The 57,671-nt window shown below is 73.4% G+C and carries 50 protein-coding genes (2 of these 50 running past the window's edge); 12 read left to right on the top strand and 38 right to left on the bottom strand.

Annotation, left to right across the window (positions count from 1 at the left end; genetic code table 11):
* Nucleotides 1-35, top strand: the 3' portion of a protein-coding gene (locus tag ACFQTY_RS11750) for a succinate dehydrogenase iron-sulfur subunit (protein ID WP_291763167.1). 763 nt of this gene lie to the left of the window's left edge; only the last 35 of its 798 coding nucleotides appear in the window; its start codon lies beyond the left edge, outside the window; its stop codon occupies nucleotides 33-35.
* Between the two features lie 18 nt (nucleotides 36-53).
* On the opposite strand, the gene ACFQTY_RS11745 is transcribed toward ACFQTY_RS11750, so the two are convergent.
* The 6 genes from ACFQTY_RS11745 to sigE all read right to left on the bottom strand — a co-directional run bounded on the left by ACFQTY_RS11745 (nucleotide 54) and on the right by sigE (nucleotide 4,750).
* Complete coding sequence (locus tag ACFQTY_RS11745) at nucleotides 54-1,103, bottom strand: YihY/virulence factor BrkB family protein (RefSeq protein ID WP_378100565.1); 1,050 nt, start codon at nucleotides 1,101-1,103, stop codon at nucleotides 54-56.
* Nucleotides 1,104-1,112: 9 nt separating this feature from the next.
* Entirely contained in the window at nucleotides 1,113-1,706 is a 594-nt protein-coding gene (locus ACFQTY_RS11740) for a 2'-5' RNA ligase family protein (protein WP_378100563.1), read from the bottom strand.
* The gene (gene trpS, locus ACFQTY_RS11735) at nucleotides 1,703-2,746 is read right to left on the bottom strand and encodes a tryptophan--tRNA ligase (RefSeq protein WP_337974922.1); all 1,044 of its coding nucleotides are present in this window, start codon (nucleotides 2,744-2,746) and stop codon (nucleotides 1,703-1,705) included. Before trpS ends, ACFQTY_RS11740 begins: the two co-directional genes overlap by 4 nt.
* On the bottom strand, nucleotides 2,743-3,117 hold the full coding sequence (locus tag ACFQTY_RS11730; protein ID WP_378100561.1) for a Sec-independent protein translocase TatB: 375 nt from the start codon (nucleotides 3,115-3,117) through the stop codon (nucleotides 2,743-2,745). The genes trpS and ACFQTY_RS11730 overlap by 4 nt, the downstream gene beginning before the upstream one ends.
* Before the next feature lie 62 nt (nucleotides 3,118-3,179).
* Entirely contained in the window at nucleotides 3,180-4,136 is a 957-nt protein-coding gene (locus ACFQTY_RS11725; RefSeq protein ID WP_378100559.1) for an anti-sigma factor family protein, read from the bottom strand.
* On the bottom strand, nucleotides 4,133-4,750 hold the full coding sequence (gene sigE, locus ACFQTY_RS11720; protein WP_378100735.1) for an RNA polymerase sigma factor SigE: 618 nt from the start codon (nucleotides 4,748-4,750) through the stop codon (nucleotides 4,133-4,135). Before sigE ends, ACFQTY_RS11725 begins: the two co-directional genes overlap by 4 nt.
* A gap of 197 nt (nucleotides 4,751-4,947) precedes the next feature.
* Between sigE and ACFQTY_RS11715 the strand changes: the two genes are divergently transcribed.
* Nucleotides 4,948-5,580 carry an O-methyltransferase gene (locus tag ACFQTY_RS11715; RefSeq protein ID WP_378100733.1) on the top strand — a complete coding sequence of 211 codons (633 nt, stop codon included), beginning with the start codon at nucleotides 4,948-4,950 and terminating at the stop codon, nucleotides 5,578-5,580.
* A 19-nt stretch (nucleotides 5,581-5,599) separates the two neighbouring features.
* Here ACFQTY_RS11715 and ACFQTY_RS11710 read toward each other — a convergent pair whose 3' ends face one another.
* From ACFQTY_RS11710 to ACFQTY_RS11670, 9 genes are all read right to left on the bottom strand, one after another.
* The gene (locus ACFQTY_RS11710; protein ID WP_378100557.1) at nucleotides 5,600-7,177 is read right to left on the bottom strand and encodes a leucyl aminopeptidase family protein; all 1,578 of its coding nucleotides are present in this window, start codon (nucleotides 7,175-7,177) and stop codon (nucleotides 5,600-5,602) included.
* Nucleotides 7,178-7,191: 14 nt separating this feature from the next.
* Nucleotides 7,192-7,359, bottom strand: coding sequence for a DUF3117 domain-containing protein (locus ACFQTY_RS11705; RefSeq protein WP_263731687.1), 168 nt, complete (start codon nucleotides 7,357-7,359; stop codon nucleotides 7,192-7,194).
* Nucleotides 7,360-7,465: 106 nt separating this feature from the next.
* Nucleotides 7,466-8,704 (bottom strand): hypothetical protein, encoded by a 1,239-nt coding sequence (locus ACFQTY_RS11700; protein ID WP_378100555.1) that lies wholly within the window; start codon nucleotides 8,702-8,704, stop codon nucleotides 7,466-7,468.
* Nucleotides 8,705-8,708: 4 nt separating this feature from the next.
* The gene (locus ACFQTY_RS11695; protein ID WP_378100553.1) at nucleotides 8,709-9,626 is read right to left on the bottom strand and encodes a TIGR00730 family Rossman fold protein; all 918 of its coding nucleotides are present in this window, start codon (nucleotides 9,624-9,626) and stop codon (nucleotides 8,709-8,711) included.
* A 42-nt stretch (nucleotides 9,627-9,668) separates the two neighbouring features.
* A complete protein-coding gene (gene dapE, locus ACFQTY_RS11690) occupies nucleotides 9,669-10,754 on the bottom strand; it encodes a succinyl-diaminopimelate desuccinylase (RefSeq protein ID WP_378100551.1) in 1,086 nt (361 codons plus the stop codon).
* 46 nt (nucleotides 10,755-10,800) lie between these two features.
* Entirely contained in the window at nucleotides 10,801-12,891 is a 2,091-nt protein-coding gene (locus tag ACFQTY_RS11685) for a glycosyl hydrolase (protein ID WP_378100549.1), read from the bottom strand.
* The gene (locus tag ACFQTY_RS11680) at nucleotides 12,888-13,616 is read right to left on the bottom strand and encodes an HlyD family efflux transporter periplasmic adaptor subunit (RefSeq protein ID WP_291763192.1); all 729 of its coding nucleotides are present in this window, start codon (nucleotides 13,614-13,616) and stop codon (nucleotides 12,888-12,890) included. The genes ACFQTY_RS11685 and ACFQTY_RS11680 overlap by 4 nt, the downstream gene beginning before the upstream one ends.
* The gene (locus ACFQTY_RS11675) at nucleotides 13,613-15,328 is read right to left on the bottom strand and encodes a glycosyltransferase (protein ID WP_378100546.1); all 1,716 of its coding nucleotides are present in this window, start codon (nucleotides 15,326-15,328) and stop codon (nucleotides 13,613-13,615) included. The genes ACFQTY_RS11680 and ACFQTY_RS11675 overlap by 4 nt, the downstream gene beginning before the upstream one ends.
* A gap of 352 nt (nucleotides 15,329-15,680) precedes the next feature.
* Nucleotides 15,681-17,159 (bottom strand): glutamate synthase subunit beta, encoded by a 1,479-nt coding sequence (locus ACFQTY_RS11670; RefSeq protein WP_378100544.1) that lies wholly within the window; start codon nucleotides 17,157-17,159, stop codon nucleotides 15,681-15,683.
* Nucleotides 17,160-17,310: 151 nt separating this feature from the next.
* Between ACFQTY_RS11670 and dapD the strand changes: the two genes are divergently transcribed.
* Both dapD and ACFQTY_RS11660 read left to right on the top strand, forming a co-directional pair.
* Nucleotides 17,311-18,255 carry a 2,3,4,5-tetrahydropyridine-2,6-dicarboxylate N-succinyltransferase gene (gene dapD / locus ACFQTY_RS11665; protein ID WP_378100542.1) on the top strand — a complete coding sequence of 315 codons (945 nt, stop codon included), beginning with the start codon at nucleotides 17,311-17,313 and terminating at the stop codon, nucleotides 18,253-18,255.
* A gap of 110 nt (nucleotides 18,256-18,365) precedes the next feature.
* Nucleotides 18,366-19,190, top strand: a complete 825-nt coding sequence (locus ACFQTY_RS11660) for a hypothetical protein (RefSeq protein WP_378100540.1) — start codon at nucleotides 18,366-18,368, stop codon at nucleotides 19,188-19,190.
* 106 nt (nucleotides 19,191-19,296) lie between these two features.
* Here the strand turns inward: ACFQTY_RS11660 and ACFQTY_RS11655 are convergent, their stop codons facing one another.
* From ACFQTY_RS11655 to fdxA, 3 genes are all read right to left on the bottom strand, one after another.
* Nucleotides 19,297-20,607: a citrate synthase gene (locus ACFQTY_RS11655; protein ID WP_291763202.1), complete on the bottom strand. Its 1,311-nt coding sequence runs from the start codon at nucleotides 20,605-20,607 to the stop codon at nucleotides 19,297-19,299.
* A 169-nt stretch (nucleotides 20,608-20,776) separates the two neighbouring features.
* A complete protein-coding gene (gene dapC, locus ACFQTY_RS11650) occupies nucleotides 20,777-21,931 on the bottom strand; it encodes a succinyldiaminopimelate transaminase (RefSeq protein WP_378100538.1) in 1,155 nt (384 codons plus the stop codon).
* A gap of 7 nt (nucleotides 21,932-21,938) precedes the next feature.
* Nucleotides 21,939-22,265, bottom strand: a complete 327-nt coding sequence (gene fdxA, locus ACFQTY_RS11645) for a ferredoxin (protein ID WP_263731699.1) — start codon at nucleotides 22,263-22,265, stop codon at nucleotides 21,939-21,941.
* A gap of 113 nt (nucleotides 22,266-22,378) precedes the next feature.
* On the opposite strand from fdxA, the gene ACFQTY_RS11640 reads away from it, so the two are divergent.
* Nucleotides 22,379-22,624: a hypothetical protein gene (locus ACFQTY_RS11640; protein WP_378100535.1), complete on the top strand. Its 246-nt coding sequence runs from the start codon at nucleotides 22,379-22,381 to the stop codon at nucleotides 22,622-22,624.
* 28 nt (nucleotides 22,625-22,652) lie between these two features.
* Here ACFQTY_RS11640 and ACFQTY_RS11635 read toward each other — a convergent pair whose 3' ends face one another.
* From ACFQTY_RS11635 to ACFQTY_RS11575, 13 genes are all read right to left on the bottom strand, one after another.
* Complete coding sequence (locus tag ACFQTY_RS11635; RefSeq protein ID WP_378100533.1) at nucleotides 22,653-25,229, bottom strand: VanW family protein; 2,577 nt, start codon at nucleotides 25,227-25,229, stop codon at nucleotides 22,653-22,655.
* A 135-nt stretch (nucleotides 25,230-25,364) separates the two neighbouring features.
* Nucleotides 25,365-25,865, bottom strand: a complete 501-nt coding sequence (locus tag ACFQTY_RS11630; RefSeq protein WP_378100531.1) for a flavin reductase family protein — start codon at nucleotides 25,863-25,865, stop codon at nucleotides 25,365-25,367.
* Nucleotides 25,862-26,218 carry a DUF6113 family protein gene (locus tag ACFQTY_RS11625; RefSeq protein WP_291763213.1) on the bottom strand — a complete coding sequence of 119 codons (357 nt, stop codon included), beginning with the start codon at nucleotides 26,216-26,218 and terminating at the stop codon, nucleotides 25,862-25,864. Before ACFQTY_RS11625 ends, ACFQTY_RS11630 begins: the two co-directional genes overlap by 4 nt.
* Nucleotides 26,219-26,227: 9 nt before the next feature.
* Nucleotides 26,228-27,205 (bottom strand): PIG-L family deacetylase, encoded by a 978-nt coding sequence (locus ACFQTY_RS11620; protein ID WP_378100529.1) that lies wholly within the window; start codon nucleotides 27,203-27,205, stop codon nucleotides 26,228-26,230.
* On the bottom strand, nucleotides 27,202-29,124 hold the full coding sequence (gene typA / locus ACFQTY_RS11615) for a translational GTPase TypA (protein ID WP_378100527.1): 1,923 nt from the start codon (nucleotides 29,122-29,124) through the stop codon (nucleotides 27,202-27,204). Before typA ends, ACFQTY_RS11620 begins: the two co-directional genes overlap by 4 nt.
* A gap of 148 nt (nucleotides 29,125-29,272) precedes the next feature.
* Nucleotides 29,273-31,345, bottom strand: coding sequence for an ABC transporter substrate-binding protein (locus ACFQTY_RS11610; protein WP_378100525.1), 2,073 nt, complete (start codon nucleotides 31,343-31,345; stop codon nucleotides 29,273-29,275).
* A 5-nt stretch (nucleotides 31,346-31,350) separates the two neighbouring features.
* Complete coding sequence (locus ACFQTY_RS11605) at nucleotides 31,351-33,093, bottom strand: dipeptide ABC transporter ATP-binding protein (RefSeq protein ID WP_378100523.1); 1,743 nt, start codon at nucleotides 33,091-33,093, stop codon at nucleotides 31,351-31,353.
* Nucleotides 33,090-34,040 carry an ABC transporter permease gene (locus tag ACFQTY_RS11600; RefSeq protein WP_378100521.1) on the bottom strand — a complete coding sequence of 317 codons (951 nt, stop codon included), beginning with the start codon at nucleotides 34,038-34,040 and terminating at the stop codon, nucleotides 33,090-33,092. The genes ACFQTY_RS11605 and ACFQTY_RS11600 overlap by 4 nt, the downstream gene beginning before the upstream one ends.
* Nucleotides 34,033-34,959 (bottom strand): ABC transporter permease, encoded by a 927-nt coding sequence (locus tag ACFQTY_RS11595; protein WP_291763227.1) that lies wholly within the window; start codon nucleotides 34,957-34,959, stop codon nucleotides 34,033-34,035. Before ACFQTY_RS11595 ends, ACFQTY_RS11600 begins: the two co-directional genes overlap by 8 nt.
* 175 nt (nucleotides 34,960-35,134) lie before the next feature.
* The gene (locus ACFQTY_RS11590) at nucleotides 35,135-36,823 is read right to left on the bottom strand and encodes an ABC transporter substrate-binding protein (protein WP_378100519.1); all 1,689 of its coding nucleotides are present in this window, start codon (nucleotides 36,821-36,823) and stop codon (nucleotides 35,135-35,137) included.
* A gap of 245 nt (nucleotides 36,824-37,068) precedes the next feature.
* The gene (locus ACFQTY_RS11585) at nucleotides 37,069-38,913 is read right to left on the bottom strand and encodes a dipeptide ABC transporter ATP-binding protein (protein ID WP_378100517.1); all 1,845 of its coding nucleotides are present in this window, start codon (nucleotides 38,911-38,913) and stop codon (nucleotides 37,069-37,071) included.
* The gene (locus tag ACFQTY_RS11580) at nucleotides 38,906-39,793 is read right to left on the bottom strand and encodes an ABC transporter permease (RefSeq protein WP_378100515.1); all 888 of its coding nucleotides are present in this window, start codon (nucleotides 39,791-39,793) and stop codon (nucleotides 38,906-38,908) included. Before ACFQTY_RS11580 ends, ACFQTY_RS11585 begins: the two co-directional genes overlap by 8 nt.
* A gap of 1 nt (nucleotide 39,794) precedes the next feature.
* On the bottom strand, nucleotides 39,795-40,778 hold the full coding sequence (locus ACFQTY_RS11575) for an ABC transporter permease (RefSeq protein WP_337974896.1): 984 nt from the start codon (nucleotides 40,776-40,778) through the stop codon (nucleotides 39,795-39,797).
* 205 nt (nucleotides 40,779-40,983) lie between these two features.
* On the opposite strand from ACFQTY_RS11575, the gene ACFQTY_RS11570 reads away from it, so the two are divergent.
* Nucleotides 40,984-42,705: an ABC transporter family substrate-binding protein gene (locus ACFQTY_RS11570; protein ID WP_378100512.1), complete on the top strand. Its 1,722-nt coding sequence runs from the start codon at nucleotides 40,984-40,986 to the stop codon at nucleotides 42,703-42,705.
* 61 nt (nucleotides 42,706-42,766) lie between these two features.
* Complete coding sequence (locus tag ACFQTY_RS11565) at nucleotides 42,767-43,387, top strand: DedA family protein (RefSeq protein ID WP_378100510.1); 621 nt, start codon at nucleotides 42,767-42,769, stop codon at nucleotides 43,385-43,387.
* Nucleotides 43,388-43,393: 6 nt separating this feature from the next.
* Here the strand turns inward: ACFQTY_RS11565 and mgtA are convergent, their stop codons facing one another.
* From mgtA to ACFQTY_RS11550, 3 genes are read right to left on the bottom strand one after another with little or no spacing between them, the layout of a single operon-like run.
* On the bottom strand, nucleotides 43,394-46,033 hold the full coding sequence (gene mgtA / locus ACFQTY_RS11560) for a magnesium-translocating P-type ATPase (RefSeq protein WP_378100508.1): 2,640 nt from the start codon (nucleotides 46,031-46,033) through the stop codon (nucleotides 43,394-43,396).
* Nucleotides 46,030-46,569 (bottom strand): DinB family protein, encoded by a 540-nt coding sequence (locus tag ACFQTY_RS11555; RefSeq protein WP_378100506.1) that lies wholly within the window; start codon nucleotides 46,567-46,569, stop codon nucleotides 46,030-46,032. The genes mgtA and ACFQTY_RS11555 overlap by 4 nt, the downstream gene beginning before the upstream one ends.
* Before the next feature lie 13 nt (nucleotides 46,570-46,582).
* A complete protein-coding gene (locus ACFQTY_RS11550) occupies nucleotides 46,583-47,791 on the bottom strand; it encodes an MFS transporter (protein WP_378100504.1) in 1,209 nt (402 codons plus the stop codon).
* 98 nt (nucleotides 47,792-47,889) lie between these two features.
* Between ACFQTY_RS11550 and ACFQTY_RS11545 the strand changes: the two genes are divergently transcribed.
* The 4 genes from ACFQTY_RS11545 to ACFQTY_RS11530 all read left to right on the top strand — a co-directional run bounded on the left by ACFQTY_RS11545 (nucleotide 47,890) and on the right by ACFQTY_RS11530 (nucleotide 52,304).
* Nucleotides 47,890-48,276 carry a VOC family protein gene (locus tag ACFQTY_RS11545; protein ID WP_378100502.1) on the top strand — a complete coding sequence of 129 codons (387 nt, stop codon included), beginning with the start codon at nucleotides 47,890-47,892 and terminating at the stop codon, nucleotides 48,274-48,276.
* Nucleotides 48,277-48,286: 10 nt separating this feature from the next.
* The gene (locus tag ACFQTY_RS11540; RefSeq protein ID WP_378100500.1) at nucleotides 48,287-49,369 is read left to right on the top strand and encodes a tellurite resistance/C4-dicarboxylate transporter family protein; all 1,083 of its coding nucleotides are present in this window, start codon (nucleotides 48,287-48,289) and stop codon (nucleotides 49,367-49,369) included.
* Nucleotides 49,370-49,427: 58 nt separating this feature from the next.
* Nucleotides 49,428-50,993, top strand: a complete 1,566-nt coding sequence (locus tag ACFQTY_RS11535; RefSeq protein WP_378100498.1) for a protease pro-enzyme activation domain-containing protein — start codon at nucleotides 49,428-49,430, stop codon at nucleotides 50,991-50,993.
* A 102-nt stretch (nucleotides 50,994-51,095) separates the two neighbouring features.
* Complete coding sequence (locus ACFQTY_RS11530; RefSeq protein WP_378100495.1) at nucleotides 51,096-52,304, top strand: hypothetical protein; 1,209 nt, start codon at nucleotides 51,096-51,098, stop codon at nucleotides 52,302-52,304.
* Nucleotides 52,305-52,466: 162 nt separating this feature from the next.
* Here ACFQTY_RS11530 and ACFQTY_RS11525 read toward each other — a convergent pair whose 3' ends face one another.
* The 4 genes from ACFQTY_RS11525 to ACFQTY_RS11510 all read right to left on the bottom strand — a co-directional run bounded on the left by ACFQTY_RS11525 (nucleotide 52,467) and on the right by ACFQTY_RS11510 (nucleotide 56,561).
* Nucleotides 52,467-53,006, bottom strand: coding sequence for a GNAT family N-acetyltransferase (locus ACFQTY_RS11525; RefSeq protein ID WP_378100494.1), 540 nt, complete (start codon nucleotides 53,004-53,006; stop codon nucleotides 52,467-52,469).
* Between the two features lie 73 nt (nucleotides 53,007-53,079).
* The gene (gene ychF / locus ACFQTY_RS11520; RefSeq protein ID WP_378100492.1) at nucleotides 53,080-54,156 is read right to left on the bottom strand and encodes a redox-regulated ATPase YchF; all 1,077 of its coding nucleotides are present in this window, start codon (nucleotides 54,154-54,156) and stop codon (nucleotides 53,080-53,082) included.
* Nucleotides 54,157-54,174: 18 nt separating this feature from the next.
* Nucleotides 54,175-55,737, bottom strand: a complete 1,563-nt coding sequence (locus ACFQTY_RS11515; RefSeq protein WP_378100490.1) for a hypothetical protein — start codon at nucleotides 55,735-55,737, stop codon at nucleotides 54,175-54,177.
* Nucleotides 55,707-56,561: an ABC transporter ATP-binding protein gene (locus ACFQTY_RS11510; protein WP_378100488.1), complete on the bottom strand. Its 855-nt coding sequence runs from the start codon at nucleotides 56,559-56,561 to the stop codon at nucleotides 55,707-55,709. Before ACFQTY_RS11510 ends, ACFQTY_RS11515 begins: the two co-directional genes overlap by 31 nt.
* A 131-nt stretch (nucleotides 56,562-56,692) precedes the next feature.
* Between ACFQTY_RS11510 and ACFQTY_RS11505 the strand changes: the two genes are divergently transcribed.
* A protein-coding gene (locus tag ACFQTY_RS11505; RefSeq protein WP_378100486.1) for a DNA recombination protein RmuC crosses the window boundary here: on the top strand, nucleotides 56,693-57,671 show its 5' portion. The gene runs 407 nt beyond the window's last position; 979 of the gene's 1,386 nt are visible here — the first part of the coding sequence; it begins with the start codon at nucleotides 56,693-56,695; its stop codon lies off the right edge, out of view.

Raw genomic sequence — 57,671 nt, 5'->3', positions numbered from 1 at the left:
AGGTCAAGCGCGCGATGATCACCCGGGCCTTCTGAGCGTCGGCCTCCTGCAGCTCAGCCTCCCGAGCCGACCTTCGCGCCCTCCGGCGCGGGGGTCGGCTCCGGCTGTGTCAGGGGCGGGTTCGCGGTCCAGGCCGCGGCGAGCAGGACGATCCGCGACACCAGGTTGATCCACAGCAGCAGCACCACGATGACGGCGAACGACGCCAGCACGGGGTTGTGGCGCACGCTGCCGGACACCACCGACGTACCGAGCACGCGGACCACGCCCAGACCGACGCCCGCGATGGCGGCGCCCCCGATCAGGTCCTTGCGTGGCGGTGACTCACCGGCGAGGACCTTGACCACGACGACGAACGTCACCGCGTCGACGACGAAGGTCACGGCGATGCCGAGCACCCGGCCGGCGAACCGCGCCATCGCACCCCAGCCGACCGCGCCGAGCAGCCAGTCCGCCGCAGAGGTCAGCGCGAGGCCGAGCACGGCGGACACCAGCACCGCGAGGCTCATGGCCGCGAACCCGCCGAGCTCCCGCAGCTTGTTCGACAGGGTGCTGCCCTGCTGCATCCGCCCGAACATCGCCCGGACGCTGGTCTGGAGCGCGCCGACCGCCGACAGCGCGCTGAGCACCAGCGTGACCAGCGCGACGATCCCGGCCACCGAGAGACCGGCCGAGAGCCGGAGCTGGTCGGGCTTGATGACCCCCTTGCCGTCGCCGGTGTCGATCAGTCCAGGCAGGGTGTTCGCCACCGTGCCGATCACCCTGTCGTGCACGGCCTTGTTGCGGCCGAGCACCAGCATGAACACCGACCACCCGAGGGTGAGCGCCGAGAAGACCGCGAACAGGGCCGCGTAGGCGATGCCGCCGGTCAGCAGCCCCCCGCCGGCGGCACCGAACCGCGAGTTCGCCCGGCCGGCACGACTGCGCTGCCACCACGCGAGCAGGCGCTTGACCCGCTCCACGAGCCCGGACCACCCCCCGGTACCGGATCGCTGGGCGGCGGCACCGGCCCCGGCGGGATCCGGGGCGGCGGCCGCGGCGCGCGCATGTGCAGCGCCGGAGCCGGCCGGAGGCTCGACGGTCGGGTCGGTCTGATGGTCCACGGGCCGACCCTAGGTCGGCCGCACCACCCTGGCATCCGGTGCTGCGGGCTGCGGAGCGCCCGCACGGGCGGAGCCGCCGCGCAACCGGAACGTGCGGACGGCGCACCACGTCCCGTCGTCGTCCTGCTCGTAGCGGCTGAACCCCGTCACCACGAAGGTCGCCTCGAAACCGGAGAGCCGGTCGAAGACCTCGTCCAGCACCGGCTCCGGCACACCGTGCGCCACCGTGACGTGCGGGTGGTACGGGAACCGCACGGGCGTGGCCAGCGGACCTTGACGGATCCCACGCTCGAGCTGTTCGCAGTCGGAGATGCCTCGGCTCAGCTGCAGGAACACGACGGGCGTCACCGGCCGGAACGTGCCGGTCCCCCGCAGCTGCACCACGAAGGGGCGGTGCGCGGACGCGACCGCCGCCAGGTGCGCGTCCACCTCGTCGAGCACACCGGCGACGAGGTCCGTCGGACCGAGCAGCGTGATGTGCGGTGCGATGGCGTGCGCCTCCGGGTCGCCGGTGGCGATGCGCTCGGCGCGCAGCACGGGACCGTGCGGCTCGGGGACGCCGACGACGACGCCGATCCGCACCACGCCGGGCGGCACGGTCATCGGCGCCCTCGGCGGGCGAGCAGACCGGACCGCTCGTAGAGCCGGTCGAGGGTGACGGCCGCGATGTCGCGGGCCTTGCCGGCGCCCTCCGCGAGCACCTCGTCGAGCGCCGCGGGGTCGGCGAGGAAGTGCTGCACCCGCTCCTGGAACGGGGTGAGGAAGTCGACCACGACCTCGGCGAGGTCCTTCTTCAGGTCGCCGTAGCCGCGGCCCTCGTACTCGGCCTCGAGCTGCGGCACCGAGCGGTCCGTCAGTGCGGAGAAGATCGTCAGCAGGTTGGCGATGCCGGGCTTGGCGACCGGGTCGAAGCGGATCTCCCGCTCGGTGTCGGTCACCGCGGAGCGGATCCGCTTGGCGACCACCTTGGGGTCGTCGAGCAGCTCGATCAGCCCGTTGGGGCTCGCCGCAGACTTGCTCATCTTGGCCGTGGGGTCCTGCAGGTCGTAGATCTTCGCCGTGCTCTTGACGATGAACGCCTCGGGCACCACCACCGACCCGGCCCCGAGCCGGGCGTTTAGCCGCTGGGCGAGCGTCCGGCTGAGCTCCAGGTGCTGGCGCTGGTCCTCCCCCACCGGGACGAGGGCCGTGTCGTACAGCAGGATGTCGGCGGCCATCAGCACCGGGTAGGTGAAGAGGCCGACGTTGGTGCCCTCGGTGCCGTGGCGCGTCGACTTGTCCTTGAACTGGGTCATGCGACCCGCCTCGCCGAACCCGGTGTGGCAGGACAGGAGCCACGCGAGCTCGGCGTGCTCCGGCACGTGGGACTGGACGAACAGCATCGACCGCGCCGGGTCGACCCCCGCCGCCAGGTACTGGGCCGCCGTGCGACGGGTGCGCTCGCGCAGCACCGCGGGGTCCGGGCCGACGGTCAGGGCGTGCAGGTCGACGACGCAGTAGATCGCGTCGTGGTCCTCCTGCAGCGCCACCCACTGCGTCAGGGCTCCGAGGTAGTTGCCCAGGTGCAGCGAGTCGGAGGTCGGCTGCATCCCCGAGAACACCCGGGGCATGCCGGCGGTCAGCATCTGCGTGTCTCTCCTCATGTTGCCTCGTCGTCGTACGGCGCCGGTCCCGCGAGACCGACCTCGGACGACGGTACCGGCGAGCCGGTGGCACTCGTCGCCGGGCGGCCCACGGGGCCCGCGGGACCCCGCCCGGAGCCCGGCCCGTCGTCCAGCAGCGCCTCGCGCACGATGCGGCGCGGGTCGTAGCGACGGGGGTCCAGCGCCTCCCAGTCGATGCCGGTGTCGCCGAGCTCGGAGTCGACCCGCGCGCGCGCGTCCGACGCCAGCTGGCGCAGGCCCCGTGCCCAACGGGCGAGCTGCTCGGCGTAGGCGGGCAGGCGTTCGGGCCCCACGACGAGGGCCACGACGACGAGCAGGATGATCAGCTCGCCACCGTTGATACCGAACACCGGCCAAGGCTACCCCGCAGGGATCGGCGCCCCCGGATGCCGGCGACCCGCTCGGTCCGCGGTCAGGGACCTGCCAGCACGTGCGCGACGGTCGACCAGCCACGACCGATCCGAGCCGGCACGCCGTCGTCGAACGGCGTCGCGGGGAAGGCGGCCACGAGGGCCTCGACGCTGTCGTCGCGCGAGGCCGAGACCACCTCGACCACGCTGCCCTCGGACTGCCACACGAGGTGCCGCGGCGACGTGGAGAGCACGTACACGACCCGGCCGTCCACCTGGTGCACCGCCACCCCGTGCAGCGCCGCGGTGTCCAGCCGCCCCTGCCTCTCGGTGACGACGACCGTGGCGCCTGTCGGACCGGTCAGGTCGAGCTCGACCGACGTCCCCGCCGGGTCGCCCCGGACCGCCGCGACCGCCCATCCTGCGGGCAGCTGCGGAGCGGTCCAGCCGCTGCCCGCGAGCGCGTCGACCGACGACGTCGACGTGGTGCGCACGGTGCCACCGGCGGACGGCGCCGGGGCGGCCGCCTGCCCGAGCAGCCCGAGCGCGACGGCCGGATGGTCCGTGGGCACGACCGCGGGTCGGGCCCCGAGTGCGAACAGCCCCGTCGCGGCCAGCCCGAGCCCGGCAACCGCTCCGACCACGAGGCGGCTCGGCGACCTGCGTGCGGTCACCTCGCCGCGCAACGCACGGGACTGACCGCGGAGACCGAGGGCGCCGACCGCCGGACGCAGCGTGAACGCGGAGGCCAGCTCCTCGGAGCGCGGGGCGGCGAACGGGTCGCGCGGCGCGGGGCGGCGCTCGGGTGCCGGCGCCAGGGACAGGAGCCGCGCCGTCAGGTCGGGTGCGGGGTCGACGGGACCGGCGGCGGAGGCAAGCACGTCCCGCGCACGCCGGGCGGCCGCGAGCTCGCCGGCGCAGCGTGGGCACCCGGCGACGTGCGCGAGCGCCCGCTCCGTCTCCGCGACGGACAGCTGGTGGTCGACCAGCGCGCTGATCCGCGAACCGAGGTGGGTCATCCCCGCGCCCCCGCGACGGGTGCGCCCCCGGTGTCGCCGCCGAGCGCGAGCCCGACCGGCCCGGCGTCGTCCGCCTGCGGCCGCCGGTGCTCGAGCGACACCCGGAGCCGTGCCCGCGCACGGTGGATGCGCGAGCGGACCGTGCCGAGCTTGATCCCGAGCGTGACCGCGATCTCCTCGTAGGAGAGCCCCTCGATGTCGCAGAGCACCACGGCGGCGCGGTACTCCGGTGGCAGCTCGTCCAGCGCCCGCTGCACGTCCTGGTCGAGGTTGCCGTGCTCGAAGGCGCGCTCGGGCGAGGCGAGCTCGTCCGACGTGGTCCACCGCTCGGTGTCGTCGCCCATCGCGTCGATCCGGATGCGCTTGCGGCGACGCGCCTGGTCGAGGAAGAGGTTCGTGGTGATCCGGTGCAACCAGCCCTCGAACGTGCCGGGCACGTAGGAGTCGAGCGAGCGGAACACCCGGACGAAGGTCTCCTGCGTCAGGTCCTCGGCGTCGTGCCGGTTGCCGGTGAGCCGGTAGGCGAGCCTGTACACCCGAGCAGAGTTGTCCCGGACGATCGCCTCCCACGTCGGGGCCTGCCACTCGGCGGGCTGCGTGGTCATCTGGTCCAGGTCCTCCTCCGGGCGGGTGGCCCGTTCGACGTCGACGGCCGGGTGTTGTCGTCTCGTGGGTCGTCCGACGATCCTCCCAGGGCCGAGCGGCTTCCCACCACTGCGCAACGTCCTGAGCGGCCGATCGGTTCCGCCTCCGCCGGCCCTGGACGCAGCACCGATACGCTGACCCGCGGAAACGCCATCAGGAGGTCACCATCCCCACCGACAAGGCCCAGAGCTGGGTCTACTGCGAGGAGTTCGTCCCCGAGGACGACGTGCTGCGCCGTGCCCGCGAGCGCGCCGACCAGCTCGGCTGCACCCCGGTGCTGCCGGGCACCGGCGCCGCGCTGCAGGTGCTCGCGGCTGCCAGCCGCGCCCGTGCGGTGGTGGAGATCGGCACGGGCGCCGGTGTCAGCGCCCTCTACCTGCTGCGCGGCATGCCCGCGGACGGCGTGCTCACCACGATCGACGTCGAGGTGGAGAACCAGCGCGCCGCCAAGGAGGCGTTCGCGGAGGAGGGTGTGCGGCCCACCCGTACGCGCACCATCTCCGGGCGGGCGCTCGACGTGCTGCCCCGGCTGACGGACGGTGCGTACGACCTCGTCCTGGTGGACGCGGACAAGGTGTCCTACCCCGCCTACGTCGAGCAGGCCGTGCGCCTGCTGCGGTCCGGCGGCGTGCTCGCCGTGGACAACGCGCTGTGGCACGACCGCGTGGCCGACCCGGCACGTCGCGACGAGACGACGACGGTCGTCCGCGAGGTCGGTCGCACGGTCCGCGACGACGCTCGGCTGATCTCGACGCTGCTGCCCAGCGGTGACGGGCTGCTGGTGGCCGTCCGCCGCTGACGCGGCGTCCGACGGCCGGTCAGCTGAGGTCGGCCAGGTACTGCAGCAGCAGGCGAGCGCCGTAGCCCGTGGCCCCGGCCGTCACCTCGTGGGCGTCGGCGGTGGCCCGTGCGGTGCCGGCGACGTCCAGGTGCGCCCACCGGCGCGTGCCGACGAAGCGCTGCAGGAACAGGGCCGCGAACACCGAGCCGCCGCCCATGTGCTTGTCCCGCGCGGTCTGGCGCACGTCCGCGACGTCGGAGCGGAGCGAGTCCTGGTACTCCGCCGACAGGGGCATCGGCCACGCGAGCTCACCGGTCGCCTGGCCGGCGGCGGTCAGCGCCCGCACGAGGTCGTCGTCCGTCCCGTAGAGAGCCGCGTGGCCGCGGCCGAGGCCGAGCGTCGCCGCGCCCGTGAGGGTGGCGACGTCGATGAGCACGTCCGGGTCGAGCACCGCGTCGGCGTAGGCGAGGGCGTCGGCGAGGACCATGCGGCCCTCGGCGTCGGTGTTCTGCACCTCGACCGTGGTGCCGCCGTACAGCCGCACCACGTCGTCCGGCCGGTAGGAGGCGGCGCCGACCTGGTTCTCCGCGAGCGGGAGCACCGCCGTGACACGGTGCACCGAGCCGCTGTGCGCGGCGCCGAGCACCGTGGCGAGCGCGACGGCGGCACCCGCCATGTCGGTCTTCATCGGCACCATCGACTCGCGCGGCTTGATCGACAGCCCACCGGTGTCGTACGTGATGCCCTTGCCGACCACCACGACGTGGTGCGCGGCCGGCTGCGGAGGCGTGTACCTCGCGACCACCAGCCGGGGGGTCGAGGCGGAGCCGCCGCCGACCGCGAGGATGCCACCGAACCCCTGGGCGGCCAGCTCGCGGGGGCCCAGCACCTCCACGCTCACGCCGGCGCGCGTGGCCAGCCGACGCGCCTGGTCGGCCACCCACGCCGGGTTCTTCACCCCGGACGGCGTGTTGGCCAGGTCCCGCACCAGCCACGTCGCCGAGGCGGCCGTGCGCGCGGCGACTACGGCCGCACCGACCCGACCGCCGTCGCGGCCCAGCAGCACCAGCTCGGCGGCGGCCTTGGCGGTGTCCTTGTGCGCACCGCTCGGCTGGGCGTACGCGGCGAGGAGGTAGCCCTCGACGAGCGCCCGGGTCCTGCGCGCCACGTCCGACGACGCGGCGTGGTCGTCGTCACCGAGGGTGGTCGCGACCGCGCGCCAGCCGCGGGACGCACGGGCCAGCGCCGCGCCGGCCCGGCGCAGGTCGGTGTCCGAGCCCTGCCCGACCCCGACGAGGACGATCCGCGGGGGAAGGTCCGTCCACGGCAGGGCGACGGCCGAGCCGACCGGCCGTGGCAGCTGCACGACGGAGGACTCCCCGGCTGCGCCGGTCAGGCCGGAGCGCTCCGCCAGCTCCGCCAGGTCGATGCCGTACCGAGCCGCGGCCTGCGCGGTCCCGGAGCCCGCGGCCAACCCCTCGTCACCCTCGCGACCCGGTGCGACCGGCACGGCGACGGCGTCGAGAGAGCCGTCCGTGAGCAGCGGGCTGTCCGCGAGCGCGCTGCCCGACAGCGTGACCGTCGGAGGTGTGCGACGACGTGCCGACGGCGCCATCCCGCCGGCCGGCCTCAGCCGGCGACCGACGTCAGAGCCTGTCCCAGCTCCGCCGCCTCGGTCGCGTTGAGCTCGACCACCAGACGGCCGCCGCCCTCGAGCGGGACGCGCATGACGATGCCACGACCCTCCTTGGTGACCTCCAGCGGTCCGTCGCCGGTCCTCGGCTTCATCGCGGCCATGCGGGGCCTCTCCTTCGGCTGGTGTGACCCGGCCTCCCTGCGCAGGGAGGCGGTTGTCCGGGTCCCATCCTAGGTCACCCGCCCCTTCCGACCGGCCCTCGCACCGTCACGGTGGCCAGTCGCCGTGCGGGTTGAACAGCCACATCGTGCGGATCCACAGCACCTGCAGGCCCACCATGAGGGCCAGCACGGCCCAGAACGCGATCCGCCGGGCACGTTCCGGGCGGGTGACCAGCCCCGCGGTGACCGCACCCATGGGGAACGCCAGCAGGAGGAAGCGGGCGAGGCTGCTCCCCGGCTCGATCACCGCGACGATGTACCCGATGTACGCCGCGGACCAGGTGTGCAGCTCGTTGCCGAGCCGCCAGGCCGCGGGAGCGACGAGCAGCGCGATGGTGAGACCGAACCCCGCGACCACGACGAGGGCCGCCCAAGGCCCGAACCAGAACTGCGGCACGTAGGTCCAGCCGTAGAACGGCGTGGTGGTGCGCACGCCCCTCCACGACTCCTGGGTGAGCAGGTACGCGTTCGGGACCCCGGTCATCCAGCCGCAGATGAGCGGCCACGCGAAGCCGGACACCACCGCGACCGCACCGAGGGCCGCGACGCGCAGCACGTCGCGCAGCGGGAACACCTCGCTCCCCCGGCGGGCGTCGCGCCACCGCACGAGCGCGTGCACCGCGACGACGACGGCCATCGGCAGGGCGACGGCGCGGGCGAAGCCCAACGCCACCACGACCAGCGCCGCCGCGCCGTAGCGCCGTCGCATCAGCAGGTACAGCGAGCCCGCGACCAGCAGCAGGGCGAGCGACTCGGTGTAGCCGGCCTGGAGCACCGGCGACGTCGGGAAGACGCAGACCAGGGCGACGGTCGCCAGCGGCAGCGCCGGCCACGCGGCGACCGCACGGGGCGCGCCGAGGACGACGCAGCGGTGGACGAGGAGGACGGCGCCGGCGCCCAGCAGCGTGGAGACCACCGGGGCGGCCACCTCCCACGGCAGGCGGGTCACCGTCATCACCGCGCGCACGAGTGCGGGGTACAGCGGGAAGAAGGCCCACGCGTTCTGCTGCACCAGACCGTCCACGCCGTGCGGCAGCGTGGCCGGGTAGCCGTGCTCGGCGATCTGCCGGTACCAGGACCCGTCGAACATCAGGCCGACGAACTTCCAGTACGACGGGTGCCCGGGCGTCCAGAGGTTCGGCAGCTGCAGCCGCGCCACCCAGACGAACACCGCCGCGGTGAACAGCCGGGTCAGCCCGAACAGTGCGAGGACCTGACCCCACCAGGGCCAGCTGCGCGGGTCCGTCCGGGCGCGCCGGAGCGACGGCGACGGTTCGAGCACCACGCCGCTACCAGCCGGTGCTCGGGGTGGACGTGGCGTCAGCCTCCCCGCGCACGGCGGCCTCCTCCTGCGCCCTCAGCTCGGCCCCGCGGCGCACGACGATCTCGACCGCCTCGTCGGGGTCGTCCGTCAGCCGCAGCAGGTCGGCGTCCGACGGCCCGACCATGCCGCGGTCGGTGACGGTGCTGCGGATCCAGTCGAGCAGGCCGCCCCAGTAGTCGGTGCCCATCAGCACGATGGGGAACCCGACGACCTTGTGCGTCTGCACCAGGGTCAGCGCCTCGAACAGCTCGTCCAGGGTGCCGAACCCGCCCGGCAGCACCACGAACCCCTCGGCGTACTTGACGAACATCGTCTTGCGGGCGAAGAAGTACCGGAAGTTGACGCCGAGGTCGACCCACTTGTTCATGCCCTGCTCGAAGGGCAGCTCGATGCCGAGCCCCACGGACAGCCCGCCGGCCTGCGCAGCGCCCTTGTTGGCGGCCTCCATCACGCCCGGACCACCGCCGGTGATCACCGCGTAGCCGGCGCGCGCCAGGCTCGCCGCCACGCGGCGCGCCAGCTCGTACTCCGGCCGGCCCTTGCGGATCCGCGCCGAGCCGAACACGCTCACCGCGGGCCCGACCTCGGCCAGCGCCCCGAAGCCCTCGACGAACTCGCTCTGGATCCGCATCACCCGCCAGGGGTCGTCGTGCAGCCAGCTGACGCGGTCACCCCTGGTCAGCAGGCGCTGGTCGGACGTGGTGGAAGGGATCTGCGGACCGCGCAGCAGCACGGGGCCCCGGCGGTACTCGGTGATGTCCTTGCGGCGGCGCCCGTCGCCCGAGCGTGCGACCTCGTGCCCGTCGGCGCCCTGGTCCGCCTCAGACCGTCCTGCCTGCGAGGAGCCGCGTGCGCCGCGGTCCTCGCCCTGCTGCTCGTCCATGGGGGGCACTCTAGGGCCGCGACCCTGGAGCGACCTGGCGGGTCAGCCGACGAGCCACGCCCGCAGCGCGGCGTGCACCTGCTCGATCTGGGCCACCGGGCAACGCTCGTCGCGCGCGTGCGCGAGCAGCGGGTCGCCGGGGCCGAAGTTCACCGCCGGCACCCCGAGCGCGCTGAAGCGGGCGACGTCCGTCCAGCCGAGCTTCGCCACCGGCGCGCGGCCCGTCGCGCCGAGCACGGCGGCCGTGAAGTCGCGGGCGGCCGGCTCGTCGAGCCCCGGCAACGCTCCCGCAGCGGCGTCCACGACGATGACGTCGTAGCCGGCCATCACGTCGCGCACGTGCGCCTCCGCCTCGGCCACCGAGCGCGTGGGGGCGAACCGGTAGTTCACCGTGACGACGCACCGGTCCGGGATGACGTTGGCGGCCGTGCCGCCGGAGACGAGGACGGCGTTGAGGCCCTCCTTGTACTCCAGCCCGTCGACCGTCACGGTGGCGGGCTGGTACGCCTCGAGGCGCCGGAGCAGCTCACCGGCGCGATGGATAGCGTTCACCCCCATCCAGGCGCGGGCGGAGTGGGCGGCGACACCCGGGACGACGACCTCGACCCGCAGCGTGCCGTTGCAGCCGCCCTCGACGCCGCCCGCCGTGGGTTCGCCGAGGATCGCGAAGTCCGCCGCCAGCCAGTCCGGGTGCGCTGCGGCGACCCGGCCCAGACCGTTCAGGTCGGCGGCGACCTCCTCGTGGTCGTAGAAGACCCACGTGACGTCGTGCACCGGTGCCGAGAGCTCGGCGGCGAGCGCGAGCTGGACGGCGACCCCCGCCTTCATGTCCACGGTGCCGCGGCCCCAGAGCACCGCGTCGGCGCCGGAGCCCTCGACGTGGCTCGGGACGTTGTCCGCGATCGGCACGGTGTCCAGGTGCCCGGCGACGGCGACGCGCCGCGGCCGGCCCAGCCGCGTGCGCGCCACCACGGTGTCGCCGTCCCGGAGCACCTCGAGGTGCGGCTGCGCCCGCAGCGCCCGTTCGACGAGGTCGGCCAGAGCCCCCTCCTCGCCGCTGACCGACGGGACGTCGCAGAGGGCGCGGGTCAGCGTGAGCAGGTCCGCCGTGAGATCGAGGTCGGTCACGGGGCGACCCTAGCCACTCCCGGCGGTGGTACCGCGGCGGCCCCGGTCAGCGGGAGTGCGCCGCGATGAACGCCAGCAGGTAGGCCTTCGAGTCGCCGTTGTCGATCGACGTGTCCGGCAGCTGCTGGGCGGCGGTCCAGGCGGCGGCCGCCTCCTTGCCGCCGGCCATCGACCGGTACATGAGCAGGTAGTCGCCGAACTGCACGCCGTACCCGTTCGGCGCCGCCTCGTCGACCGCGGCAGTGATCCGCGCCGGGTCGACGCCCTGGGCCAGCCAGCCGGACGCCGGGTTCATCGGGATCAGCTGGATGCCGAGCATCGCGCCGGGCTCCGGGCTGAACCACGTGGCGTAGTCGCGCTTGCCGCCCCAGTTCATGGCGACCACCTTGTGCTGGAACCCGCTGAACGCCGACAGGTCGGGAGCCGTCCAGTACGCGCGGACCGAGGCGGCCTCCGTGGACATCAGCCAGGTGGCCTCCGTCCCGAGCGCGTCCTGGCCGCTCGCCGCGGCCCACAGGCCGAGACCGTTCCAGGCGTTCACCGCCTCGGAGCCGGACTCCTGGTTGTTCCCGTCCGCGAAGGGTGAGGTGCCCGACGCCCACGAGTGGCCCGTGTAGGGGTCGAAGACGCGCAGCTGCGGGAGCTGGTCGCTGGGCTTCGCCGCCGCGATGTCCTGCGCCACCAGGTCGAGCACGGGCCGCAGTTTGTCCGCGAGGCCCGGGTCGCCCTTCGCGAGCAGCCCGGCTGCCGACAGCAGGTAGCCGTAGTGGAAGTGGTGGTCGTTCAGCTGGTCGGAGCCGAAGGACGGCGTCTTGCCGATCACCGAGCGGACGGAGTCGTCGTACACGAAGCACCGCGCGTCCCTGGTGGTGCAGCCCTTGGGGTCCGCCCACTCCTGGATCGCCTTCTCGGTGCGGGTGCGCAGGTCCGCCACCGCATCCTTGGCACCGACCTGCTCGCCGAGGACGACGAGCGTCGCGGCGCGGTACAGGTTCTTGCCGCCGAAGTAGGTGTCGGAGGCGAAGGCGCCGGTGGAGGCGACGTCGGCGCGCACCTGCGTGGCGATCGCCGCCTTCTGGTCGGCGGCCAGGTGCGACAGGTCGAGGGAGCCGGACGGCGTCGCGAGCGGTGCGTACGCCGTCAGCACCGAGCCGCGGCACAGCGTGAGGTCGCCGTAGATGCTCGGGTAGGTGCCGAGGTCGCAGCCCGTGCGCGCCGGCTGGGTGCCGGTGCGCTGGTGGGGCATCAGGACGTAGGCCGAGGGCGTGCTCTTCGCCGTGCGGTAGGTCAGAGTGGTGCGGGCCACCTGGTCGCCGACGCCGTAGGAGACGTCGACACCGGTGACCGGGTCGGCGGCGGCGCTGGCGAGCTCGGTCGCGGCCTGCGCGGACGCGCCGCGCGGCAGGGGGTACCACGTCGCCGTCTGACCGGGCTGCAGCGAGACCGACGAGCCGTGCAGGGCGCCGCCCGGCACGACCAGCGCCCAGGTGGTGTCACCGACGGTGACGGTCGGCGCGGGACCGTCACCCGCCGCGAAGCCGGCGCCGGCACCGAACGAGACCGCGCGGTCGGCGGTGAACGACGCGAACGGCGACCCCTCGGCCAGCGCGACGTGCCCCAGCCGGCCGCCGCTGGAGTCCAGCAGCGCGACCGTCACGCTCACCGGGTCGGCGGCGATCACCTGGGACGACGCGGCACCCACGTCGACCGTCACGGCCGCGACGTGCGGACCGGCGATCGTCTTCGCGGTGGCCACCGGCTTGGGCGCGCCGAGCTGGAAGCCGCCGCCCGCCAGGGCGAACGACAACGGGAGCGGGAACACCGGCTGCGGCTGGGCGCCGAAGACGAGCCCGGAGTACCACCGGTTGGACGGCGGCACCAGGCCGGGAGCAAGCCGCGGGGCCGTCACGCCCTGCGCGACGGTCGCGTGCGGCACCCCCTTCACCAGGGCAGCGGTGTCCACCTGGGGCACCGGCGCGTCGGCCGGCCCCTGGACCGGGCCCGAGGACTCGCCGGAGGACGACGCCGCACCGAGCCGAGCGCCGCGCGGGCCCCAGGACGACAGGCCGAGGGCGATGGCGGCCATCAGCACGACGGCGGCGACGGAGCTGACGACGACGACGACGCGGCGGCTCAACCGATCAGCCCCTGGACGTAGGTGCGGACCTTGTCGGCGACCGTGGTCACCACCCCGTCGTTGCGCAGCTGGAGCTGGGCGACGACCGGGGTCCCGGCCGTCACCATCCCGTCACCGGCGCCGGACGCCAGGCCCGGGCTCGTCACGTCGACCACCGCCTGCGCCTTGCCGTTGACCGTGGTCACGCGCACCTGGTCCACGGAGCCGACGACCGTACGCTGGTCCGGCAGCACGATGGTCACCGGCTCCTGCTTGCTGACCCGCGCGTACTCCTTGGGGGTGAGCGTGTACTGCGCCTCCACGGTCAGGCTGCCGGCGCGCTGCACCGTGCCCAGCTGGCCGCCGGCCTGGACGAAGCTGCCGGGCTGGGCCTGGAGCTGCGTCACCGTGCCGTCCTCGGCGGCCTGCACCACCAGGTGGCCCGCCTTGTCCACGACGGTCGCGTCGGGCACCTGACCGGCGCCCTGCGCACGGGCCTGCGACAGCGTCGCGGAGTCGATGGTGAACAGGGTGTCCCCCTTGTGCACCTGGTCGCCGACCTTCACGGGCCGGTCCAGCACGATGCCGGCGTACGGAGCGCCGACGGCGATCTCCTGACCGACGATCTGCGCCGACGTGCTCGTGGCACGCCCGCGGTTCTCGTTGAGCTTGTAGGTGGCCAGTGCGGCCAGGACGAGGACGAGCACGACGCCGAACAGGAGTCGCAGGCGGGAAGCCCAGGTCATGCGGCACCTCCGGTGAGGATCAGGTCGGGGTCCTGCTGCGCGGCGGCGCGGACGGCACGGCGACCGCTGCGGCGGGCGAGCCGGGCGGCGCGACGGGCGCGGCGCGCCTCGCGCAGGGCGGTGACGAGGAAGCCACCGAGGATCAGGGTGTTGGTGATGTTCCAGGCGAGCGCCAGGCTCGGGTAGCCGTTGCTGACGTCCTTCCAGACGCCGACGACCGTGGTGACCGCGAGCAGCACGAACATCAGCACCTGCGGCTGGATGAAGGCGAAGGGCGAGCGGTACGCGCCCTTCTTGCCCGTGACGTGCCACACCTGCTCGCGACGCAGCAGCGCGTTGACCAGGGCCCGCAGGTAGATCGGGAAGGACACGGAGGCCAGCAGCAGCACCTCCCAGCGGAACGAGCCGAGGGTGTAGAAGGCCAGCAGCACCTGCAGCACGTAGAAGCCCGCGTAGTACAACGCCCACGTCAGGGGCGTCAGGTGCAGGTTCATCGGCGTCATGTCGAAGTAGATCTGCAGCGGCGGCACCAGCAGCAGGAGCGCCGGTGCGATGCCCGTCAGGTAGTGCGTCGCGGTGACGGTGTACTGGACCTTCTGGTCCACCGTCAGGCCGCGACCGCGCCGCCACGGCCAGCGCTGCAGCATGATCTCGAAGCCGCCCGTCGCCCACCGCAGCTGCTGCTTGGTGTACGCCTCGACGGTCTCGGGGGTGTCGCCGACGGCGAGCGCCGTGGGGATGTAGACGGACCGCCACCCGCGCTCGTGCAGGCGCAGCGAGGTCCACACGTCCTCGGACTTCGAGTCGGCGTACATGCCTCCCACGGAGTCGATCGCGGCGCGGCGGAACACGACGTTGGTGCCCACGCAGAACGCGGCGTTGAACCGGTTCCGGCCCGGCTGGATGAAGCGGTAGAAGACCGACTGCATGTAGCCGGCGCCCCGGGAGATGATCGAGTCGAGGTTGCCGTACACCTGCGGGGTCTGGACGAACGCGACGTCGTCCTCCGCGAAGAAGGGGACCGTCTCGTGCAGGAACGACGGGTCCGGCACGAAGTCGGCGTCGAAGATCGCGAACAGCTCGGCCTTGCTCAGCGACAGCGCGTGGTTGATGTTCCCGGCCTTGGCGCCGGTGTGGGCGAGCCGGCGCACGTAGCGGGCGCCCAGCTCGGCTGCGAGGTCGCGGACGTCGTCGTCGTCACCGTCGTCGAGCACCCAGACGACGTGCGCGCCCTGCATCGCCATCGCCGCACTGACCGTGCGACGGATGGTCGACAGGTCCTCGCCGTAGGTGGTGACGAAGACGTCGACGTCCACCACGCGGTCCTTGAGGAACATCCGCCATGCCCACGGGGTGTCCTCCGCACGGTCGCGCAGGATCTCGGCCATCTCGTAGAGCCGGTCCTGCGCGTGGTGGAAGGCGAAGTTCCGCGGGTTGTCGCCACCGGCGAGGATCGTCCACATCGCCAGCAGGGCGTGCACGACGAGCACCGCCTCGGCCGCCATCACCATCACGTACGGCAGCCAGTCGCCCCGGTTGGACGGGTTCAGCAGGAAGACGGCGTACAGGACGACGCCTGCCGCGGCCGCCAGCACGAGCAGCACCAGCGACGGGCTCCGTGCCGCGTCGTTCTCGGCGCTCGGGGCAGGAACCTCGTACGGCTCGTCCGTCGCGCGCGGCTCGCTCATCAGCCGCCCGAAGGTCGTGGTCACCGGTCCTCCATCGTCGTCGTCCAGGGCGCGAAGGAGAGACTCCTTCGCGGATGGGCGGCGTCATCGGCGCCGGTCGGCGGACGACCTGCCCTCGAAGGCTCCGAGGACCGTCTCGCTGGGACCTGGATGGCCCTGCAGCGCCCGCACTTGCGTGTCTCGACCCTGGGGCGGCAAACCGGGCATGTCTACCCGAGACGACGTGAAACACGTCACGAAAGAACGGTCAGAACGGACGTATCAGGCGTCTGACCTGCATGGACAGGCGTCCAGATTCGGCGCCGGCACGACGTCGTGCGAGGCCGCTGGTTCTCACGATGTGGGACGCCGGAGACCGACGGCCCTTGACCACGGCTCAGAGGCGCAGGCTCGCGGTGCTGGCCCGGATCGGCGCCGGCAGCTCGCTGGTGCCGGTCCCCGACAGGTACGCGTCCACGGCGCGGGCCGCCGCACGGCCCTCGGCGATGGCCCACACGATCAGCGACTGGCCACGGCCGGCGTCCCCGGCGACGAACACCCCGGGCACGTCCGTCGCGAACTCGTCGTCGCGTGCCAGCGTGCCGCGGCCCGTCAGCGTCACGCCGAGCTGCTCCAGCAGCGGGCTCTGCTCCGGCCCGGTGAAGCCCATCGCCAGGAGCACCAGCTGGGCCGGCAGGTCGCGCTCCGTGCCCGGCACCGGGGCGATCCGTCCGTCCACCAGCTCGACGTCCACCAGCCGCAGCGCACGCACCGCGCCCTGGCCGTCCGCCAGCACCTCCTGGGTGCTGACCGCGTAGACGCGCTCGCCGCCCTCCTCGTGGGCGCTCGCGACGCGGAACACGTTCGGGTACGTCGGCCAAGGCTGGCCGGCGGACCGGTCCTGCGGCGGCCGCGGCATGATCTCCAGCTGCGTCACCGAGCGGGCACCCTGCCGGATCGCGGTGCCCAGGCAGTCCGCACCCGTGTCGCCGCCCCCGATCACCACGACGTCCTTGCCCGTCGCGGTCACCTGACCCGGCACGTCCTCGCCGAGCGCCGCCCGGTTGGCCGGGGGCAGGTACTCCATCGCCTGCAGCACGCCACTCACCTGGCGGCCGGGCACGTCGAGGTCCCTCGGAACGGTCGAGCCGACCGCGAGGACCACCGCGTCGTACCGGGCGCGCAGCTCCACCCCGGACACGTCGGTGCCGACCTCGACGCCCGAGTGGAACCGGGTGCCCTCCTCGCGCATCAGCGCCAAGCGACGGTCGATGACGTCCTTCTCCATCTTGAACTCGGGGATGCCGTAGCGGAGCAGACCGCCCGGCTTGTCCGCCCGCTCGTACACCGCCACGGTGTGACCGGCCCGGGTCAGCTGCTGGGCGGCGGCGAGGCCTGCGGGTCCCGAGCCGATCACCGCGACCGTGTGGCCGGTGTACCAGCGCGGCACCTGCGGCGTGACCAGGCCGCGGGAGTAGGCCTCCTCGATGATGGAGACCTCGACGTTCTTGATGGTGACGGGCGGCTGGTTGATGCCGAGCACGCAGGCCGTCTCGCAGGGTGCCGGGCAGAGCCGACCGGTGAACTCCGGGAAGTTGTTGGTGGCCAGCAGCCGGTCCGTCGCTTCGGGCCACTGGTCGCGCCACACCAGGTCGTTCCACTCCGGGACCAAGTTCCCCAGAGGGCAGCCGTTGTGGCAGAACGGGATGCCGCAGTCCATGCACCTGCCGGCCTGCTGGTGCAGCGTGGCGAGCGCGTCCCGGTCCCCTGCGCGGTGCGCATGGATCTCGCGCCAGTCCAGGATGCGGACGTCGACGGGCCGGTCCGCGGGCAGAGCTCGCTGCCGCACGGTGAGGAACCCTCGGGGATCAGCCACGTCACTTGCCCTTCGATGCAGGCCAGGGCCCCTTTCGGGGGAGCTGGCGGCCCGGGGCACGGAACCGGGCAGGCACCCGTGCCGAGCACACCCTAGACACTGTCCGGACGCCCGCCGAACGGGCCTAGGTCCCGGCCCTAGGCTGGCGGCCATGTCCTCCCGTACCGCCTGGGGCCACGGCCTCGCCACGGTCGCCGACGACGGCACCACCCTGGACGTCTGGTACCCGGCGCCTGCGCTCGGCGCACCGCCCGCCGATCCCGAGCCACCCGCCGAGCTGGCGGCCGCGACGGGCCACGACCCGCTGCGCGGCGTGACGGTCGTCGCGGTGACCACGTCGATCGACCTCGACGCCGCACCCGCCGACTGCGCCGACGCCTACCTGCGGCTGCACCTGCTCTCGCACCGCCTGGTCCGGCCCAACGAGCAGAACCTCGACGGCGTCTTCGGCGTGCTCCCCACGGTGGTCTGGACCTCGGCGGGCCCGTGCGCCGTCGAGGGTTTCGAGCGCACGCGCCTGCGCCTGCGCGCCCGCGGTGCGGTGACGGTCCTGGGCGTGGACAAGTTTCCCCGGATGGTCGACTACGTCGTCCCCGACGGGGTCCGGATCGCCGATGCGGACCGCGTGCGGCTGGGCGCGCACCTCGCACCCGGCACCACCGTGATGCACGAGGGCTTCGTCAACTACAACGCCGGCACTCTCGGCGTCTCCATGGTCGAGGGCCGCATCTCGCAGGGCGTCGTCGTGGACGACGGCTCGGACGTCGGCGGTGGCGCGTCGATCATGGGCACCCTCTCCGGCGGTGGCCGTGAGCGGGTGTCGATCGGGCGGCGGACGCTGCTCGGCGCGAACGCCGGTCTCGGCATCCGGCTCGGCGACGACTGCGTGGTGGAGGCCGGGCTCTACGTCACGGCGGGCACCAAGGTGACGCTGGTCGGGTTCGACGACGAGCCCGGCCAGCAGGTCGTCAAGGCGCGCGAGCTGTCCGGTGCGGACGGCGTGCTGTTCCGTCGCAACTCCCGCACCGGGGCCGTCGAGGCCGTGCGGCGCACCGGGGTGGGCGTGCAGCTCAACGCGGCGTTGCACGCCAACTGATGCCAGGCCGACGCCCCGGGCGTCGATCTCCGCGACGTCGGCGGGGGCGGCGCGTCCTCGCCACGGTCGTCGGGTCGCTGCTGCTCGTCGCCGCCGCGGTGGCCGGCGTCGTGACGCTGCTCGACCACGCGGCACCCCGACCACCCGTCGCGGAGAGCTGTGTCGCCGAGGTCAACGGCGTGACGGCGAGGCTGAGCCCGCAGCAGTCCGACAACGCCGCCGTGATCGCCGCGGTGGCGGTCCGTCGTGGGCTCCCCGCACGTGCGGCGACGATCGCCCTGGCGACGGCGTTGCAGGAGTCCGGCCTGATCAACCTCGACCACGGCGACCGGGACTCGCTCGGGCTCTTCCAGCAGCGCCCCTCCCAGGGCTGGGGCACCGCCGCCCAGGTGATGGACCCCGTCTACGCGACCGGGACGTTCTACGACCGGCTGGTGAAGGTGCCCGACTACCAGAACCTGCCGATCACCGAGGCGGCCCAGGCCGTGCAGCGCTCGGCCCTCCCCGACGCGTACGCGGTGCACGAGGACCGGTCCCGGGCATGGGCCTCCTCGCTGACCGGATGGTCACGGGCCGCCCTGAGCTGCACGCTGCGGCCGGCGGGGACGCCAGGGACCACCGACGCAGTGCTGGGCCGGGCGGCCCGGGACCTCGGCCTGACCGGAACCGTCGTCCCCGCCGCACCGGCTCCGGGCTCGGGGCACACCGCGGCTCCGGCGCCGGTCGTGGCGGTCGACGCCACGCCGCTGGTCGCCGGTGACGCGGCACGCGCGGGGTGGGCGACCGCCCAGTGGGCGGTCGCGGCGGCGTGGACCGTCGGTGTCGACCAGGTGGCCGTCGCCGACCAGGTGTGGAAGCGCGGCACCGACGGCTGGCACCCGACCACCACCGGCGCGCTGCCGCCCGGTCAGGTGCGGCTGACGCTCGCCACCTGACGGCCGTCGCGGTCCCGCCGACCCCGGGCCCAGGCCCGCAGCGGAACCCGCGCCCCCAGACGTGCGGCGCGCCGCGGTGCGACCGGTGCGGCGACCGGCGCCCCGGTCAGCGCTGCTCGACCGGCACGTAGTCCCGCTCGACGGCACCCGTGTAGATCTGCCGAGGCCGCCCGATCTTCGTCTGCGGGTCGTTCATCATCTCCCGCCACTGCGCGATCCACCCGGGCATGCGTCCCAGGGCGAACAGCGGCGTGAACATGTCCTCGGTGAACCCCATCGCCTTGTAGATCAGGCCGGTGTAGAAGTCCACGTTCGGGTACAGCTTGCGCGAGATGAAGTAGTCGTCGGAGAGCGCGATCTCCTCCAGACGGAGCGCGATGTCCAGCAGCTCGTCCTGCGTGCCGAGCGCCTGCAGCACGTCGTGCGCGCTCTGCTTCACGATCGCCGCACGCGGGTCGTAGTTCTTGTAGACGCGGTGCCCGAAGCCCATCAGCCGGACGCCGGCCTCCTTGTCCTTGACCCGCCGCATGAACGAGGTGGCGTCGCCACCGTTCTTCTGGATCTCCACGAGCATCTTGAGCACGGCCTCGTTGGCGCCGCCGTGCAGCGGGCCGGACAGCGCGTTGATGCCCGCCGCGACCGACGCGTACACGTTGGCGTGGCTCGAGCCGACGATCCGCACGGTCGACGTGGAGCAGTTCTGCTCGTGGTCGGCGTGCAGGATCAGCAGCTTGTCGAGCGCCTTCACGGCGACCGGGTTCGGCGCCCACTGCTGGTACGGCACCGCGAACGCCATGCGGAGGAAGTCCTCGACGTAGCCCCGCGAGTAGTCGGGGTACAGCAGCGGCTCACCCTTGGACGCCCGGTACACGTACGACGTGATGGTGCGGGTCTTCGCGAGGATCAGCACGGTGGCCAGCTCGACCGCCTCGGGGTCGAACGGGTCCAGCGACTCGGGGTAGAAGGTCGACAGGGCGTTGACCGCCGAGGCCATCACGGCCATCGGGTGCGCACCGCGCGGGAACGTCCCCATGAAGGTGCGGAAGTCCTCGTGCACCAGCGTGTGCCGGTTCACGCGCTCGACGAAGCCGTCGAGCTCGCTCGGCGACGGCAGCTCCCCGTGGATCAGCAGGTACGCCACCTCGAGGAAGCTGGAGCTCTCCGCGAGCTGGTCGATCGGGTAGCCGCGGTAGCGCAGGATGCCGGCGTCGCCGTCGATGTAGGTGATCTTCGACTCGCACGACGCGGTGTTCATGAAGCCCGGGTCGACGGTCACCAGGCCGGTGTCGCGCAGCAGCGAGGAGACGACGATGCCGTCGTTGCCCTCGGTCGCGGTGACGATCGGCAGGTCACGGGCCTGGCCGTCCACCACCAGCTGGACCGGCGCCTGCGTGGGCGCCGAGAGGGTCTCCGTCATGTTCGTCCTTCCTGCACCGGCCGGATGAGCCGCATCGTCGCGTACCTCAGCGGGCGGGGCCAGTGGTGAGGGCCCCGCAGGATGTGGCGTGACAGTACCCGCCGAATTCGTCACACGACCAACGTCCGGCGGACGTTCGTCCCATGTGTGACGCGACTCACACGGTCCGTCATGCCCCTGTCAGACGAGCCGCGGCCTCGCCGATGCGCTCGTCCGACGCCGTCAGAGCGATGCGCACGTGGCCGCTTCCCGCCCTCCCGTAGAACGCACCGGGCGCCACCAAGATGCCCAGGCCGGCCAGGTCGTCCACGGTCGCCCACGAGTCCTGCGCACCGGCCGCCGGACGGGTCCACAGGTACAGACCTGCCGCCGAACGGTCCACCGCGTACCCGGCCTCCTCCAGCGCCGCCCGCAGCACCCGGCGTCGACGTGCGTAGCGAGCGCGTTGCTCCGCCACGTGCGCGTCGTCGTCCAGCGCCACGGTCATCGCCGCCTGTACCGGCCCGGGCACGATCAGGCCCGCGTGCTTACGGACCTCTAGCAGCGCCGTCACCAGTGCGAGGTCACCGGCGACGAACGCCGCCCGGTAGCCCGCCAGGTTCGACTGCTTGGAGAGCGAGTAGGCGGCCAGCAGACCGGAGTGGTCGCCGTCGCACACCCGCGGGTCGAGCAGGCTCGGCACACCCTCGGCGTCCCAGGGCGCGTCCCACGCCAGCTCGGCGTAGCACTCGTCGGACGCGATGACGACCGGTTTCCCGTGCCGGGCCGACGCCTCCCGTGCGGCTGCCACCACGGCACGCAGCTCGGAGACGCCGAGCACCGAGCCGTCCGGGTTGCCCGGCGAGTTGAGCCAGACGAGCCGCACGGCCCCTACGCCGTCCGCGGCCAGCCGGGCGGCCGGGTCGGCGCACGGCTCCGGGGTCGCACCGGCCAGCCGGGCGCCGACGTCGTACGTCGGGTACGCCACCGCCGGGTGCAGCACCACGTCGCCCGGGCCGAGCCCGAGGAGGGACGGCAGCAGCGCCACCAGCTCCTTGGACCCGACGGTCGGCAGCACCGCCGCGGGGTCGAGGTGCGGCACGTGCCGGCGCCGGGCGAACCACCGCGACACCGCCTCGCGCAGCTCGCCGGTGCCATGGGTCGTCGGGTACCCCGGTGAGTCGGCCGCCGCAGCGAGGGCCTCGCGCACGAGGGCCGGCGTCGGGTCGACCGGTGTGCCGACGGACAGGTCGACGATGCCGCCGGGGTGCGCAGCGGCACGGGCGGCTGCCGGTGCCAGCGTGTCCCAGGGGAAGTCCGGGAGGGTGCCGGTCAGCAGTCCCACGGGGACGTCACTCGCCGTTGATGCGCAGCGGGAGCGTGGCGATGATCGGGTGGTCCTTGTCGATCTGGCCCATCTTGGCGGCACCGCCCGGCGAGCCCAGGTCGTCGAAGAACTCGACGTTGGCCTGGTAGTACGTGGCCCACTGCTCCGGGACGTCGTCCTCGTAGTAGATCGCCTCGACCGGGCACACCGGCTCGCACGCACCGCAGTCCACGCACTCGTCGGGGTGGATGTAGAGCGAACGACGCCCCTCGTAGATGCAGTCGACAGGACACTCGTCGATGCACGCCTTGTCCTTGACGTCGACACAGGGCTCGGCGATGACGTACGTCACGGTGCTCCTCCACGGGTGCGCGACAGGCGGGGTGCCGGCGCCGGATCAGTCGTGCCTAGTATCGCTCACATGCCCCTGCCGGCCGGTCACGGTCCACATGACGGGGACGCCGCGTGACCCGCGACGGCTGGCGGGAGTGGGCTCCGGGCATCCGCGTGGTGGTGCGCCGGCTGCGCGACGACAGCCCCGGGCCCGGCGAGCCGCGGTACACGGACGTGCTGGGCGACCTGCTGGAGGTCGACGACGAGGGCGTGCTGGTCCGCACCCGCCGCGGTGACGTGCACGTCCCGGCCCGGGCGATCGCGCTGACCAAGGTGGTGCCGCCCGCACCGACGCGTCGCCGGCCGCGCTCCCTCTAGCGCCAGGCTGCCGTCCGGGCGCCCGGCGTCAGGACGTCGGGCTCGGTGAGGCCCCGCCCGGCGCAGGACCGCAGATGATCGTGTCCTGCGGCTTGTACGTCGTGGTCCGGGACGTCGACTGCTTCACCTCACCGTTCAGCGACAGCTGCCGCGTCACGGTCACGGTGAACCCCGGGTTCCCCGCCGACTGGGGCGTGCACGCCGGCGACTGGGAGTAGACCGTCGTCGGGGCGTGCACGTTGGACCGGGGGCTGGTCGTGGACGTGACGGTCCAGTACTTGGTGCCCCAGATCCGCACGTGCACCTGGTTGTCCGCCACCCAGGCCTGGATGAGGGCGCCGTACGGCGTGTTGTTCTTCCACTTCATGTCCAGCGTCGGCACGAAGATCGTCGCCTCGCGACCCTCCGGGTACCGCGTGAACCACTCCGAGTGCGGGGTGTGCGCCACGTCCTCGAACCCCGCGAAGAAGGCGGCGTTGTAGGTGGTCGTCGAGATCTGCGACAAGCCACCGCCCAGGGCCTGGACGTGGTCGCCGTCGACGATCGCGCCGGCGTCGATGTAGCCGTGCGCGGCGTCGATGGGGCTCAGCGCGGTCCCGAGGCTGAACGTGTCGCCGGGCCGCACCAGGACGCCGTTGATCTTGCTCGCGCCGACGGTGATGTTCACCGTGCGGTGGGGCTCGCTGGTCAGCGGCGTCGCGAACTCGGAGACGATCTCCTTGATGCCGAGGGCCTGCAGCGCCGCCGTGCTCTGCGCCGGGTCCGACGGCACCAGCGACACGGTGGCGGTGCGCTGGGTCGGGGACGACGCAGCCGTGGCGACCGCCGCCGCGACGGCGTTGGGGTCGATCGTCGTGCCGGGCGTCCCCGGGACGAGCACGGGGGCGTCGTTCTGGAAGTCGAAGCGGGCGTCCGACGCCGGCGTCACCAGCCCCGGGGTCTGCGCCAGCACGGCGGCGACCAGGTTGGGGCCGTTCAGCTGCAGCACGAGCTTGCCGTCCTGGGCGACGAACGACGCGTTGGCGACCAGGGTGCTCGCGGGCAGGCTGACCGTCCGGTCCGCGACGGTCACCGTCACGGGTGCACCGGCGACGCGCTGCGCGACCTCGGTGAGCGCCGCGTCCGTCTCGGCCTGGGTGATGTCCGGTGCGACCGACCTGGTCGGCAGCACGAGAGGTCGTGCGCCGACCAGCCAGCCGTCCCGGATCGTCTTCTCGGCGCCCGGGACGTCCAGGTCGGTGCCGTCCTGCGCCGGGGTGGCGTGGGCGGTGCCGTCGGCGAAGACGATCGAACCGTTGACGGGAGCGACCTGCAGGGAGTCGGCCAGCTGCTGGACCACCGAGTGCAGGGCGCCCGCGTCGACCGCGGTGACGGCGGGCTGGGCGCCCACCCCGACCACCTGGTCCCAGAGGCGGACCGGCTGCAGCAGGTCGACGCCGACCAGCCGCCGGACCGTCGCTGCGGCGTCGAACGTCAGACCCGCGCGGGCAGGGTCCAGCTGCGACTGCTGGCTCCCCGCCGCGACAGCCAGTGCGCCGCTGGTCGCCGGGCCGAGGCGACCCGTGAGCCGGTCCACCGCCGCGGCCTCGGTCAGGCCGCCGATGTCCACCCCGGCGACCGTGGCCCCGCGCGGCACCCGGTGGCCGAGCGTGTAGCAGGCACCGGCGTACGCCCCGACGAGCACGACGACGATGCCGAGCACGACGGCCAGCTGGCGCGGCCAGCGACGGCGGCCGTCGTCCGGCTCGAAGTCGTCGAGCACGGAGGTCTCTCGGTTCACGACCGGGACGGCGCCGGCGCGGACGTGCGGGGACGACGAGCCGCCGGCCGCGGTCGCCGGGAAGGCGCTGGTCCGCGAGGGCATCGCCGTGGCAGCCGTGGGCTCCCCAGGGACGGCCGGGGCCACGACGTCCGGCTCGGCGGCGGTCGTGGGGACCTCCGGCGCGTCGGCAGGGGCGTGGACAGGCGCATCGACGGGGGCCGGCGAGCCACCGGAGGCCGTCTCGACCGTCGGATCGCGGGGACCGGTGACCGGCTCAGGTGTGCCGTCGGCAACCGGGGCGTCCTGGGCAACCGGTCGGTCGGCGGCAACCGGGGCGTCAGGGGCGATCGGCGCGTCGGCGTCAACCGCGGCGTCGGGGGCCACAGCGTGGGGGGCGACAGGGCCGTCGGGCGTGCTCGGCGGGACCGCCAGGGCGGAGGCGCCGTCGGACGCCTGCGCGGGCTCGTTCGCGATCCGGGTCTCCGCCGCGGTGCCGGCCTGCTCGACGTCGCCGCCGGTCACCGTCTCGGCGGGTGGCACGTTCTCAGCGGGGGCCACCGTCTCGGCCGGCGCCGATCCGGGGATCCGGTCGGGTGGTTCGGTCCCCTCGACGACGTCCCGCGCCTCCGGGGCGTCCTCCGGCGCCTGCTCCGAGGCCTCGGCGACCGGGGTCGCCTCCGCCTCGTCCCGCGGCGTGCTCGGGCCGTCGCCACCCTGGTGCGCCGAGGGGATGTGGTGCAGCCGGCTGATGTCGGACCAGGTGGGCCAGCGGGTGCCGTCACCGTCACCGCCCGGCGTGGGATCGGCGACCGGTACGGAGTCGCTGTCGGTCCCGTTCGTCATGCACTCCCCCTGGGTGGCGGGGCTGCTCTCCCGCGTCGCGCGATTCTACGGCGGCAGGGGTCGGCGGCCGGGGAGGTGGCCGTCGGCCGGCCGCCCGACAGCCACGTGCGGGCGCCGACGCACCCGCCGCGCGGCTCAACGGACCGGTCGGAGCCGGCCTCGCAGGTGCACCAGCGAACCGGCCTCGGCGTCCCCCTGGACCGCGTCGAGCACGCCGCCCACGACGATCCGGTGGTCACCGGACTCGTACGCCGCGACGGTCTCGCAGTCGAACCAGGCGGCGGCGCCGTCCACGCGAGCGCCACCCGTCAGCGCCGAGACCGTGTGCGGCACGCGGAGCAGCTGGTCGACGACGGGCCGGCCGTACGACGCCAGCCAGTCCGCGACCGGGGCCTGGTCGTCCGCCAGCACGCTGAGCGTCCACCGCGAGGTCTCCTCGAGCGCATCCGCCAGCCGGGAGTCGGCGTGCACGCAGAACAGGAGCTGCGGGGGCCGCAACGAGACCGACGCCACGGAGCTGACGGTCGTGGCGTGCACCGACCCGCGCCACGCGACCGTGACCACGCACACGCCACCGGGGAGCCGGGCCACGGCCGCCCGGTACGCGTCCACCTGCTGCTCGTCGGCGGCGGTCACGGGCGGTCGACGAACAGCCGGCGCGGCAGCAGCGCCACCGCCACCGTGACCACGAGCGAGCCGATCACCCACACCAGCCCGAGCACCCCGGCGGGCACCAGCACGTCCCCGCCCGGTCCCCGCTGCGCGAGCACCTGCACCGCCAGGAACAGACCGCCGAGGAAGCCGACCCAGGTGACCCAGCCGGACCACGCGCGCGCGGTGACGGCGGCGCTGAGGACGAGGACGAGCGCCCCGACCATCCCCCACGGCTGGTAGGCGCGGTGCACGACGGTGCCGACCGTGCCGACCAGCACACCGAGCAGCAGAGCACCCGCGGCACGACCCGCCGCGGCGGCTGTCAGGGGTTGCACCGGGTCAGGCTACCGGCGCGTGCTGGGCGCGCCGTCCGAGCCCGTCCGGCGCCGGCGGACGGGCTCCGGCCACTCGACGGCGCCGGGGTCGCCGCCGGCCAGCTCGTAGCCCTCATGGGGCAGGAGCGGCTGCAGGAGGCGGTTGCTCAGGGCGAACGCACCGACGAGCCGAGGGTCGCCGTCGATCGGCGTCACGGCCTGCACCTGCGTGGCATGCGCGCGCAGCGCGCCCACCACCTGGTCACGGACGGGGCGCGCGTCCACCGCCAGGTGCACCGCGTCGTCGGTCACGACGAGTGCGGCGGTCGCCCCCGCGGGGTCCGTCAGCGTCAGCCCGTCCGACCAGGGCCCGTGGACCTCGAGCGCCGCTGCGGCGGCGGCCGTCTCGGTCCGGCCCGCGCGTCGCCAGAGCACCACGGGAGACCAGGCCGGTCCCGTCGCCAGCTCCAGCGCGCGCATCGTCACCTGGTGCGTGCGGACGTGGTCCGGGTGTCCGTAACCGCCCTCCGGGTCGTACGTCGCGACCACGTCCGGACGACGCCGACGCAGCAGCCCGGCCAGCCGCTCGGCCGCCTCGTCGAGCGGGACGCCGACGAAGGCCCCCGCCGGCACCTCCGAGCCCAGCCCCGCGCGGGCCGACCCGGTCCACACCATGCCCGAGTCCTCGTAGCGCCTCAGGGACACCGGGGCCAGCCGGTCGAGGAACGCCTGGTCGGCGACGCCGAGAGCGGCCAGTGCCGCCGCCAGCTCCGTCTCCCGACGGGCGGCCAGCGCGGGCCCGTCGCCCTCGAGGTGCGCGAGGCGCTCGCCGATCACCTCGCCGCGTTCACCGCGGGTCGCGGTCACCACGGTGACCGGCAGGCCGGCGCCGGCGAACGCCGCGAGCAGCGCTCCGGTCGCCAGCGTCTCGTCGTCCGGGTGCGCGTGCACCGCGACCAGGCCGCCGGTCGCGTCCTGGCTCGACGCGACCGCGCCCGGCGGCGTCACGACCGCGCGGCGGCCTTGGCCCGGGCCGTCATGCGCGCGCGCTCGGTCTGGTCGAGCTCGACCTTGCGCAGCCGCACCACCTCGGGCGTCACCTCGACGCACTCGTCCTCGCGCGCGAACTCGAGGGACTCCTCGAGCGTCAGCTTGCGCGGCGGCACGAGCGTCTCGAAGACGTCAGCCGTGGAGGAGCGCATGTTGGTGAGCTTCTTCTCCTTGGTGATGTTGACGTCCATGTCCTCGTTGCGCGGGTTCTCGCCGACGATCATGCCCTCGTAGACCTCCTGCGTCGGGTCCACGAAGAAGGTGCCGCGGTCCTGCAGATTGGTCATGGCGTACGGCGTGGCGACGCCGGCGCGGTCGGCGACCAGCGAACCCGTCGAGCGGGACTCGATGGTGCCGGCCCACGGCTCGTAGCCCTCGGCGATCGAGGAGGCGATACCGGTGCCGCGGGTGTCGGTGAGGAAGCGGGTGCGGAAGCCGATCAGCCCGCGGGCCGGCACCAGGAACTCCATGCGCACCCAGCCCGTGCCGTGGTTCGACATCGTCTGCATGCGGCCGCGGCGCTGCGCCATCAGCTGCGTGACCGCGCCGAGGAACTCCTCCGGCACGTCGATGGTCATACGCTCGGTCGGCTCCCAGGTGTGGCCGTCGACCTGCTTGGTGACCACCTGCGGCTTGCCCACGGTCAGCTCGAAGCCCTCGCGCCGCATCTGCTCGACGAGGATCGCCAGCGCCAGCTCACCGCGGCCCTGCACCTCCCACGCGTCCGGCCGGCTGGTGGGCAGCACGCGCAGCGACACGTTGCCGACCAGCTCGCGGTCCAGGCGGTCCTTGACCTGGCGGGCGGTCACCTTGTGGCCCTTGCCGCCCTTGCCGGCGAGCGGGGACGTGTTGATCCCGATGGTGACGGAGATCGCCGGGTCGTCCACGGTGATCAGCGGCAGCGGCCGCGGGTCGTCCGGGTCCGTCAGCGTCTCGCCGATGGTGATGTCCTCGATGCCGGCCACCGCGACGATGTCGCCCGGACGGGCCTCCTCGGTGGGAACCCGCTCGAGGGCCTTCGTCTCGAGCAGCTCGGTGACCTTGACGTTCTGGATGCTGCCGTCGTGGCGGGCCCAGGCGACGGTCTGCCCCTTGCGGAGCGTGCCGTTGAAGATGCGCAGCAGCGCGAGGCGGCCGAGGAAGGGCGACGCGTCGAGGTTGGTGACGTGCGCCTGCAGCGGTGCGTCCTCGTCGTAGGTCGGAGCCGGGATCTTCTCGACGATGGTGGTGAACAGCGGCTCGAGGTCCTCGTTGTCCGGCAGACCGCCGTCGGCCGGCTGCTCCAGCGAGGCACGCCCCGCCTTGGCCGCCGCGTACACCACGGGCACGTCCAGGATCGAGTCGAGGTCGAGGTCCGGCACGTCGTCGTGCAGGTCGGAGGCGAGGCCGAGCAGCAGGTCCGTGGTCTCGGAGACGACCTCGCTGATGCGGGCGTCGGGCCGGTCCACCTTGTTCACGACGAGGATCACCGGCAGCTTCGCCGCGAGCGCCTTGCGCAGCACGAAGCGGGTCTGCGGCAGCGGGCCCTCGCTGGCGTCCACCAGCAGCACCACGCCGTCGACCATCGACAGGCCGCGCTCCACCTCGCCACCGAAGTCGGCGTGGCCGGGGGTGTCGATCACGTTGATCGTGATGCCGTCGGGCTGGCCCGCCTCGGCCGCCGCGGGGCCGGAGTACCGGACCGCGGTGTTCTTGGCGAGGATCGTGATGCCCTTCTCGCGCTCCAGCTCGCCGGAGTCCATCGCGCGCCGCTCGACGTGCTCGTGGGCGCCGAACGCCCCGGTCTGCCACAGCATGGCGTCGACCAGGGTGGTCTTGCCGTGGTCGACGTGCGCGACGATCGCGACGTTGCGCAGGTCCGGACGCACGGCGGGCATACGAGACTCATCTCTGTTCGAGGGTGGGGAGCGCGCCACGACGGCGGGCGCCCGACGATTCTACGCGGTCCGCGCCGCGGGCCCCCGGGCGGGCCCCGACCGGGGCCGACCCGGGCCGGCGGGTGCGCCTCCCCGGGAGGGTGCGGCCTCAGGCGGCCGTGCTCGCCCAGCGCCACCACGACGTGAGGTCGGCCGACCCCCACGGGACGGCGGGAACCTGTGCCAGCCGAGGCCGGCCGTCGGACGAGGCGGTCGACGTGCCGGCACCGACGGTCGCCGCCAGCTCCGGCTGACGCGCCAGGGGCACCACGACGTCCGCCGCGGTGAGTGCCGCCGACACGGTGGAGAGCGACGCGGTGACCGCCGCCGCATCGGTCTGCCTCGCAGCCTGGTCCAGCAGCGTGTCCAGCGCAGGGTCGCGGTGCGACGTGACGTTGGTGGCGCCGCCCGTGCGCCACCGGGCGAGCACCGAGGCCACCGGTGCGGGACTCTGCGGCACGGGCAGCAGCGCGACGTCCCAGGAGCCCGGGTCCGCCCACAGCGCCGTGGCCGGGTCGGCGGGCCGCGCCTGCGTGACCGCGAAACCCGCAGGGGCCAGCTGCGTCGTCAGGGCCGCCAGCATGTCCCGGCGCACCTCGTCGTCCGTGCTCACCAGGACGCGGACCGGCACGGCCGCCGCGGACGGGCCACCCGTCGGGCTTGCAGAGGGGCCGCCCGGTGTCACCGACGGTTCCGGAGAGCTCGTCGTCGTGGCGCCGGGAGCCGGGCTGGACGACGAGCGCGGTGGCGCCGTCGAGCTCGTCACGCTCGGGCCGACGGCGGCGAGGACGGCGTCGCTCGGCGACCCGTGGGCGAGGGCTGCCAGCCGGGCGCGGTCCACCGCACCGACGAACGCCGCGCGCAGCGCCGCCGCCCGCGCCGTGCCGTCGCCACCGGACGACGTCCAGTGCGCCGGGTCGAAGACGCTGCCGCCGCTCTCCTGCAGCTGGAGCTGCAGCACCGCACCACCACCGTCGGACACTCGGACGTTCGGCACCTTCTGCAGCGCCGAGCGGACGTCCGCCGTCGCGACGGGAGCCACCACGTCCGCCGTGCCGGCGCGCAGCGCCGCCACCTGGGCGAGCGGGTCGAGGTCGGAGCGCACCACCACGCGGTCGTACGCGGCAGGGCGGGCACCCGAGTACGCCTCGTTGCGGACCAGCTCCACCCGCTTGCCGGGGTCCACCACGTCGAGCCGGTACGGGCCGGTGGTCACCGCAGCGGCAGGGTCGTCCTTCAACGTCGCGGCGTCCGTCGCGGTGCGCCACACGCGCGAGACCGGGATCAGCGCGTTCCGGTCCGCGTGCTGGATCGCTGCCGTGACCAGGGCGGACCAGTGCGCCGCGTCTGCCCCGGCGGTCGACGTCGGAGCGGGCGACCCGTCGGCCGTCGCGGACGACGCCCCGGGCGTGGAGGACGACGCAGCGCTCGCGGTCGGCCCCTCGGTCGAGGCCGTCGCGCCGCCCAGCGCCAGCCGGCCGACGACATGGGCGGGGAGGTTGACGTCGAGCGCCGACCGCCAGTCAGCGACCGGGTCCGCGTACACGAGCGTGAGCCCGTGCTCGTCCACCGTCGGGATGGCAGGGGCGTGCACCAGCACCGGCGACACCGCGCCGAACCACACGGTGTCCGAGGCGGGCGCGGTCGACGGGGTCGCCGAGGAGCCCGACGCGGGCGCGGTGCTCGCCGCGGCGGAGCTCGCGCTCGGCACGGCCGGCGCCGTCGCCGAGCCGCTCGGAGCAGGGCTCGCCGTCGCGGTGCCGCCGGCACCGCTGTCCGGCGGGCTCTCGTCGAGCTGACCCGACCGCGCCGCCCACTCCAGCAGCAGGTCGTCGCCGGTGACCGGCACACCGTCCGACCAGCGGGCGTTCGGCGCGACGGTGTACCGCACGGTCAACGGGTTGTCGGACGTCTTCTCGACCGTGCCCATCGCCGTGTCCGGGACCACGGCACCTGCCTCGTCCACCGTGGTGAACCGGTCCTGCACCAGCCCGCGGACCAGCGCGCTGCCCGGTGTCCGGCCCGCGGTCGTCGCGGCGTTGAGCGACTCGAACGGCACGTCGACCGTCACCACCACCGTCCGCGACCGCTGCGGGTCGACCGTCGTCGCGGTGCAGCCGGCGACCGTGAGGGCGGCCGCCGCCACGAGGGCGGCGATCAGCTGCCCACGACGGCGGCGCACGGTGCTCAGGCGGCCGGCGGGGCGCCGAACACGTCGAGGTGCGCACCCGGGATCGCGTTCAGCAGCTCGCGCGTGTACTCCTCGCGCGGGTTGTCGAACACCTCGTCGGTGGTGGCCGCCTCGACGATGCGACCGGACTGCATGACGGAGACCTCGTCCGCGATCTGCCGCACCACGGCGAGGTCGTGCGTGATGAACAGGTACGTCAGGCCCAGCTCGGCCTGCAGGTCGTTCAGCAGCGTGAGGATCTGCGCCTGCACCAGCACGTCCAGGGCGGAGACCGCCTCGTCGCACACGATCACGTCGGGCTCGAGCGCGAGCGCGCGGGCGACGGCGATGCGCTGCCGCTGACCACCGGACAGCTCGTTGGGGAACCGCCGCATGGTCGACGCCGGCAGCGCCACCATGTCGAGCAGCTCACGGACCCGCTTCTCACGGGCCTTCTTGTCACCGACGTGGTGGATCCGCAGCGGCTCCTCGAGCGTGCGGAAGATCGAGTACATCGGGTCCAGCGACCCGTACGGGTTCTGGAAGATCGGCTGCACCCGACGACGGAACGCGAACTCACCCTTGCGGTCGAGCGAGTGCAGGTCCGTGCCCTCGAAGTAGATCTTGCCCTCGGTGGGCTGCAGCAGGTTGAGCATGATGTTGGCCACCGTCGACTTGCCGGAGCCCGACTCGCCCACCAGCGCCATCGTGGTGCCACGGCGCACGGTGAACGAGACGTCGTCCACCGCCTTGAACTCCTTGGCCACGCCTGCGCCGCCACCGCGCAGCTCGAACACCTTCGTCAGGTGCTCGACCCGGATCAGCTCCTGCCGAGCGGGGCTGACGCCGTCGCCGTGCGTGATGGCCAGCAGCTCCGTGGCGCGCTCGCCGCGCTCCTTGGCGCTCTGGATCCGCCGCGACGCGAGCGAGGGCGCCGAGGCGACCAGCCGCTTGGTGTACGGGTGCTGCGGGTCGGCCAGGATCTTGCGCGCCGGCCCGGACTCGACGACCTGGCCGCGGTACATCACGACGAGGTGCTCGGCGCGCTCCGCCGCGAGGCCCAGGTCGTGGGTGATGAACAGGACCGCCGTGCCCAGCTGGTCCGTCAGACCCTCGAGGTGGTCGAGGATCTTGCGCTGCACCGTCACGTCGAGGGCCGACGTCGGCTCGTCGGCGATCAGCAGCTTGGGCCGTGCCGCCAGACCGATCGCGATGAGCGCGCGCTGGCGCATACCGCCGGAGAACTCGTGCGGGTACTGGTTGGCCCGCCGTGCGGCGTCCGGCAGACCGGCCTCCGCGAGCAGCTCGGCGACGCGGGTCATCGCGGCCTTGCCGGACGCGATGCCGTTGGCCTTGAGGGCCTCCTTGACCTGGTACCCGATCTTCCAGACGGGGTTCAGGTTGGTCATCGGGTCCTGCGGGACCAGGCCGATCTCCTTGCCGCGGAGGCCGACGAACGTCTTCTTGTCGGCGCCGACCAGCTCGCGGCCGTCGAAGAGGATCGATCCCGCGGTGACCCGGCCGGTGCCGGGCAGCAGGTTGATGATCGAGTGCGCGAGCGTCGACTTGCCCGAGCCCGACTCGCCCACGATCGCGACGGCCTGGCCGGGGTAGATCGTCAGGTCCGCGCCGCGCACCGCGTTGACCACACCGGTCCCGGTGGTGAACGAGACGTCCAGGTTGCGCACCTGGAGCAAGGGGCTGTTGCGGTCGACCACCGGCGCCTGCGTGTCGGTCAGCTCCACCGTCGTCCTGCTCATCGCTTCCGGGCCTTCGGGTCGAGGGCGTCACGCACGGCGTCGCCCATCATGATGAAGCCGAGCACCGTCAGGGCGAGGGCACCGGCCGGGTAGAAGAGGATGCCCGGGTAGCTGCGCAGCTGCTGCTGGGCCTTGGCCACGTCCGCGCCCCACGAGACCACTGACGGCGGCAGCCCGAGACCGAGGAACGACAGCGTCGCCTCGGCCACGATGAACGTGCCGAGGGACACGGTCGCGGTCACGATGATCGGGGCCAGCGAGTTCGGCATCACGTGCCGCACCAGCGCCGCCGGTCGCGAGGCGCCGAGCGCCTTGGCGGCCGTGATGAAGTCGGCGTTCTTGACGCTCATCACGGCACCGCGAGTGATGCGGGCGATCTGCGGCCAGCCGAAGATCCCGAGCACCAGCACCACGGTGAAGATGTTGCGGTGCGCCCGGAACATCGCCATGACCAGCACGGCGGCGAGCACGAACGGGATCGCGAAGAAGATGTCCGTCACGCGCGACAGCAGCGCGTCGAACCAGCCGGCGTAGAAGCCGGCGATCGCGCCGATCACCGCGCCGAGGATGGTGACGAGGATGGTGGTCAGCACGCCGACCGCGACCGACGCACGGGCGCCGTAGATGGTGCGGGCGTAGATGTCGCAGCCCTGGAAGTCGAAGCCGAACGGGTGCCCCGACGCCGGCCGCTTCAGGCTGTTCTGCAGCTCGCAGAAGTTCGGGTCCACCGAGGTGAACAGCTTCGGGAAGATCGCGACGACGACCACCAGCAGGATGATCGCCGCGGACACCCAGAACAGCGGGCGGGTCCGGAGGTTGCGCCAGGCGTCCTGCCACATGCTGGCAGGCGCCTCGGTCTCGTCGACGGCGTCGACGGCGGCGAGCACGTCCTCGTCCAGCGAGGCGAAGAAGTGCGCCTGGTCCTGACGGACGAGGGGCTCAGGCATAACGGATCCTCGGGTCGAGTGCGGCGTACAGCAGGTCCACGATCAGGTTCGCCGCGATGAACACGATCACGAGGATCGTGGTGAAGGACACGATGGTGGGCGCGCTCCCCTGGCGGATCGCCTGGTAGAGGGTTCCGCCGACGCCCGAGATGTTGAAGATGCCCTCGGTGACGATCGCGCCGCCCATCAGGCTGCCGAGGTCGGACCCGAGGAACGTCACGACGGGGATCAGCGAGTTGCGCAGCACGTGCACCATCACCACGCGGGGCCGGGACAGACCCTTGGCGGTCGCGGTGCGGACGAAGTCGGCGGTGAGGTTCTCGAAGACGGACGTCCGGGTCAGCCGCAGCACGTAGGCGAACGACACCGCCCCCAGCACGATCGCCGGCATCAGCAACGTCCGGAACGACACGTCCGACCCGACGGACACCGGCAGCAGGTGCCACTTCACGCCGACGAAGAACTGCAGCACGAAGCCGATGACGAACGTCGGCACGGCGATCACCACGAGGCTGACGACCAGCAGCGTGGAGTCGAACAGCTTGCCCTTGCGCAGACCGGCGAGCAGTCCGGCGCCGATGCCGAACACGCCCTCGAAGACCAGCGCCATGATCGCGAGCTTGAAGGTGATGGGGTACGCGTGCGCCAGCAGCTCACCGACGGGGCGTCCCGAGAAGGTCACGCCGAAGTTCCCGGTGAAGATGCCCTTGAGGTACAGCACGTACTGGACCAGGAAAGGCTTGTCCAGGTTGTACTTGGAGCGCAGCTGCGCCGCCAGCGCATCGCTCACACCCTTGTCACCGCCCAGGGCGAGCACAGGGTCGCCGGGCAGCGAGAACACCATGAAGTAGATCAGCAGCGTCGCCCCGAAGAACACGGGGATCGCCTGGAGCAGGCGGCGGCCGAGATAGCGGGCCATCAGCCTTCCTTCGAGTCAGGGGTCGCGGCGATCAGTGCCGCGACAGGGGGGTCCGCTCCCTCACGGAGGCGGAGCGCCGACCGGTGAACTGTAGTCCATCGGCGCCCTCCCACCACCGCAGACGAGTGGGGGCGGGGCCCCAGCGGGCCCCGCCCCCACTCGTGGAGCGATCAGGTCAGGACTTGGTGACCGCGTAGTACAGCGGGACGCCGTCCCAGCCGAACTCGACGTTCTTCACCGTCTTGGCGAAGCCGCCCGTGGAGTTCGAGTACCACAGCGGGATCGACGGCAGGTCCTTGAACAGGATCGTCTGGGCCTGGGCGAAGTCCTTGTTCGCGTCGTCCAGAGACTTCTCCTGCGCACCCTTGCTGAGCAGCGCGTCGAACTGCGGGTTCGAGTAGCTGCCGTCGTTCGAGCCGGCTCCCGTGGCCCACATGGCACCGAGGAAGTCGAGAGCGCCCGGGTAGTCACCCTGCCAGCCGCTGCGGAAGGCACCGGTCAGACCGGTCTTCTTGCCCTTCTTGTTCGCGTTGATGTCCGTGCGCAGGTCCTTGAAGACCGGGTACGGCTGACCGGCAGCGTCGATGCCCAGGGCGTTCTTGATGCTGTTGGTCACGGCGTCGACCCAGGCCTGGTGCCCACCGTCGGCGTTGTACGCGATGGTGAAGCTGCCCGACCACGGCGACATGGCGTCCGCCTGGGCCCAGAGCTTCTTGGCAGCGGCCGGGTCGTACTTCAGCACGTCGGAGCCGTCGATCTTGTCCGACCAGCCCGGGATGACCGGGGAGGTGAAGTCGGTCGCCGGGGTACGGGTGCCGTGGAAGATCGTCTTGGTGATGGTGTCACGGTCGATCGCGTGGGAGAGCGCCGCACGGCGGAGCTGGCCCTCGGCGCCGGTGAAGTGCGCGAGGTTCTGCGGGATCGTGAAGCCCTGCCACACGGCGCCCGGGATGTTCACCGCGTTGCTGCCCAGGTCGTTCTGGAAGGTGCCCAGAGCGGACGACGGGACGGTCTGCAGGACGTCGAGCTGGCCGGCGAGCAGGTCGTTGTAGGCCGTGTCCTGAGATGTGTAGAACTTGATGTCCAGCCCACCGTTGCGCGCCTTGCGGTCACCGGTGAAGTCCGTGTTCGGCACCAGCTTGATGTCGACGTTGTGGGTCCACCCGTTGTCGGCGACCTTGTACGGGCCGTTGCCGATCGGGTTCTCGCCGAACGCCTTCATGTCCTTGAACGCCACGGACGGCAGCGGGAAGAACGCCGAGTAGCCGATGCGGACCGGGAAGTCCGACAGCGGGGTGGTCAGCTGGACGGTGAAGGTGGTGTCGTCCACGACCTTCAGGCCGGACATCGTCGTGGCCTTCGGCTGGCTCGAGGCGTCCGCGGCCTGCGTGTCGTCGTAGCCGACGATCGGGATGCCGTAGCTCGGGTCCTGGAACCAGCCGCTGTTCAGCTGGGCGTTGGTGGAGACGGCGCCGTAGTTCCACGCGTCCACGAAGCTCTTGGCCGTGACGGGCTCACCGTTGGTGAACTTCCAGCCGGACTTCAGCTTGATGGTCCAGTTGGTGTTGTCCGACGACGTGATCGAGTCGGCGACCTCGTTGTGCGTCTTGCCCTTGGCGTCGTAGTACACGAGGCCCGCGAAGATCTGGGTGAGGATCGTCCCGCCACCGGTCTCGTTGGTGTTGGTGGGGATCAGCGGGTTCTCGGGCTCGCTGCCCCATGCCGTGACGATGCCCGTGCTGGTCCCGCCGCTGGCCGCCGTGGTCGAGCTGGAGCTCGACGAGCCGCCGCTGGAGCAGGCCGCGAGGAGCAGGGCACCAGCCGTGATCGTCGCGAGCAGGCCTGCGCTACGCCTGATCTTCAATGTTCCTCCTGGGATGGGAGTGGCCGGGCGACTGCCAGCGCCACCGGCGTCGCCGGGTGCGCGTGGGGACGTCGCCGACCGCCACACGTTGGGAGCCACCGTAGGGCGGTCGAGACGGACATTCGCGACACGCTGGACACCAGTTTCGAATCGTTACGTGATCGATACTGCCCAGTAGGTCCCGCGCTGGGAGGATGCCCGCCCCGACACCGGCACGAAACACGTTGGTAACACGATGCCTGCCATCAGGGGCGTCCTTGAACGGGGACGTCCGCGTGGTGGCACGCCACGTCCCGGCCCTCGGTCCGACGAGACACCGGGTCCACCTGTGTGCACTGCTGCGCGAGGTCGTCGGGCAGCGCGGCGCGGAGCGCACACCGGTGACGGAAGCGGCATCCGGTCGTCGGCGGCGAGTCGTCGTCCAGCAGCGGCACCGGAGCCGGTCGCACGCGCGGGTCGGCGACCGGGACGGCCGCGAGCAGGGCACGCGTGTACGGGTGCCGCGGGTCCTCGAGCACCACGTGCGCCGGCCCCTGCTCGACCACGCGGCCGCGGTACATCACCGCGACCAGCTCCGCGTGGGCGCGCACGACCCCCAGGTCGTGGGCGACGAGGACGCAGGTCAGCCGCAGCTGGTCGCGCAACCGGTCCACCAGGGCGAGCAGCTCGGCTCGGACCGGTGCGTCGAGCGCCGAGACCGGCTCGTCGAGCACCAGGACCTCGGGCCGGGCGGCGAGCGCGCGGGCCAGGGCGACGCGCTGCAGCTGGCCGCCCGAGAGCTCGTGCGGGTACCGGTCCGCGAGCGCCGCGGGCAGGCCGACCAGCCGCAGGACGCCGGCGACGTCCGCACCGGTCGCGGCGGCCGCCCGGAGGCCCTCGGCCAGGGACTGCCGCACCGTCATGCGCGGGTCGAGCGAGCCGCCGGCGTCCTGGAACACCAGCTGCACCCGTCTGCGCAGGGCCAGGCGCTCGGCGCGACCGAGCCGCAGCACCGTGGACACGTCGGTGCCGACCACGCGCACGGTCCCGGCCTCGGGCGGCTCGAGGGACGCGATGGCCAGCGCCGTCGTCGTCTTCCCGCTCCCGCTCTCCCCGACCAGGGCCAACGTGGCGCCCCGCGGGACGACGAGGCTCACCCCGTCCATCGCCGCGATGGCCTCGTCAGCCGCGCGCCCCCTCCACCTGCTGCGCGACCGGAAGGTGCGATGCACGTCGACCAGCTCGACGGCCGCAGGCCCGGAGGGCTCCACCGCGGACCGCGTGGCGGCGGACGCCTCGGCCCGGAGCAGCCTGGCGGTGTAGTCCTGACGGGGCGCGTCGAACAGCGTCGTCACGTCGCCCTGCTCCACGACCAGTCCGTCCCGCAGCACCACGACGCGGTCCGCGTGCCCCGCCACCACCCCCGGGTCGTGCGTGATGAGGAGCAGCGACGCGCCGGCCGCCTCGCGGGCCCGGTGCAGCACCTCCAGCACCTGCGCCTGCACCGTGACGTCCAGGGACGAGGTGGGCTCGTCGGCGACGATCAGCCGGGGGCGGTTGGCGACCGCGACCGCGACGAGGACGCGCTGGCGCTGGCCGCCGGACAGCTGGTGCGGGTAGGCGTCCAGGGTCCGGCCCGGCAGGCCGACGAGGGTGCACAGCTGCGCCGCCCGGGCGAGCGCGGCCGCACGGGACAGCCGTCGGTCGTGCAGCTGGAGCGCCTCGACGAGCAGGGCACCGACGCGGTGCACCGGGGGCAGCGCCGAGCGCGGGTCCTGGAACACCATCGCGATCCGCGCGCCGCGCAGCGCGGAGAACGCGCGGTCGGACAGGTCGAGGAGCGAGGTTCCCTCCAGCCGGACCGAGCCGCGCACGCGTGCGCTCGAGGGGAGCAGCCCGAGGACGGCGACCGCCGTCGTCGTCTTCCCCGCCCCCGACTCGCCGACCAGGGCGACCACCTCGTCGGCCGAGACGGTGAACGAGACGTCCCGGACGGCCGGCACACCCCCGGCTGCTGCGGACCGGCTACCGGGACGCGGCCCGAGCCGTGCCGCACGCGGGGCACGGAAGGTGACGCCCAGCCCCTCCACGGCGAGCAGCGGCTCACTCACCGGCGGTCCCCGTCGTGGGGTCGAGGGCGTCGCGCAGCGCGTCGCCGACGAGGCTGGTCGCGAGGACCGTCACGACCAGCAGACCGGCCGGGAACCAGAACAGCCAGGGCCGCGTGACCGCCGAGGCGCTGCCGGCGGCGAGGAGGGTGCCCAGCGACACCGCGGGCGGCCCGAGGCCGAGACCGACCCAGCCGAGCGTCGCCTCGGTGAGCACCGCTGCTGCGACGCCCAGCGTCGCGTCCACGACCAGGAGGGACGCGAGGTGCGGCAGCACGTGCCGGCGCAGCACCGCGCCCGTGGGCACGCCGAGGAACCGCGCCGCCGTCACGAAGTCGCGGCGGCGCAGCGAGCGGGCCTGCGCCCGGACCAGCCGTGCCATCACCATCCAGCCCAGCAGCGCGATGGCGAGGGCCACCGCGAACCAGCCGGCACGGCCCGCCGTCGGGGCGAGGAGCACCAGCAGGTAGAAGGACGGCAGCACGAGCGCGAGGTCGATGCCCCACACCACCACGCGGTCCACGCGACCTCCGAGGTAGCCGCCGACGGCGCCCACCACGGCGGCGACCAGCGTCGACAGCGGGCCGGCGACCAGCCCGACGGCGAGCGACGTGCGCAGCCCGACGAGGGTGCGGACGTAGAGGTCCCGGCCGGAGGAGTCCGTGCCGAACCAGTGCAGCGCCGTCGGCGGACGCCCGAAGGCCGTCACGTCCGAGGTGAACGGGTCCCAGCGCGACAGGACGGGACCGAGGACGGCCGCGAGGACGACCAGCGCCAGCACCGCCACCCCGACCCGGGCCCGCGGTGCTCGGAAGGTACGACGCAGCACACCGGGCGCACCGGACCGGGGGGCCGGTGTGGCGGTCAGGTCGGTGACGGCCACGTCAGGTCCGCACGCGGGGGTCGAGGGCGGCGTGCAGCACGTCGGCGAGCACCCCGGCGAGCAGCACCAGGACGGCGGTGAACAGGACCGTGCCGGCCGCCGCGTTCACGTCGTCGTCGACGACCGACCGGACCAGGTACTCCCCCATGCCGTGCCAGCTGAAGGCGAGCTCGGTGATCGCCGCCCCGGTCAGGATCAGGCCGAAGGAGTACGCGAAGAACGTGGACATGGGGATCAGCGCCACCCGGACCCCGTGGCGCCACAGGGCGGACCGGCGGGTGTGGCCCATCGACCGCGCCGTGCGGACGTGGTCCGCCGCGAGCACGTCGAGCATCGCGGCGCGCTGGTAGCGGGACCAGGTCGCGGCCGTGCCCAGCGCGAGGCAGAGGGTCGGCAGCAGCAGGTGCGCCGCCCGGTCCCCCAGCTGCGCCGGCCAGCCACCGGCCAGGCCCGGCGTGTACTCCCCGGTGAAGGGCACCAGGGTGCGGCCCGCGGCCGAGTCGAGCCGCACCGCGAGGGTCATCAGCACGACGGCGAGGACGAACGGCGGGGTGGCCAGCAGCACGAACGAGCCCACCGTGGTCACCCGGTCCGGCCAGCGGTACTGACGGGAGGCGCCCCACGTGCCCACCGCCACCCCGAGCAGGGCGCCGAGCAGGCTGCCGAGGAGCAGCAGGCGCAGGCTGGTGCCCGCACGGGCGGCGATCTCGGCGGTCACCGGCACGCCTCGCACGCTGAGCCCGAGGGAACCGTGGGTGACGAGCTCGGTCAGCCAGTGCCACAGCCGGGCCGGCACCGGGACCCCGGGATCCACGCCGAGCGCAGCGAGCTCCGCGTGCACCACCGAGGGGGGCACGGGCGGGGTCCGACCCGCGTACCGCGCCGCCGGGTGCAGCGTCAGGCTGGCGAGCACGTAGCCCAGCGCCGTCGCGACCGTCGCCAGCACCCCGTAGCCCGCGGCCCGGCGCAGGAGGAACCGGAGCATCGCGCCGACGCTAACACCGGGTCGCTCCCGCGGCGCCGACCACGCCGGGACGAACCGGACAGGTGCGACACGCCGCGCCGACCAGGCACTCCGCATCCGAGACCGGTTCTCGATCAGAGGTTGGCCGCGGGCGCTCCGGACGACATGATGGCCACGCAGGGGTGCACGTTCGCCACGTCTCGGCGCTGATCACGATGTGAGGACCATGGCCTACCCCAGGACGTCCGCACGGCTGTGCGCGGGCCTCGTCGCCGTGCTGCTCGGCCTCGCCGGGTGCACCTCCGGATCCCCCACCCCCCGTGCCACCACCGGGACGACCGGCGTGGCCACGACCGCCGCACTGCCGGGCACGGCGTGGCGAGCCGTGCCCCGCGCGCAGGTACGCGACGGCGGCTCCCTCACCCTCAGCGTCGACGCGCTGCCGCAGACCTACCAGCTCAACGACCCGAACTCCTCGCTGGACCTGCAGCGCATCTCCAACCTGTACCTGCCGTCGTTCGTGCGGATCGGGGCGGACGGCAGCTGGTCGCCGAACCCCGACTACACCGCCTCGCTGACCGTGACGTCGCAGGACCCCGAGGTGGTCGAGCTCCGCATCGCCCCGGCCGCCACCTGGTCGGACGGCACGCCGTTGAGCTGGCGCGACCTCGCCGCGAGCTGGCAGGCGTTCAACGGCACCAACCCGGCGTACACGCCGGCGTCGACGGCCGTGTGGCAGGACGTGAAGTCGGTGACGCGCGGGGACGACGACCGGGACGTGCTGATCACCTTCGCCAAGACCGATGCCGACTGGCCGGCGCTGCTGGCCAGCGTGTACCCGTCGTGGGCCGTGGACACGCCGGCGCACTTCACCTCGGCGTGGAAGAACGGCCCGTTCGCGGCCGACGGCACGACGTACGTCTCCGCGGGGCCCTTCGTCGTGCGCTCGATCGACACGAACGCCGGGGTGGTCACCCTCGGCCGCAACCCCCGGTGGTGGGGCGACCCGGCTCGTCTCGACACGGTCGTGTTCCGCACGGTGTCCCGGGACAGCCTCGGCCAGAGCTTCGCCAACCAGGAGCTGGACGCGGTCGACGTGAAAGGCATGCCGGACGTGCTCACCGCCGCGCGAGCTCGGCAGGGCACCACCGTGGAGCAGTCCGGCGGCACGGTGGCGCGGCAGCTGACGCTCAACGGCACCGCAGGCGTGTTCGCCGACCCGGCGGTCCGCAAGGCGTTCGCCCAGGCAGTGGACCGCACGGTGCTGGCCCAGGCGGTGCTCGGACAGGTGGGGGCGCCGGTGCAGACGCTCGGCAGCGTCATCTTCGTCCCCGGGCAGAAGGGGTACGCCGACCACACGGGAGGGGTGCTCAGCGGCTCCGCGGCGGACGCGCGCAGCACCTTGCAGGCGGCGGGCTGGACGATCGGGCAGGACGGGGTGGCGACGAAGGGCGGCACCCGGCTGACCGCCCGTTTCGTGGCCCCGCAGGGCGCCGCAGCGGTCGCGACGATCGCACAGCTGGTCAGCCAGCAGGCGAAGGCGGCGGGCTTCGACGTGAGCGTCCAGACGGTGCCCGGCAGCGACTTCTTCAGCAGCTACGTCACCACGGACAAGCGCAACTTCGACGTGACGTCGTTCGCCTGGGTGGCGGGGGCGTTCCCCATCGCGACCGCCGAGGCGTACTTCTACCCGACCGACTCCGGGTCCAACTACGGCGGCGTCACGGACAAGACCCTCGGCAGCGACTGGGACGCGCTGAACGCCCAGCTGGACCCGGCGAAGCGGCTGACGCTCGCCGCGGACGTCGACAAGCGTGCGCTGGACCTGTTCACCATGATCCCGCTGTTCGTCGAGCCGTCGACGTGGGTGGTCCGCTCGGACCTGGCCAACTACGGCCCGTCGCAGTTCCAGGACGTGCGCTGGCAGGACGTCGGGTACACCGGCTGACGGCGCGTACCGCGGTGGGCGGCACCGGGCCGATCTGCCGATCGCCGGATACCGTCGCGCCATGACGGCCTTCCTGGACCAGGTGCTCGGTGCCGCCCCGTGGGCCGTGCTGCTCGTCGTCGGGCTCGTGGTGTTCGCCGAGGACGCGCTGTTCGTCGGCTTCGTGCTGCCGGGCGAGACCGCGGCGATCCTCGGTGGCGTCGCGGCGCACCGGGGGCACGTGGCGTTCGCGGCAGTGCTGGCGGTGGTGATCGTGGCCGCGATCGTCGGAGACAGCGTCGGGTACGAGGTCGGACGGCTGATCGGACCGCGCGTGCTCGCGTCCCGGATCGTGGCGAAGCGGCGGGAGCGCATCGAGGGCGCGCAGGAGTTCCTGGCCCGGCGCGGCGGCTGGGCCGTGCTGCTGGGCCGCTGGGTCGCCTTCTTCCGCGCCGTCATGCCGGCGCTGGCCGGTCTGGCCCGCATGCCGTACCACGTGTTCCTGCCGTTCAACGCCGCCGGCGGGATCATCTGGGGGTCGGTCGTCGTCAGCGTCGGCTACCTCGCCGGCGCCTCCTACGCCGCGGTGGAGAAGAAGCTGGGGACGGACTCGGCCCTGGTCGTGCTCGGGATCGTCCTCGTCGGTCTGCTGGTGTGGCACCTGCGCAAGCGGTTCACGTCCCGCAGGACCGCGTCCGAGTGACGGCCCTCAGCCGACGCGGCGTCGCACGACCCGAGGCCGAGGCAGGGCCGTGCTGAACCGCGCCGCCCGCCGACGGATGCGCTGCGGCCGGCGGTCGACGGGTTCCACGCGCGGGACCGCGGGTACCGCGCCGTAGAAGAGCCGCTTGGCCAGCTCGACGAGCACGAGGTAGGCCGCCACCATGCCGGCGAGAGCCGCGAAGAACGCCCCCGGGAGGGGCTGGAACCCGAGGGCGTGCGCGAGCGGCGTCGAGGGCAGCACCGCACCGACGACGACGGTGCCGAGCGCCGCGAGCGTCAGCGGGAGACTCGGGCGGCTGCGGAAGAACGGGACCCGGTGGGTACGGATCGCGAAGATGATCAACGTCTGCGTGGCGAGCGACTCGACGAACCAGCCGGAACGGAACTGCGCCGGGCCGGAGTGGAACACCCAGAGCATCACGGCGAACGTGAGCAGGTCGAACACCGAGCTGAGCGGTCCGAACCGGACCATGAAGCGGCGGATCGACGCGATGTCCCAGTGCGAGGGTCGCTGCAGCTGCTCCTCGTCCACGTCGTCCGTCGGGATCGCCAGCTGGCTGGTGTCGTAGAGCAGGTTGTTCAGGAGGATCTGCGACGGCAGCATCGGCAGGAAGCTGAGGAAGAGCGAGGCCAGTGCGGCCGAGGCCATGTTGCCGAAGTTGCTCGACGTGCCCATCAGCACGTACTTGATCGTGTTCGCGAAGATCCGCCGGCCCTCGGCGACCCCGTCCGCGAGCACGTCGAGGTCCTTCTCGAGCAGGATCACGTCGGCGGCGTCCTTGGCGACGTCGGTCGCCGAGTCCACCGAGATGCCGACGTCCGCGGCGTGCAGCGCGAGGGCGTCGTTGACGCCATCGCCGAGGAAGGCCACCCCACCCCCCGTCCGTCGCTGCGCGCGGACGATGCGGGCCTTGTCCTCGGGTGAGACCCGGGCGAAGACGGTCGTCGTGGCGAGGGCCGCGCCCAGCTCCTCCTCGCCCATCGCGGCCAGGTCGGGACCGCTCAGGGCCCGCCCGACGTCGAGCCCGAGGTCCCGGCACACCTTGGCGGCCACCGCGGCGTTGTCCCCCGTCACGATCTTGACCGCGATGCCGAGGCGGGCCAGCCGCTGCAGGGCGGTCGCCGCGCTGGGCTTCGGCGGGTCGAGGAACACCAGCAGGCCGGTCAGGTGCAGGTCGTGCTCGTCGTCGGGCGCCGGCGGCGCCTCCGAGGCGACGGGTCGGGTCGCGACCGCCACCACCCGGTTGCCGGCCACGAACTCCGCGTCCAGCGCGGCGCGAGCCTGCTCCGGCACGTCCGTGCAGCGGTCGAGCACGGTCTCCGGCGCTCCCTTGGTGACCAGGACGGTCGCACCCGCGGGGTCGCGGACCACGACCGAGACCATCCGGCGCTCGTGGTCGAAGGGCAGCACGCCCAGCGTGGTCCAGCGAGCGACCTCCGCCTTGACCGCGAGCGCAGCCGGCGACTCCCAGAGCGCCTCGTCGAGCGGGTTGCCGCCCACGGACCGGCCGTCCTCGGTCGCGTTCTCGGTGGAGAGCAAGCCCCAGCGCAGCACGTCGCGCGGGTGCAGGTCACCGGTCGCCCACGCGCGCGCGTACGCCACCTGTCCGAGCGTGAGGGTGCCGGTCTTGTCCGTGAACAGGACGTCGACGTCGCCGAGGTCCTCGATGCACACCAGTCGCTTGACCAGCACCTTGCGGCGGATCATCCGGCGCGAGCCCGCCGTGAGGCTGGTCGACACGACGGCGGGCAGCAGCTGCGGTGTGATGCCCACCGCGATGGCAAGCGAGAAGAGCAGCGCGTCGAGGAACGGACGGTGCAGCACCAGGTTGACCGCGAAGATCGACGTGGTCAGCGCCCCCGCGACGTACACCAGCAGCATGGAGAACCGGCGCAGACCCACCTGGAACTGGGTCTCGAGCTGATGGGTCCCCAGCCCCGCCGCGATCGCCCCGAACTCTGTGCCGCGTCCGGTGGAGACCACGACGCCGCGGCCACTGCCCGCGTGCACGACCGTGCCCATCAGCGCGCAGCACCTCAGCTCCGCGAGCGGGGTGCCGACGCCCACCGGGTCCGTCGCCTTGTCGACCGGCAGTCCCTCGCCCGTCAGCACGGACTCGGTGCAGGCGAGCCCGGCGACCGCGAGCAGCCGCACGTCGGCCGGCACCACCTCGCCCAGCCGCAGCTCGATCACATCTCCCGGGACCAGCGCGGTGACGTCGACCGACTGTGCCCGACCGTCGCGGACGACCACCGCCTGGTGCCGGATGGTCGAGTGCAGGGCCTGCGCCGCTCGCTCCGCCCGGTACTCGTTGACGAACCCGAGCCCGACGGACATCGCGACGATCACGCCGATGATGACGGCGTCGCTGCGCTCCCCGACCAGGTACGACGCCGCGGCCGCGGCCAGCAGCAGCCCGAGGAGCGGGGAGCGCACCTGGTGCCACAGGACGGGGAGCAGCCGGGCGCGGTGCGAGGAGACCGCGTTGGGTCCGTGCTGCAGGAGCCGCCGAGCGGCCTCGTCGGGGCTGAGCCCGCGTTCCGCGCTCACCTCGAGCGCGGCGCAGACGGCCGGGCCCGTCGAGACGGCGGCGTCCGACACCGCGGACGGGGTGGCGGTGGTCATTGGCCGGTGCGGCCGTCGATGCACTCGCGCAGCAGGTCGGCGTGGCCGGCGTGGCGCGCGTACTCCTCGATCAGGTGCACCAGGACGTCGCGCACCGACACGGTGCCGTCACGGTGCGGCGCCGTGTCGCCGAGGTGGTCGTCGTCCAGGCCGTCCAGCCACTCGTCGGCCTGCGCGACCTGGTGCTTCCACGTGGCGAACGCCTCGTCGACCACGGCCGGGTCCGGCACGGCGCCGTCGAAGTCGTCGTCGGGCGCGTCCGGGGCCCAGTAGAGCGGCGGCTCGTCCTGGCGCCCCTGCAGCACCCGCCGGAACCAGCTCTGCTCGACGTGCGCGAGGTGGCGCACGAGGCCCAGGAGGCTCAGCGTGCTGGGCGGCACCGAGCGGCGCGCCAGCTGCTCCGCGTCGAGGTCCTGGCACTTCAGCTCGATGGTGAGCCGGTAGTTGGTCAGGTACTCCCGGTACGTCGCCAGCTCCCCCACGGGGTTCCCGTAGGTGCGGGGGTCGAGCTCGGGCGTGGTCCACGTGTCGCTCATGCCGACCACCAGATCACGGACGCGGCCTGGCGCGGAAGCGCAATGCCGCGAGCACCGGGACCGCGATCACGGCTCCCGCACCGGAGACCATCAGCGGCACGGTTCCCCTGCCGGGCCCCACGTCCCACAGCAGCCCCGCCCAGAGGCCGGCCACGAGCACGGCCCCGCTGCTCAACGCCTGGAACGCGCCCTGGGCGCGGCCACGGTGCTCCGCCGGCACCAGCGACGAGATCCACGCCTTGCCCACACCGTCCGTCAGGGCCGGGAACAGGCCGTAGACGGCCAGCAAGACGAACACGACCGGCCCCTTGCCGACCAGCGCGAGGCCGACGTAGCCGACGGCGAACGCCAGCAGGCCCACCGCGTAGACGTAGGCCCGCGGCCAGCGGTCCGTCAGCGCGCCGGCCGGGTACGAGCCGACCGCGTAGACGACGTTGAACAGCACGTAGGCCAGCACCACCTGCGTGGTGCCGAACCCGAGCTCCGAGACCCGCAGCAGCAGCAACGTGTCGGAGAAGTTGACCAGCCCGACGACGACGAGCACGCCGACCACCCACCAGTACGCCGCAGGCAGCGGGTGGGACGGCGCCGCGGATACCGCGGCGGGTCGGGCCGGGGCGCCTGCGGGCGCGGGTGCCCGATGCTCGCGCACCAGCACGACGAGGCCGGCGGACAGCGCCGCCGGCACCACCGCCCACCACAGGGCCGCGTGCAGGTTGCCACCCATCACGGACAGCGCGAGCAGCCCGAGCAGCGGCCCGACCACCGCTCCGAGCGTGTCCCCCGCCCGGTGGAAGCCGAACGCCCGGCCGAGGTTCTCCGACGGGACCGACGCCGCGATCAGCGCGTCCCGCGGTGCCGACCGCACGCCCTTGCCCAGCCGGTCGACCGTCCGGCCGGCCAGCACCATCGGCCACGCCCCGGCCGCCGCGACCAGCACCTTGCCGACGGCGGCGAGGCCGTAGCCGGCGCCGATGAACCGCACGCGCCCCGCTCTGTCCGACCACCGACCCGTCACGTACCGGGTCAGTCCGGCCGTACCCTCCGCCACGCCCTCGATCACGCCGAGCACCACGGGGGGCGCGGCGAGCACGCCCGTCACCAGCACGGGGAGCAGCGGGTAGAGCAGCTCGCTGGCGGTGTCCTGGAACAGGGAGACGAGCGTCAGCACGACGAGGTTCCGGGTGAGCCACCGTCGCCGGTCCCCCGACCTGCTCGCCATGCCGGCCCCTCTCACCGGTGACGGCGTCGCCACCGGGTGCCAAGGTAGGCCTGGTCGCCGGCAGGCGACGACCACGCACGGTGACCCGAGGGGGATGCATGAGCGAGTGGCCGGGACCGATCTTCGCCCTGACCCTGTTCGCCGAGGACCTCGGCGAGACCAAGCGCTTCTACACCGAGGTGTTCGGGTTGCCCGTCGTCTACGAGGACGCCAACTCGGCGGTGTTCCAGCTCGGTGAGACGTTGATCAACCTGCTGGCGGTGTCGCAGGCGCCGGGGCTCGTCGGACCCGCCCCGATCGCGCCACCGGAGGCCGGCGTGCGCAGCCAGCTGACGCTGAAGGTCGCGGACGTCGACGCCATGTGCGCCGAGCTCGAGCGCCGCGGCGTCACCCTGCTGAACGGGCCGATGGACCGCCCCTGGGGCCCGCGCACGGCCGCGTTCCGCGACCCGACCGGCACGGTCTGGGAGATCGCCTCCCAGTAGCCTGCGGCGGGTGACCACCGAGCTGAGCGACCGGCTGCGCGGCGCCGTCGAAGGCCTGACGCCCGGGTACTTCGCCCTGGTCATGGCCACCGGCATCATCTCCGTCGGCATGCGGCTCGAGGGGTTCGTCGTGATCTCCGACGCCCTGCTCGCCGTCACGGCCGCCGGCTACGCCGTGCTGGTCGTGCTGACCGTGTGGCGCCTGCTCGCGTACCGACGCGCCGTGAGCGACGACTTCAACGACCCGAGACGCGCCTTCGGCTTCTTCACCTTCGTCGCCGCCACCAACGTGCTGGGCGTCCGGCTCGGGGCCGACGGCCACCATGCCGCGACCGCCGCGCTGCTGGTCGTCTCGGGCGCCTCGTGGCTGGTGCTCGGGTACGTCGTCCCGTGGACCGCAGCCCTCGGTCGGCAGCAACGACCGATCGTCGCCGACGCGAACGGCACCTGGTTCATCTGGGTGGTCGCCAGCCAGTCGGTCGCGATCGCCGCGGCGACCATCGAACCCGTCTTCGGCACCGGCCGCCGCGAGCTGGCTGTGCTCGCCGTCACCTCGTGGTCCGTAGGGGTGTTCCTCTACGCGGCCGCGGGGATCTTCGTCGCGCTGCGGCTGATGCTCTACCGGTTCGGTCCGGAGGACCTCACGGCGCCCTACTGGGTGTCGATGGGCGCCCTGGCGATCTCGGTGCTGGCGGGCGCGCGCATCGTCGAGATGGCGGACGCGCCGATGGTGCAGGCGACGCGAGGGCTGATCGCCGGCCTGACGGTGGTGCTGTGGGCGTTCGCCACCTGGCTGATCCCGGCGCTGGTCGCCGCGGGCTGGTGGCGGCACGTCGCCCGACGGCTACCCCTGCCCTACGACGCCACGCTGTGGAGCATCGTGTTCCCGCTCGGCATGTACGGCGTCGCCGGCATCTACCTGGGCCAGGCCGACCAGCTGCCGGTGGTGGGGATGGTCGGGCGCGTGGAGCTGTGGGTGGCGCTGGTCGCCTGGATCGTGGTGTTCGGCGCGATGCTGCGGCACGTGTGGCTGAGCGTCGTCGTCGGCGCGCGGGCCCGGCGGGACGAGAGGCCCGGGGCCGTCGCGCACTGAGCCCAGCGGCCCGGCTCCCGCGGTGGCGGGTGTGGGTGCACGGAGGGAGGGTGCGGGCATGAGCGAGGAACGACACTCCCTGCCCGGCAGCACCCGGCACCCGGTGCCCGACGCCCGGCCGGTGGGCGGTCCCGAGCCGACCGCAACGGTGGAGGTCACGCTCGTGCTGCGCCGACGTGGTGAGCTGCCACCGCCCGGTGGTGCGCCGCTGAGCCGCGAGCAGCTCGCCGCCACGGCCGGCGCGGACCCGCAGGACCTGGAGCTGGTGCGCCGCACGCTGGCGGCGGCCGGGGTCACCGTGACGGCCGAGGACCCGGTCTCGCGGCGCGTCCAGGCGCAGGGCAGCCTGCAGACGCTGGAACGGGTGTTCGGCACGTCCCTCGGGCTCGTGGAGTCACCGGCGCCGGACGGCACCGGCACCGTCACGCACCGGCAGCGGACCGGCGAGCTGTCGGTGCCCGGCCCGTTGGCCGGCGTGGTGGTCGCAGTCCTGGGCCTGGACGACAGGCCCCAGGCGAGGACCCGGTTTCGACCCGCCGCCGCCGGCGCCCGAGCGTTCACCCCGCAGCAGCTCGGCACCGTCTACCGGTTCCCCGCCGGCACCACGGGCGCCGGGCAGAGGCTCGCCGTCCTCGAGCTCGGCGGCGGCTACAGCGACGCCGACCTGGCCGCCTACTGGTCCCGCGTCGGCGTGACCTCCCCGCCGACCGTGACGGCCGTCGGTGTGGACGGCGCCGGGAACGCCCCGGACGGCAACCCGTCCGGCGCCGACGGTGAGGTGATGCTCGACATCGAGGTCGCCGGCGCTCTCTCCCCCGGCGCTGACCTGGTGGTGCACTTCGCACCGAACACCGACCGCGGCTTCCTCGACGCGCTGGCGACCGCGGTGCACGCCAGCCCGACGCCAGCCGCCGTGAGCATCAGCTGGGGGCAGTCGGAGGACCAGTGGACGGCGCAGGCCCGGGCCGCGATGGACCAGGCGATGGCGGACGCCGGCGCCCTGGGCGTCACGGTGTGCGTGGCCTCCGGCGACGACGGCAGCAACGACAACGCCACCGACGGTCGGCCGCACGTCGACTACCCCGCCTCCAGCCCGCAGGCGCTCGGCTGCGGCGGCACCACGCTGCACGCCGACGCCAGGACTGGCCGGGTCGCGACCGAGACGGTGTGGTTCCACGGCGCCGGCCAGGGCGGCACCGGCGGTGGGGTGAGCGACGTCTATCCGACGCCGGCGTGGCAGTCCGGCGTCGGCGTGCCGCCGAACGCCGCGACCGACCGGCCGGGGCGTGGTGTGCCCGACGTCGCCGGGGACGCCGACCCCGCCACGGGGTACGACGTCCGGGTGGACGGGACGGACACCGTCATCGGGGGGACGAGCGCCGTCGCACCGCTGTGGGCGGCACTCGTGTGCCGCCTGGCCGAAGGGCTCGGACGGCTGCCCGGTCCGCTCGGCCGGAAGCTCTACACCGGTGCACGTGCGGGGGCGCCGACCGGTGGCCTGCGGGACATCACGTCCGGCACCAACGGGGCTTACTCCGCAGGGCCGGGCTGGGACCCGTGCACGGGGCTGGGCGTTCCCGACGGCCAGGCGCTGCTGGACAGGCTCCGCGCAGCACACGCCTGACCTCAGACCCCTGAACGGTGGGATCGTCCCAGCACGGCTCGTCGCCGGCCCACCACACGGCAGGGAGGTTCGATGCACGTGCCACCACCCGCAGCAGCGTGGATGCGCACCCACCGTCGAGGTCTGCGCCGAACGCTGAAGGCCCTGCTGGTCCTGGCGATCGTGCTGGTGGTGGCGCTCGCCGCGTACGTCGGCGACGTGACGGTCCGGCAGCAGCAGGAGGTCGTCATCCCCGCCCCGACCGGCCGGTATCCCGTCGGCCGGACGATGGCCGACTGGACCGACGACGCCCGCACCGACCCGCTCGCTCCGCGGTCGGGCACGCCACGCGAGCTGTCCGTGTGGCTCTGGTACCCGGCCGCACCGGCGCCAGGCGCGGCACCTGCGCGCTACACCCCGGGCGCATGGTCAGGACTGCACCTGCACGGCCCGCTCGGGCTGGGCGAGACCCGTTTCGACCACGTCGGGGTGCACGCCGTCGCCGACGCCCCAGCCGCGTCCGACCGCTTCCCCGTGGTCGTGCTCGAACCGGGGTTGGGTCTGGCCGCGCCGCAATACACCACGCTCGCGGAGAACCTGGCCAGCCACGGATACCTGGTCGCCGGGATCACGCCCACCTACAGCGCCAACCTGACCGTGCTGGACGGACGGCCGGTGGGCGCGACACCCGCCGTCAACCCGCAGGAGTCCGACGCGGCCGCCATGCGTCCGGCCGCCGACCGGCTGGTCAGCGTATGGGCAGCCGACGACCGCTTCGCCGCGTCCCGGGTCGCGGCGCTGGATGCGACCGGCCGGTTCGCCGGGCATGTCGACGCGGCAACCACCGCGTACCTGGGGCACTCCTTCGGCGGCGCGGCCGCACTGCAGGCCTGCCACGACGACCCGCGGTGCGCAGGCGCGGCCGACCTGGACGGGACCCAGTTCGGCACGGTCGTCCAGTCCGGACTGGGGAAGCCGATGATGCTGCTGGCCAGCCAGGGCTCCTGCATCACCGGGACCTGCCGGCCGAGCAACCCAGACGAGCAGTCCGAACGCGATGCGGCCCGCTCCTTGCTGGTCGCCAGCACCGGACCCGTCTGGAGCTTCCAGCTCGACGGCGCCGCCCACTTCAACTTCAGCGACTACGGCGCCTACTACCTGGCCGCACCGATCCGGTACCTGCTCGGCCTCGGCTCGATCGACGGCGACCACGCGCTGACCATCGCCGACGCCTACCTGGCTGCGTTCGTCGACCACGTGGCCCGGGGCTTGCCGGAGCCTCTGCTGGCCGGGTCCACCCCGTACCCCGAGGTGCAGCGCACTGCTTCTTGAGCAGGTGCTCCGCGCTGCACGGTGCCGCCGGACGAACCGCGGGACGTGGACGCCGGCGCCCCCGCGAACGTCACCGTCGCGCCCGAGGACCCGCTCGACAGCCCGTGCGTCAACTGCTGGGCCTCGGCAGGACCGCATCCCCGCACAGACGTCGAGCAGCCGTCACGATCCGGGGAACGTCACCTGGAAGAGTGCATGGGCCTGCCACCGGCCCGCGATTCGCAGGTAGTCCGGCGCCACGCCGTACTGGACGAACCCGTTCGAGGCCAGCACGCGCTGGGAGGCGGTGTTGTCGAGCAGCGTGCTCGCCTCGAGCCGATGGAGCCCGAGCTCCTCAGCCGCGAGCCGCTTGGCGGCGGCGACCGCCCTCGTCGCGATCCCACGGCCGTTGCGGTCCTGCGCCACCCAGTAGCCGACGCTCGCGGACTGGAAGGCGCCCCGGATGATGTTGTTGAGGTTGAGGATGCCCACCACGTCGCCGCCCTCGACCAGCACGGCGGGGTACATCGTTCCCGCCTCGGCTGACGCGAGCGCCGTCCGCACCGCGCGCTCCTGCCCCTCGTCGGTGAACCAGTCCTCGGCGCGCACCGGGCTCGTCGGCGCGAGGAAGTCCCGGTTCGCCCGGACCAGCCGCGCCAGGACCGGTGCGTCACCGAGGGTCAGCCGGCGCAGGGGCGAGGCCGCGTCTGCGATCACCGTCACGCGCCTGCTCCCTCCGATCGCAGCCCGCGGTCCGACCGGCGGCTCGACGGGCCGGCCGGTGCGGCCACCAGCGTCACACGTTGAAGCGGAACTCCACCACGTCGCCGTCGGCCATCACGTAGTCCTTGCCCTCGATCCGGGCCTTGCCGGCCGCGCGCACCGCCGCGACGGACCCGGCCTCCACCAGGTCCGCGTAGCTGATCACCTCGGCCTTGATGAAGCCCCTCTGGAAGTCCGTGTGGATCACCCCGGCGGCCTGCGGCGCGGTCCAGCCCTGGTGGATGGTCCACGCGCGGGCCTCCTTGGGGCCGGCGGTGAGGTACGTCTGCAGGCCGAGGGTGTGGAACCCGACGCGGGCCAGCTGGTCCAGCCCGGACTCCTCCTGACCGTTGGCGGCGAGCATCTCGCGGGCCTCGTCCGGCTCGAGCTCGACCAGCTCGGCCTCGAACTTCGCGTCGAGGAAGACGGCGTCGGCGGGCGCGACGGCCGCACGCAGCCTCTCCTGCATCGCGGTGTCCACCAGGCCCTCGTCGTCCGTGTTGAACACGTAGATGAACGGCTTGGTGGTCAGCAGGCCGAACTCCGCGAGCGTCTGGACGTCCACACCGTCGGCCAGCGAGAGCGGACGACCGTCCTCCAGCACCGACTGCGCCTGCTGCGCGGCGGCCAGGGATGCGGCGTCGGCCCGCTTGAGCCGCACCTCCTTCTCCAGGCGCGGCACCACCTTCTCCAGCGTCTGCAGGTCCGCGAGCGCCAGCTCGGTGTGGATCGTCTCGATGTCCGCCAGCGGCTCGACGCGACCCTCGACGTGCACCACGTCCGGGTCGGCGAACGCCCTGGTCACCACGCAGATCGCGTCGGCCTCACGGATGTTGGCGAGGAACTTGTTGCCCAGCCCCTCGCCCTCGCTCGCACCCTTGACGATGCCGGCGATGTCGACGAACGACACGGTGGCCGGGATCGTCCGCTCGGAGCCGAACACGCGGGCGAGCTCGGTCAGCCGGGGGTCGGGCAGCGGGACCACGCCGACGTTGGGCTCGATGGTCGCGAACGGGTAGTTGGCGGCGAGCACCTGGGCCTGCGTCAGTGCGTTGAAGAGGGTGGACTTGCCGACGTTGGGCAGGCCGACGATGCCGATGGTGAGCGCCACGGCGGGAGAGTCTACGGGTCAGGCCATCGCGATCAGCCGGCGCAGCAGGTCGGGAGCGGTGCGGTCGAGCGTGCGACCGCCGAGCAGCACACCGAGTGCCATCAGCGCCGTCCCGAGCGCCGGACCGACCGCGAGGGTCACCCAGCCGAGCGCCTCGCGGTGCCCGGCCACCGACATCACGGCGAGCACCGTGACCGGCGCGCACAGCAGCCCGACCGCCGTCCAGCCGGCGAGCTGCGTCAGCATCGCGGGGACGGTGGCGCCCTGCTGGGTGGAGAACGGGTTCTCCCCCGCCTTGCGCACGCGGTAGACGACGAGTGCCGAGGCGACGGACGAGACCCCGAGGGTCGTGGTCAGCGTGCCCAGGGCGCTGCCGAGCAGCGGCGCGACGGCGTCCGGGCGATGGAGGAAGAGCGCGCACGCGATCGTCATGACCGTCACCACCGGCACGCCGAGCACCAGGGCGGCGAGCACGCGGCCCACGCGGTCCACCCCGCCGCGCACCCCCGCGGCGACGTGCACCCAGAACGCCGGCCCGTCGAAGCTGATGTCGGAGGAGATGGACCAGCCGAGCAGGAAGCCTGCGAGCGGGCCCGCAGCCAGCACCAGGCCGCTGCCCATGCCGAGCACGGCGAAGAGCACGGGGAAGACCGGCACGGCCACGACCGCCATGGCGTAGCGGGGATCGCGGACCCAGTAGGTCAGGCACCGGGCCAGCACGGCACCCCGTGGGCTGGCCGGCACGCGGGCGAACCACCCGAGCCCGCGCTGACGCCGTCCGGCCACGTCGTGCGGCGGGTCCACCAGGGCCCGGGCGAGCGACCGGTCCCAGACGAGCACCCCCACCGCGACCGTGGCGAGGGCGACCACCAGCCGCGCCAGCGCCTGCCACCAGCGTCCCGACGCCACGTCGGGCGCCAGGGCCCAGGCCGCCCCGAACGGTGTCCAGCCGACGGCCTGCACCACCGGCGCCGTGTCGGCCGCACGGATACGGGACGCACCCATGGTCAGCCCGGACATCGCCGGGCCGATGAACATCATCGGGATCAGCACCAGCGCGGCGCCGAGCTCGCGCACCCGCCGCCGCACCACGACCCGCGCCAGCGCGGTGGTCAGCGCGCGCGAGCCGACGACGCAGGTCGCCACCGCGAGGACGGCGCCCAGCAGGCTGGCGACCAGGGCCGCCGGTTCCCGCCACCACAGGATCGCCGACCCCAGCGCGGCGAGCACCGTCAGCAGTCCGGGCACGCCGACCAGCCCGGAGACCGCCAGGCCGGTGAGCAGGTGCGCCCGACGGATGGGGTAGGGCGCGAAGCGTGCGGGGTCCATCGTGGCGTCGACGCCGAACGCGACGAGCGGCACCACGCACCAGGCGAGCACCAGCGCAGCACCGGCGACGACGACCACGAGCTCCCGGAGCGCCAGCGCCTGGGTGCTGACGTAGACGAGGCCACCCGTCACGACCACGAGCACACCCAGCCCGTACAGCAGCGCGAGCAACATCAGCACCACCTGCCAGGCGCTGCGCTTCAACCCGTTGGCGAGCAGCCTCAGCTTGAGGCGGACGAGGTGCCCAACCACGCCAGTCCCCCGCCCGTGATCCGTCCGCCGACCAGCTGCACGAACCGGTCCTCCAGCGTGCCGGCGCCGCGCACCTCGTCCACCGTTCCCGCGGCCAGCACGTGGCCGCCGGCGATCACCGCGACGTGGTCGCACATCCGCTGCACCAGGTCCATCACGTGCGAGGAGACGATCACCGTGCCGCCGCCCGCCACGTACGCGGCGAGGATGTCCCGGATGTTCGCGGCCGAGACCGGGTCGACCGCCTCGAACGGCTCGTCGAGCACCAGCAGCCGGGGCGCGTGCACCATGGCGCACGCCAGCGCGATCTTCTTCGTCATGCCGGCGGAGTAGTCGACCACCAGCGTGTCCGCGTCCCGCTCCAGGTCCATGGTCCGCAGCAGGTCGGAGGTGCGGGCAGCCACCGTGTCGCGGTCGAGACCGCGGAGCAGACCGGCGTACGTGATGGCCTGCGCGCCGGTCAGACGGTCGAACAGCGGGATGCCGTCCGGCAGCACGCCGAGCAGCGCCTTGCCCCGCAGCGGATCGGACCACAGGTCGACGCCCTGCACCCACACGCTGCCGAAGTCGGGCCGCAGCAGCCCCGTCGCCATCAGCAGCGTGGTCGTCTTCCCGGCACCGTTCGGCCCGACCAGGCCGTAGCAGGAGCCGGTCGGCACGTCGAGGTCCAGACCGGCGACCGCGATGGTGCTGCCGAACCGACGCCACAGGCCGCGGAGCACCAGTGCCGGGGGCTCGGCGAGCGGCTGAGCAGGGGCGAGCGGCGGTGGTGGATCGGGAGGGAGCAGCGGCCCCTGGTTGCCGTCGGGCACGGGCGTCAGCATAGGTGCGGGCACCCACGCGGGTCCGGGGTTCCGCCGGGCCAGGTGCGGGCGGACCGGCGCGGCGGACCGGCTGGGACGGCCGCCGTGCGCGCCGCGACCGGCATGTCGGTGGTCGGCGGCACCCTGGCGGCATGGACGTGGGCGTGCTGCTGCTGGGACTGGCCGTCGGGGTCGTGCTGGGGGCGGCCCTCGGCTGGGTGGGGGCAGGATCCCGGGCAGCAGCCCGCGTCCGGGCGGCCGAGGTGGCGGCGGCTCGCGCGGAGGCGGGCTGTGCGGCGGAGCGCACCGCGGCGGCGGCCGCCCGCGCGGACGACGAGCGTGCGGCGGAACGGTTCAAGGCGCTGGCCGCCGACGCCCTGGCCGCGAGCAGCGAGCAGTTCCTCGCGCTGGCGCACCAGCGGCTGGCCGCCGAGCACCAGACCCAGGTCGGTGAGCTGGCGCAGCGCGAGCAGGCGGTCCGCGCCCTGGTCGAGCCGGTCGGGCGCACGCTGGACCAGGTGCGCGAGCAGCTCCAGGTGGCGGAGCAGGCCCGTGCCGCCGGCCAGGCGGCGCTCGGTGAGCAGGTCCGCGCCATGCACGCAGTGTCCGAGCAGCTGCGCGGGGAGACGGCACAGCTGGTCACCGCCCTGCGGGCGTCCCAGGTGCGCGGCCGGTGGGGCGAGGTCCAGCTGCGCCGGGTTGTCGAGGCGGCCGGGATGCTGCCGCACGTCGACTTCGTCGAGCAGGAGAACGTCCGCACCGACGACGGTCTGCTGCGCCCCGACCTGGTGGTGCGCCTGGCGGGCGGCAAGAACGTGGTGGTGGACGCGAAGGTGGCGTTCCTCGGGTTCCTCGACGCCGCGCAGACGTCCGACCCCGCCGTGCGGGCCGCGCGGCTGAGCGACCACGCGCGGCACGTGCGCCGGCACGTCGACGACCTGGCGGCCAAGCAGTACTGGGAGCAGTTCGCGCCCGCACCGGAGTTCGTCGTGATGTTCGTCCCCGCCGACGCGTTCTGGCACGCCGCGCTCGACGAGGACCCGGGCCTGGCGGAGTACGCCTTCGACCGGCACGTCGTGGTGGCGACTCCCTCCACGCTGCTGGCCCTGCTCCGGACGGTCGCCTACGCCT

The organism is Cellulomonas sp. T2.31MG-18 (genome assembly GCF_964266755.1).
GTDB lineage: Bacteria > Actinomycetota > Actinomycetes > Actinomycetales > Cellulomonadaceae > Cellulomonas.
Note: the sequence above shows the minus strand (reverse complement) of the source record. Positions and strands in the feature narration are given on the sequence as shown.

Coding starts and splice junctions, on each gene's coding strand:
- ACFQTY_RS11535 (WP_378100498.1), top strand. CDS start 49,428: ATGAGCGAGGAACGACACTCCCTGCCCGGCAGCACCCGGCACCCGGTG.
- ACFQTY_RS11600 (WP_378100521.1), bottom strand. CDS start 34,040: ATGCCTGAGCCCCTCGTCCGTCAGGACCAGGCGCACTTCTTCGCCTCG.
- ACFQTY_RS11710 (WP_378100557.1), bottom strand. CDS start 7,177: ATGGCGCCGTCGGCACGTCGTCGCACACCTCCGACGGTCACGCTGTCG.
- ACFQTY_RS11680 (WP_291763192.1), bottom strand. CDS start 13,616: ATGACCTGGGCTTCCCGCCTGCGACTCCTGTTCGGCGTCGTGCTCGTC.
- ACFQTY_RS11740 (WP_378100563.1), bottom strand. CDS start 1,706: ATGACCGTGCCGCCCGGCGTGGTGCGGATCGGCGTCGTCGTCGGCGTC.
- ACFQTY_RS11545 (WP_378100502.1), top strand. CDS start 47,890: ATGAGCGAGTGGCCGGGACCGATCTTCGCCCTGACCCTGTTCGCCGAG.
- mgtA (WP_378100508.1), bottom strand. CDS start 46,033: ATGACCACCGCCACCCCGTCCGCGGTGTCGGACGCCGCCGTCTCGACG.
- ACFQTY_RS11695 (WP_378100553.1), bottom strand. CDS start 9,626: ATGGACGAGCAGCAGGGCGAGGACCGCGGCGCACGCGGCTCCTCGCAG.
- ACFQTY_RS11575 (WP_337974896.1), bottom strand. CDS start 40,778: ATGCTCCGGTTCCTCCTGCGCCGGGCCGCGGGCTACGGGGTGCTGGCG.
- ACFQTY_RS11655 (WP_291763202.1), bottom strand. CDS start 20,607: ATGACGGAGACCCTCTCGGCGCCCACGCAGGCGCCGGTCCAGCTGGTG.
- ACFQTY_RS11635 (WP_378100533.1), bottom strand. CDS start 25,229: ATGACGAACGGGACCGACAGCGACTCCGTACCGGTCGCCGATCCCACG.
- ACFQTY_RS11570 (WP_378100512.1), top strand. CDS start 40,984: ATGGCCTACCCCAGGACGTCCGCACGGCTGTGCGCGGGCCTCGTCGCC.
- trpS (WP_337974922.1), bottom strand. CDS start 2,746: ATGAGGAGAGACACGCAGATGCTGACCGCCGGCATGCCCCGGGTGTTC.
- ACFQTY_RS11565 (WP_378100510.1), top strand. CDS start 42,767: ATGACGGCCTTCCTGGACCAGGTGCTCGGTGCCGCCCCGTGGGCCGTG.
- ACFQTY_RS11550 (WP_378100504.1), bottom strand. CDS start 47,791: ATGGCGAGCAGGTCGGGGGACCGGCGACGGTGGCTCACCCGGAACCTC.
- ACFQTY_RS11555 (WP_378100506.1), bottom strand. CDS start 46,569: ATGAGCGACACGTGGACCACGCCCGAGCTCGACCCCCGCACCTACGGG.
- dapD (WP_378100542.1), top strand. CDS start 17,311: ATGTCCTCCCGTACCGCCTGGGGCCACGGCCTCGCCACGGTCGCCGAC.
- ACFQTY_RS11705 (WP_263731687.1), bottom strand. CDS start 7,359: ATGGCCGCGATGAAGCCGAGGACCGGCGACGGACCGCTGGAGGTCACC.
- ACFQTY_RS11595 (WP_291763227.1), bottom strand. CDS start 34,959: ATGGCCCGCTATCTCGGCCGCCGCCTGCTCCAGGCGATCCCCGTGTTC.
- ACFQTY_RS11530 (WP_378100495.1), top strand. CDS start 51,096: ATGCGCACCCACCGTCGAGGTCTGCGCCGAACGCTGAAGGCCCTGCTG.
- ACFQTY_RS11725 (WP_378100559.1), bottom strand. CDS start 4,136: ATGACCCACCTCGGTTCGCGGATCAGCGCGCTGGTCGACCACCAGCTG.
- ACFQTY_RS11605 (WP_378100523.1), bottom strand. CDS start 33,093: ATGAGCAGGACGACGGTGGAGCTGACCGACACGCAGGCGCCGGTGGTC.
- typA (WP_378100527.1), bottom strand. CDS start 29,124: ATGCCCGCCGTGCGTCCGGACCTGCGCAACGTCGCGATCGTCGCGCAC.
- ACFQTY_RS11510 (WP_378100488.1), bottom strand. CDS start 56,561: ATGCTGACGCCCGTGCCCGACGGCAACCAGGGGCCGCTGCTCCCTCCC.